56 protein-coding genes (2 of these 56 cut by a window edge) are annotated in these 56,924 nt (G+C 59.2%); 33 read left to right on the top strand and 23 right to left on the bottom strand.

The window, feature by feature from the left end:
* From ABJH13_RS14385 to ABJH13_RS14445, 13 genes are all read left to right on the top strand, one after another.
* Window positions 1–145, top strand: partial view of a hypothetical protein gene (locus tag ABJH13_RS14385; protein ID WP_348406913.1) — the end only. Its footprint begins 230 nt before the window's first position; the window shows 145 of its 375 coding nt (coding positions 231–375); its start codon lies beyond the left edge, outside the window; its stop codon occupies window positions 143–145.
* A gap of 6 nt (window positions 146–151) precedes the next feature.
* Window positions 152–1,189: an NADH-quinone oxidoreductase subunit NuoH gene (nuoH, locus tag ABJH13_RS14390; RefSeq protein WP_348406914.1), complete on the top strand. Its 1,038-nt coding sequence runs from the start codon at window positions 152–154 to the stop codon at window positions 1,187–1,189.
* Window position 1,190: 1 nt separating this feature from the next.
* Window positions 1,191–1,685, top strand: a complete 495-nt coding sequence (gene nuoI, locus ABJH13_RS14395) for an NADH-quinone oxidoreductase subunit NuoI (RefSeq protein WP_348406915.1) — start codon at window positions 1,191–1,193, stop codon at window positions 1,683–1,685.
* Entirely contained in the window at window positions 1,682–2,080 is a 399-nt protein-coding gene (locus tag ABJH13_RS14400) for a carboxymuconolactone decarboxylase family protein (protein WP_348313974.1), read from the top strand. The genes nuoI and ABJH13_RS14400 overlap by 4 nt, the downstream gene beginning before the upstream one ends.
* Complete coding sequence (locus ABJH13_RS14405; RefSeq protein ID WP_348313973.1) at window positions 2,077–2,478, top strand: carboxymuconolactone decarboxylase family protein; 402 nt, start codon at window positions 2,077–2,079, stop codon at window positions 2,476–2,478. Before ABJH13_RS14400 ends, ABJH13_RS14405 begins: the two co-directional genes overlap by 4 nt.
* Window positions 2,475–3,077 (top strand): NADH-quinone oxidoreductase subunit J, encoded by a 603-nt coding sequence (locus tag ABJH13_RS14410; RefSeq protein ID WP_348313972.1) that lies wholly within the window; start codon window positions 2,475–2,477, stop codon window positions 3,075–3,077. Before ABJH13_RS14405 ends, ABJH13_RS14410 begins: the two co-directional genes overlap by 4 nt.
* A 95-nt stretch (window positions 3,078–3,172) precedes the next feature.
* A complete protein-coding gene (gene nuoK / locus ABJH13_RS14415; RefSeq protein ID WP_187428658.1) occupies window positions 3,173–3,478 on the top strand; it encodes an NADH-quinone oxidoreductase subunit NuoK in 306 nt (101 codons plus the stop codon).
* A gap of 4 nt (window positions 3,479–3,482) precedes the next feature.
* Window positions 3,483–5,639 carry an NADH-quinone oxidoreductase subunit L gene (gene nuoL / locus ABJH13_RS14420; RefSeq protein WP_348406916.1) on the top strand — a complete coding sequence of 719 codons (2,157 nt, stop codon included), beginning with the start codon at window positions 3,483–3,485 and terminating at the stop codon, window positions 5,637–5,639.
* On the top strand, window positions 5,639–7,180 hold the full coding sequence (locus ABJH13_RS14425; RefSeq protein WP_348406917.1) for an NADH-quinone oxidoreductase subunit M: 1,542 nt from the start codon (window positions 5,639–5,641) through the stop codon (window positions 7,178–7,180). Before nuoL ends, ABJH13_RS14425 begins: the two co-directional genes overlap by 1 nt.
* 11 nt (window positions 7,181–7,191) lie before the next feature.
* Window positions 7,192–8,634 (top strand): NADH-quinone oxidoreductase subunit NuoN, encoded by a 1,443-nt coding sequence (nuoN, locus tag ABJH13_RS14430; RefSeq protein ID WP_348406918.1) that lies wholly within the window; start codon window positions 7,192–7,194, stop codon window positions 8,632–8,634.
* A gap of 46 nt (window positions 8,635–8,680) precedes the next feature.
* A complete protein-coding gene (locus ABJH13_RS14435; RefSeq protein WP_348406919.1) occupies window positions 8,681–9,430 on the top strand; it encodes a biotin--[acetyl-CoA-carboxylase] ligase in 750 nt (249 codons plus the stop codon).
* Window positions 9,431–9,443: 13 nt separating this feature from the next.
* Window positions 9,444–10,217: a type III pantothenate kinase gene (locus ABJH13_RS14440; protein ID WP_348406920.1), complete on the top strand. Its 774-nt coding sequence runs from the start codon at window positions 9,444–9,446 to the stop codon at window positions 10,215–10,217.
* Between the two features lie 5 nt (window positions 10,218–10,222).
* A complete protein-coding gene (locus ABJH13_RS14445) occupies window positions 10,223–11,890 on the top strand; it encodes a ribonuclease J (RefSeq protein ID WP_348406921.1) in 1,668 nt (555 codons plus the stop codon).
* 164 nt (window positions 11,891–12,054) lie between these two features.
* Here ABJH13_RS14445 and ABJH13_RS14450 read toward each other — a convergent pair whose 3' ends face one another.
* Together ABJH13_RS14450 and ABJH13_RS14455 are read right to left on the bottom strand one after the other, a co-directional pair.
* Complete coding sequence (locus tag ABJH13_RS14450; protein ID WP_348406922.1) at window positions 12,055–13,530, bottom strand: DEAD/DEAH box helicase; 1,476 nt, start codon at window positions 13,528–13,530, stop codon at window positions 12,055–12,057.
* Window positions 13,531–13,792: 262 nt separating this feature from the next.
* On the bottom strand, window positions 13,793–15,400 hold the full coding sequence (locus tag ABJH13_RS14455) for a peptide chain release factor 3 (protein ID WP_348406923.1): 1,608 nt from the start codon (window positions 15,398–15,400) through the stop codon (window positions 13,793–13,795).
* A 150-nt stretch (window positions 15,401–15,550) separates the two neighbouring features.
* Between ABJH13_RS14455 and ABJH13_RS14460 the strand changes: the two genes are divergently transcribed.
* The 5 genes from ABJH13_RS14460 to ABJH13_RS14480 all read left to right on the top strand — a co-directional run bounded on the left by ABJH13_RS14460 (window position 15,551) and on the right by ABJH13_RS14480 (window position 19,346).
* Window positions 15,551–16,330: an SDR family oxidoreductase gene (locus tag ABJH13_RS14460; protein ID WP_348406924.1), complete on the top strand. Its 780-nt coding sequence runs from the start codon at window positions 15,551–15,553 to the stop codon at window positions 16,328–16,330.
* A gap of 3 nt (window positions 16,331–16,333) precedes the next feature.
* Entirely contained in the window at window positions 16,334–17,452 is a 1,119-nt protein-coding gene (locus ABJH13_RS14465) for a hypothetical protein (protein ID WP_348406925.1), read from the top strand.
* Between the two features lie 87 nt (window positions 17,453–17,539).
* Window positions 17,540–18,622: an ABC transporter ATP-binding protein gene (locus ABJH13_RS14470; RefSeq protein ID WP_348406926.1), complete on the top strand. Its 1,083-nt coding sequence runs from the start codon at window positions 17,540–17,542 to the stop codon at window positions 18,620–18,622.
* Window positions 18,623–18,640: 18 nt separating this feature from the next.
* Complete coding sequence (locus ABJH13_RS14475; protein ID WP_348406927.1) at window positions 18,641–18,991, top strand: Lin0512 family protein; 351 nt, start codon at window positions 18,641–18,643, stop codon at window positions 18,989–18,991.
* Complete coding sequence (locus ABJH13_RS14480; protein WP_348406928.1) at window positions 18,984–19,346, top strand: Lin0512 family protein; 363 nt, start codon at window positions 18,984–18,986, stop codon at window positions 19,344–19,346. The genes ABJH13_RS14475 and ABJH13_RS14480 overlap by 8 nt, the downstream gene beginning before the upstream one ends.
* On the opposite strand, the gene ABJH13_RS14485 is transcribed toward ABJH13_RS14480, so the two are convergent.
* A complete protein-coding gene (locus ABJH13_RS14485) occupies window positions 19,343–20,008 on the bottom strand; it encodes a YafY family protein (RefSeq protein ID WP_348406929.1) in 666 nt (221 codons plus the stop codon). The genes ABJH13_RS14480 and ABJH13_RS14485 overlap by 4 nt on opposite strands.
* A gap of 27 nt (window positions 20,009–20,035) precedes the next feature.
* Window positions 20,036–20,410 (bottom strand): hypothetical protein, encoded by a 375-nt coding sequence (locus ABJH13_RS14490; RefSeq protein WP_348406930.1) that lies wholly within the window; start codon window positions 20,408–20,410, stop codon window positions 20,036–20,038.
* A 220-nt stretch (window positions 20,411–20,630) separates the two neighbouring features.
* On the opposite strand from ABJH13_RS14490, the gene tatA reads away from it, so the two are divergent.
* From tatA to ABJH13_RS14510, 4 genes are read left to right on the top strand one after another with little or no spacing between them, the layout of a single operon-like run.
* Window positions 20,631–20,840 carry a twin-arginine translocase TatA/TatE family subunit gene (tatA, locus tag ABJH13_RS14495; protein ID WP_348406931.1) on the top strand — a complete coding sequence of 70 codons (210 nt, stop codon included), beginning with the start codon at window positions 20,631–20,633 and terminating at the stop codon, window positions 20,838–20,840.
* A gap of 3 nt (window positions 20,841–20,843) precedes the next feature.
* Entirely contained in the window at window positions 20,844–21,296 is a 453-nt protein-coding gene (tatB, locus tag ABJH13_RS14500; protein WP_348406932.1) for a Sec-independent protein translocase protein TatB, read from the top strand.
* Window positions 21,293–22,174, top strand: a complete 882-nt coding sequence (gene tatC / locus ABJH13_RS14505) for a twin-arginine translocase subunit TatC (protein ID WP_348406933.1) — start codon at window positions 21,293–21,295, stop codon at window positions 22,172–22,174. The genes tatB and tatC overlap by 4 nt, the downstream gene beginning before the upstream one ends.
* Entirely contained in the window at window positions 22,171–23,013 is an 843-nt protein-coding gene (locus ABJH13_RS14510; protein WP_348406934.1) for an ATP-binding protein, read from the top strand. Before tatC ends, ABJH13_RS14510 begins: the two co-directional genes overlap by 4 nt.
* A gap of 5 nt (window positions 23,014–23,018) precedes the next feature.
* Here ABJH13_RS14510 and ABJH13_RS14515 read toward each other — a convergent pair whose 3' ends face one another.
* From ABJH13_RS14515 to ABJH13_RS14595, 17 genes are all read right to left on the bottom strand, one after another.
* Window positions 23,019–24,179, bottom strand: a complete 1,161-nt coding sequence (locus tag ABJH13_RS14515) for a LysM peptidoglycan-binding domain-containing M23 family metallopeptidase (protein ID WP_348406935.1) — start codon at window positions 24,177–24,179, stop codon at window positions 23,019–23,021.
* Between the two features lie 71 nt (window positions 24,180–24,250).
* Window positions 24,251–24,895, bottom strand: a complete 645-nt coding sequence (locus ABJH13_RS14520; RefSeq protein WP_348406936.1) for a protein-L-isoaspartate(D-aspartate) O-methyltransferase — start codon at window positions 24,893–24,895, stop codon at window positions 24,251–24,253.
* On the bottom strand, window positions 24,892–25,677 hold the full coding sequence (surE, locus tag ABJH13_RS14525; RefSeq protein WP_348406937.1) for a 5'/3'-nucleotidase SurE: 786 nt from the start codon (window positions 25,675–25,677) through the stop codon (window positions 24,892–24,894). The genes ABJH13_RS14520 and surE overlap by 4 nt, the downstream gene beginning before the upstream one ends.
* 75 nt (window positions 25,678–25,752) lie before the next feature.
* Complete coding sequence (locus ABJH13_RS14530) at window positions 25,753–26,403, bottom strand: SDR family oxidoreductase (protein ID WP_348406938.1); 651 nt, start codon at window positions 26,401–26,403, stop codon at window positions 25,753–25,755.
* Window positions 26,404–26,434: 31 nt separating this feature from the next.
* Window positions 26,435–26,887 carry a hypothetical protein gene (locus tag ABJH13_RS14535; protein ID WP_348406939.1) on the bottom strand — a complete coding sequence of 151 codons (453 nt, stop codon included), beginning with the start codon at window positions 26,885–26,887 and terminating at the stop codon, window positions 26,435–26,437.
* A 108-nt stretch (window positions 26,888–26,995) separates the two neighbouring features.
* The gene (purF, locus tag ABJH13_RS14540; protein WP_348406940.1) at window positions 26,996–28,489 is read right to left on the bottom strand and encodes an amidophosphoribosyltransferase; all 1,494 of its coding nucleotides are present in this window, start codon (window positions 28,487–28,489) and stop codon (window positions 26,996–26,998) included.
* Window positions 28,490–28,643: 154 nt separating this feature from the next.
* Window positions 28,644–29,198 carry a CvpA family protein gene (locus ABJH13_RS14545; RefSeq protein WP_348406941.1) on the bottom strand — a complete coding sequence of 185 codons (555 nt, stop codon included), beginning with the start codon at window positions 29,196–29,198 and terminating at the stop codon, window positions 28,644–28,646.
* 30 nt (window positions 29,199–29,228) lie between these two features.
* On the bottom strand, window positions 29,229–30,590 hold the full coding sequence (radA, locus tag ABJH13_RS14550; RefSeq protein WP_348406942.1) for a DNA repair protein RadA: 1,362 nt from the start codon (window positions 30,588–30,590) through the stop codon (window positions 29,229–29,231).
* Between the two features lie 47 nt (window positions 30,591–30,637).
* Window positions 30,638–31,414, bottom strand: a complete 777-nt coding sequence (locus tag ABJH13_RS14555) for a DNA repair protein (protein ID WP_348406943.1) — start codon at window positions 31,412–31,414, stop codon at window positions 30,638–30,640.
* A gap of 186 nt (window positions 31,415–31,600) precedes the next feature.
* Complete coding sequence (locus ABJH13_RS14560) at window positions 31,601–32,347, bottom strand: ATP-binding cassette domain-containing protein (protein ID WP_348406944.1); 747 nt, start codon at window positions 32,345–32,347, stop codon at window positions 31,601–31,603.
* Complete coding sequence (locus tag ABJH13_RS14565; RefSeq protein WP_348406945.1) at window positions 32,344–33,117, bottom strand: ABC transporter permease; 774 nt, start codon at window positions 33,115–33,117, stop codon at window positions 32,344–32,346. The genes ABJH13_RS14560 and ABJH13_RS14565 overlap by 4 nt, the downstream gene beginning before the upstream one ends.
* On the bottom strand, window positions 33,117–34,148 hold the full coding sequence (gene alr / locus ABJH13_RS14570; protein ID WP_348406946.1) for an alanine racemase: 1,032 nt from the start codon (window positions 34,146–34,148) through the stop codon (window positions 33,117–33,119). Before alr ends, ABJH13_RS14565 begins: the two co-directional genes overlap by 1 nt.
* Window positions 34,149–35,007: 859 nt before the next feature.
* The gene (locus ABJH13_RS14575) at window positions 35,008–36,501 is read right to left on the bottom strand and encodes a replicative DNA helicase (protein ID WP_348406947.1); all 1,494 of its coding nucleotides are present in this window, start codon (window positions 36,499–36,501) and stop codon (window positions 35,008–35,010) included.
* A gap of 146 nt (window positions 36,502–36,647) precedes the next feature.
* A complete protein-coding gene (locus ABJH13_RS14580) occupies window positions 36,648–37,328 on the bottom strand; it encodes an orotate phosphoribosyltransferase (RefSeq protein WP_348406948.1) in 681 nt (226 codons plus the stop codon).
* A 64-nt stretch (window positions 37,329–37,392) separates the two neighbouring features.
* On the bottom strand, window positions 37,393–38,427 hold the full coding sequence (gene pyrC / locus ABJH13_RS14585) for a dihydroorotase (protein WP_348406949.1): 1,035 nt from the start codon (window positions 38,425–38,427) through the stop codon (window positions 37,393–37,395).
* A 38-nt stretch (window positions 38,428–38,465) separates the two neighbouring features.
* On the bottom strand, window positions 38,466–39,395 hold the full coding sequence (locus ABJH13_RS14590) for a phosphoadenosine phosphosulfate reductase (RefSeq protein ID WP_348406950.1): 930 nt from the start codon (window positions 39,393–39,395) through the stop codon (window positions 38,466–38,468).
* Window positions 39,396–39,481: 86 nt separating this feature from the next.
* A complete protein-coding gene (locus ABJH13_RS14595) occupies window positions 39,482–40,540 on the bottom strand; it encodes a glycosyltransferase family 2 protein (protein WP_348406951.1) in 1,059 nt (352 codons plus the stop codon).
* A 178-nt stretch (window positions 40,541–40,718) separates the two neighbouring features.
* On the opposite strand from ABJH13_RS14595, the gene ABJH13_RS14600 reads away from it, so the two are divergent.
* Entirely contained in the window at window positions 40,719–41,627 is a 909-nt protein-coding gene (locus ABJH13_RS14600; RefSeq protein WP_348406952.1) for a MoxR family ATPase, read from the top strand.
* A 213-nt stretch (window positions 41,628–41,840) separates the two neighbouring features.
* On the top strand, window positions 41,841–43,097 hold the full coding sequence (locus ABJH13_RS14605; protein WP_348406953.1) for a VWA domain-containing protein: 1,257 nt from the start codon (window positions 41,841–41,843) through the stop codon (window positions 43,095–43,097).
* Here the strand turns inward: ABJH13_RS14605 and purL are convergent.
* On the bottom strand, window positions 43,094–45,253 hold the full coding sequence (gene purL, locus ABJH13_RS14610; protein ID WP_348406954.1) for a phosphoribosylformylglycinamidine synthase subunit PurL: 2,160 nt from the start codon (window positions 45,251–45,253) through the stop codon (window positions 43,094–43,096). The two genes, ABJH13_RS14605 and purL, sit on opposite strands and share 4 nt — an antisense overlap.
* A 278-nt stretch (window positions 45,254–45,531) precedes the next feature.
* Window positions 45,532–46,437 (bottom strand): LysR family transcriptional regulator, encoded by a 906-nt coding sequence (locus ABJH13_RS14615; RefSeq protein WP_348406955.1) that lies wholly within the window; start codon window positions 46,435–46,437, stop codon window positions 45,532–45,534.
* A 173-nt stretch (window positions 46,438–46,610) separates the two neighbouring features.
* Between ABJH13_RS14615 and ABJH13_RS14620 the strand changes: the two genes are divergently transcribed.
* The 9 genes from ABJH13_RS14620 to ABJH13_RS14660 form a co-directional block, all read left to right on the top strand.
* Window positions 46,611–50,027 (top strand): indolepyruvate ferredoxin oxidoreductase family protein, encoded by a 3,417-nt coding sequence (locus tag ABJH13_RS14620; RefSeq protein WP_348406956.1) that lies wholly within the window; start codon window positions 46,611–46,613, stop codon window positions 50,025–50,027.
* Window positions 50,028–50,111: 84 nt separating this feature from the next.
* Window positions 50,112–50,987, top strand: coding sequence for a lysophospholipid acyltransferase family protein (locus tag ABJH13_RS14625; RefSeq protein ID WP_348406957.1), 876 nt, complete (start codon window positions 50,112–50,114; stop codon window positions 50,985–50,987).
* Between the two features lie 27 nt (window positions 50,988–51,014).
* On the top strand, window positions 51,015–51,824 hold the full coding sequence (locus tag ABJH13_RS14630) for an aspartate/glutamate racemase family protein (protein WP_348406958.1): 810 nt from the start codon (window positions 51,015–51,017) through the stop codon (window positions 51,822–51,824).
* Window positions 51,825–51,867: 43 nt separating this feature from the next.
* Window positions 51,868–52,896 (top strand): N-acetyl-gamma-glutamyl-phosphate reductase, encoded by a 1,029-nt coding sequence (gene argC / locus ABJH13_RS14635; protein ID WP_348406959.1) that lies wholly within the window; start codon window positions 51,868–51,870, stop codon window positions 52,894–52,896.
* Between the two features lie 6 nt (window positions 52,897–52,902).
* Window positions 52,903–53,346 carry a cytochrome c maturation protein CcmE gene (gene ccmE, locus ABJH13_RS14640; protein WP_348406960.1) on the top strand — a complete coding sequence of 148 codons (444 nt, stop codon included), beginning with the start codon at window positions 52,903–52,905 and terminating at the stop codon, window positions 53,344–53,346.
* A 77-nt stretch (window positions 53,347–53,423) separates the two neighbouring features.
* Window positions 53,424–54,035, top strand: a complete 612-nt coding sequence (locus ABJH13_RS14645) for a holin-associated N-acetylmuramidase (protein WP_348406961.1) — start codon at window positions 53,424–53,426, stop codon at window positions 54,033–54,035.
* Window positions 54,026–54,616, top strand: a complete 591-nt coding sequence (locus tag ABJH13_RS14650; RefSeq protein ID WP_348406962.1) for a holin family protein — start codon at window positions 54,026–54,028, stop codon at window positions 54,614–54,616. Before ABJH13_RS14645 ends, ABJH13_RS14650 begins: the two co-directional genes overlap by 10 nt.
* Window positions 54,617–54,675: 59 nt before the next feature.
* Window positions 54,676–56,640, top strand: coding sequence for a heme lyase CcmF/NrfE family subunit (locus ABJH13_RS14655; RefSeq protein WP_348407006.1), 1,965 nt, complete (start codon window positions 54,676–54,678; stop codon window positions 56,638–56,640).
* Window positions 56,637–56,924, top strand: the 5' portion of a protein-coding gene (locus tag ABJH13_RS14660; protein ID WP_348406963.1) for a cytochrome c-type biogenesis protein. It continues 165 nt past the right edge of the window; 288 of the gene's 453 nt are visible here — the first part of the coding sequence; the start codon lies at window positions 56,637–56,639; its stop codon lies off the right edge, out of view. The genes ABJH13_RS14655 and ABJH13_RS14660 overlap by 4 nt, the downstream gene beginning before the upstream one ends.

Here is a 56,924-nt window from a genome sequence, read left to right on the forward strand (position 1 = left end):
ACGGTCAAATTTCGATACGGAGGGTGGCGTGTGGTCAGTAGATGTTGTTTACATCACATCGTCAGAGCGACCAAAGGGTATTCGAGTCATCGACGCCCCCGCGGTTGCAGCTCACTGCAGGCAAAAACGCATTCCCACGGTGTGAGGACCTATGGCTGATTTCTTTACCACCCCCGGCGGCATTGCCGTGATTATCCTGGCGCAGGTGCTGGCCGTGGTCGGCTTTGTCATGGTGTCATTGCTGTTTCTGGTCTATGGCGACCGCAAAATTTGGGCGGCCGTGCAGATGCGGCGCGGCCCCAACGTGGTTGGCGCCTTCGGCTTGTTGCAGACGGTTGCTGACGCGCTGAAATACGTTGTCAAAGAGGTCGTGGTACCGGCAGGCGCCGACAAGACCGTCTTTATGTTGGCTCCGCTAACCTCCTTTGTGCTGGCGTTGCTGGCTTGGGCGGTGATCCCGTTCAATGACACATGGGTGTTGTCTAATATTAACGTGGCGATCTTGTTCGTCTTCGCGATCTCATCGCTTGAGGTGTACGGGGTGATCATGGGCGGCTGGGCGTCGAACTCCAAATACCCGTTCCTTGGATCGTTGCGATCTGCGGCGCAGATGATCTCATACGAGGTGTCTTTGGGGTTGATCATTATCGGTGTGATCATCTCAACCGGGTCGATGAATTTCGGCGGCATTGTCGCGGCACAAGACGGCGCATATGGGTTTTTCAACTGGTACTGGCTGCCGCATTTCCCGATGGTTTTCTTGTTTTTCATCAGCTGCTTGGCTGAGACCAACCGCCCACCGTTTGACCTGCCCGAGGCGGAATCAGAACTGGTCGCGGGTTATCAGGTTGAATATTCGTCAACGCCATTCCTGTTGTTCATGGCCGGTGAATATATCGCCATCTTCCTGATGTGTGCGCTGATCTCACTGCTGTTTTTCGGCGGCTGGTTGTCACCCATCCCGTTCTTGCCGGATAGCCCGCTGTGGATGGTTGCCAAAATGGCGTTCTTCTTCTTCCTCTTCGCGATGGTCAAGGCCATCACGCCGCGCTACCGCTATGACCAGCTGATGCGTCTGGGGTGGAAGGTGTTCCTTCCATTCAGCCTCGTCTGGGTGGTTTTCGTGGCCTTCGCTGCCAAATTCGACTGGTTCTGGGGCGCATACGCCCGATGGAGCGTAGGAGGCTGATATGACACAGATCGACTATACACGCGCCGCTAAGTATTTCTTGTTGCAGGACTTTTGGGTCGGCATGAAACTGGGGCTTAAATACTTCTTCGCGCCCAAGGCGACGTTGAACTACCCCCATGAAAAGGGGCCTTTGTCTCCGCGGTTTCGGGGCGAACATGCGTTGCGCCGGTACCCCAATGGCGAAGAACGGTGTATCGCATGCAAGCTATGCGAGGCGATCTGCCCGGCGCAGGCCATCACCATCGACGCCGAACCGCGCGATGACGGCAGCCGCCGCACCACGCGCTATGACATCGACATGACGAAATGCATTTATTGCGGGTTCTGCCAAGAGGCCTGCCCGGTGGATGCGATTGTCGAAGGCCCAAATTTCGAATTTTCCACCGAGACGCGCGAAGAATTGTATTACGACAAAGACAAACTGCTGGCCAACGGTGAACGTTGGGAAGCCGAGATTGCACGCAACCTCGAATTGGATGCGCCCTACAGATGAGCCTGGATGATCCGCATATGGACGCCTATTCCAAGGGCAAAGCGCTGTCTGAGCAGGTGAACCCTGGTATGGAAGACGCGCTGCGCGACCGCTATGACGCGTTGGTGCCTGGCATGGCGCGCACCGTTGTGGATGTGGCCTATGGTCAGTTTTATGCCCGCGGTGTCGTGGACGAAAAGACGCGTCTGTTGGCGACTATCGCGGCATTGGCTGCGCTGGGTGGGCAGACCAAACCGCAGTTGCAGGTGAACATCAAAAGCGCCCGTGCAGTGGGGGCCAGCCGCGAAGAAATCTGCGAGATCATCTTCCAGATGACGCTTTATGGTGGGTTTCCCGCGATGATCAACGCGTTGAATGCCGCGCTGGACGTGTTCGAAGGGGAGGACGCCGCATGAGCGACCCCAAAAACCCCTTTGCCGCGATGATGGCGCAAGCGCAGGAAATGGCCAAAACCTTTCCGGCGATGGAAGCGTTTAGCCCCAAGGGCTTTGAGAAGATGATGGGTACCATGCCCAAAGACATGATGGAAATGATGTTTGGCAACGGGCTGAACGAAGACAGCCTGGATGCGCGGACGCGGATGTTGCTGACGCTGGCGGGGCTGACGATGCAAGGCGCACAAAACGACGTGGCGTTTCGCCAAGCGGTGCGTCACGCGCTTGAGGCCGGCGCGACCGAGCAGCACATCGTCGAAACGCTGGGCCAGATGTCGATGTTTGCGGGGCTGCCTGCCATGAGCCGTGCGTTGGAATTGGCGCAGCAGGTTCTGGACGATGGAAAGGACGAGGAATGACGGTTTTTGCCTTTTATCTGTTTGCGATCAGTGTGATCGCGGGAGGGCTGTTCACGGTTGTCAGCCGCAACCCGGTGCATTCGGTGCTGTGGCTGATCTTGGCTTTTTTGTCATCGGCGGGGCTGTTTGTGCTGCTGGGCGCGGAATTCGTCGCGATGTTGTTGATCATCGTTTACGTGGGCGCTGTCGCTGTGTTGTTCCTGTTTGTGGTGATGATGCTGGATGTCGATTTCGCTGAATTAAAGGCTGAAATGGCGAAATACCTGCCGCTGGCGTTGCTGATTGGGGTGGTGATCCTGATGCAGTTCGTCATGGCCTTTGGGGCGTGGGAAAGCAACGCGGCCGCCGAAGGGTTGCGCGCGCAGGTCACGCCGGTGGATCGGCACAATACCGAAGCCTTGGGGATGATCCTTTATGATCAGTATTTCCTGCTGTTTCAGCTAAGTGCGCTGATCCTGCTGGTGGCGATGATCGGTGCGATTGTTTTGACCCTGCGGCATCGGTCAGATGTGAAACGCCAAGATGTCGTGGCACAAATGATGCGCGACCCCGCGTTGGCGATGGAATTGAAAGACGTAAAATCGGGGCAGGGGTTGTAACGACGCACCCAAACCTGACGATTGGCTGATGGGCATGGCGGGCGTCTCGGATGAGACCAAAACCCAGGCTCTGTAAGATAAGAAACGGAAGACACATGATCGGACTTGAACATTACCTGACAGTGGCGGCAACGCTCTTTGTCATCGGCATCTTCGGGCTGTTTCTGAACCGCAAGAACATCATCATTTTGCTGATGAGCATCGAATTGATGCTGCTTGCCGTGAACATCAATCTGGTGGCTTTTTCCAGTTTCCTCGGGGACTTGGTAGGGCAGGTCTTTACGCTGTTTGTGTTGACGGTGGCCGCAGCAGAGGCGGCGATCGGTCTGGCCATTTTGGTCTGTTTCTTCCGCAACCGCGGCACGATCGCCGTGGAAGACGTCAACGTGATGAAGGGCTGATCACATGGAAACTATCCTCCTTTTTGCCCCTCTGGTTGGCGCGCTCCTGTGTGGGTTCGGTTGGCGTATATTTGGCGAAACTGTCGCGATGTGGATCGCCACGTCGTTTCTGTTCTTGTCCGCCGCGCTGTCTTGGGTGCTGTTTCTGACATTGGACCCAGCCGCGCATGAGGCGGGTCACTATACCGTTCCGGTTTTGCGCTTTATCGAAAGCGGCACGCTCAGCACCGACTGGGCGATCCGGGTGGACCGTTTGACCGCGATCATGTTGATTGTGATCACCACGGTGTCCAGCCTCGTGCACCTTTATTCGTTTGGCTACATGGCCCACGATCCGCAATGGAAAGATGGCGAAAGCTACAAGCCGCGCTTCTTTGCCTATCTGTCGTTCTTTACGTTCGCGATGTTGATGTTGGTGACAGCAGACAACTTGGTACAGATGTTCTTTGGCTGGGAAGGCGTTGGCGTCGCGTCGTACCTTTTGATCGGGTTTTATTATCGCAAACCTACGGCCAACGCCGCCGCGATGAAGGCGTTTGTGGTCAACCGGGTTGGCGATTTCGGATTTGCCCTTGGTATTTTTGCACTGTTTTTCCTGACCGACGACAGCATCAATTTTGACGACATTTTCGCAGCGGCACCGCGACTCGCAGAAACGCAACTTGGGTTCCTGTGGGCAGAATGGAACGCGGCGAATATGATCGCGTTTTTGCTGTTCATCGGGGCCATGGGGAAATCGGCGCAGCTGTTGTTGCACACGTGGTTGCCAGACGCGATGGAAGGGCCCACACCGGTGTCGGCCCTGATCCACGCGGCAACGATGGTTACGGCGGGTGTGTTTCTTGTGTGCCGCATGTCGCCGATCATGGAATTCGCACCCGAAGCGATGATGTTCGTCACATTCCTTGGCGCCACAACTGCGTTTTTCGCTGCAACCGTCGGGTTGGTGCAGACAGATATCAAACGGGTGATCGCCTATTCGACCTGCTCGCAACTGGGGTATATGTTCGTTGCGGCTGGCGTTGGCATGTACTCCGCCGCGATGTTCCATCTGTTCACGCACGCGTTCTTTAAGGCGATGCTGTTTTTGGGCGCCGGGTCGGTCATTCACGCCATGCATCATGAACAAGACATGATGAACTACGGCGGCCTGCGCAAAAAGATCCCCTATACGTTCTGGGCAATGATGATCGGCACGCTGGCCATCACCGGTGTGGGCATCCCTGTGTGGATTTTGACATTGGGTGAAATCCCTATTGGTTTCGCGGGGTTCCAATCAAAAGACGCGATCGTCGAAAGCGCCTATGCCGCGGGTTCCATGTACGGGTTCTGGGCTTTGGTGATCGCGGCATTGTTCACCAGTTTCTACAGTTGGCGGCTGATGTTCCTGACGTTCTACGGCACACCGCGCGGCGACAAACACACCCATGACCACGCGCACGAAAGCCCGTTGGTTATGCTGATCCCGCTGGGCGTTCTTGCCTTGGGCGCGGTGTTGGCCGGCATGGTTTGGTACGGATCGTTCTTTGGTCACACCGACAAAGTCGCCAAATTTTACGGCATTCCCTACGCAGAGGCCTCGGCCCACGGGGATGAACATGCCGAGGATCACGCTGATGAACATGCGGATGATCACGGCGATAGCCATGGCGACGGTCATGGGGATGCGAAAGAAGGCGAACACCACTATGCGTTCGCGGGGCAACCTGGCGAAGGCGGGCTCTATATCGCGCCGGACAATACGTTGCTCGATGATGCGCATAAGGTACCATATTGGGTGAAAACCTCGCCCTTTGCGGCGATGCTGTTGGGCTTTTTGACGGCCTATTGGTTCTATATCAAAAACCCGTCACTGCCTGTGCGGCTGGCCGAAAGCCAACGTCCTTTGTATCTGTTTCTCAAGAACAAATGGTACTTTGATGAACTCTACAACGTGGTCTTTGTCGGCCCAGCCAAATGGATTGGCCGCTTTTTGTGGAAACGCGGAGACGGCAACGTGATCGACGGCAGCCTGAACGGCGTGGCCATGGGGATCATCCCGTTTTTCACACGGCTCGCAGGGCGCGTGCAGTCGGGTTATATCTTTACGTACGCCTTCGCTATGGTCATCGGCATCGCGCTGTTGATCACGTGGATGACGCTGAGCGGAGGAGCACACTAATGGATAACCTGCTTTCCATTGTTACATTCATCCCAGCTGTTGCCGCGCTCATTATGGCGGTGTTCCTGCGCGGTGATGATGACGCGGCCAATCGCAACGCGAGATGGCTGGCGATGGCTGCCACGACGATGACCTTTCTGGTGTCGCTGTTCATTCTGGCGGAATTTGACCCCAACGACACTGGGTTCCAGTTTGTTGAACAGGCGCCGTGGTTGTTGGGTCTGCAATACAAGATGGGCGTGGACGGTATTTCGGTGCTGTTTGTCATGCTGACGACGTTCATGATGCCGCTGGTGATCGCCGCATCCTGGAACGTTAACACCCGGCTCAAAGAATATATGATCGCGTTTTTGCTGCTAGAAACGTTGATGTTGGGCGTGTTCATGGCACTGGATCTGGTGCTGTTTTACCTCTTCTTTGAGGCCGGGCTGATCCCGATGTTCCTGATCATCGGTATTTGGGGCGGGGCGAACCGCATCTACGCCAGCTTCAAGTTTTTCCTTTATACGTTCCTTGGCTCGGTCCTGATGTTAGTCGCCATGGTGGCTATGTTTGCCGAAGCGGGCACCACCGACATTGAACAACTGCTGATCCACCAGTTCGATTTCACGACCTTTAGCCTCGCGGGTGTGCAGGTCGTCGGCGGCATGCAGACACTGCTGTTTCTGGCGTTTTTCGCGAGTTTTGCTGTCAAAATGCCGATGTGGCCGGTGCACACGTGGCTGCCCGATGCACACGTTCAGGCCCCCACTGCAGGGTCTGTGGTACTGGCGGCGATTTTGCTGAAAATGGGCGGTTACGGCTTCTTGCGGTTCTCGTTGCCGATGTTTCCTGTTGGGTCGGATGTCATTGCGCCCACGGTTTTGTGGATGTCGGCCATTGCGATCGTCTACACATCGTTGGTGGCGCTGGTGCAGCAAGATATGAAAAAACTGATCGCGTATTCGTCGGTGGCGCACATGGGGTTTGTGACCATGGGGATCTTCACAGCCAACCAGCAGGGCGTGGATGGTGCGATTTTTCAGATGATCAGCCACGGCTTTATCTCAGGCGCGTTGTTCCTATGTGTCGGCGTGATTTATGACCGGATGCACACCCGCGAGATCGATGCATATGGGGGGCTGGTGAACCGCATGCCCGCCTACGCCATGATCTTTATGTTGTTTACAATGGCCAACGTTGGTTTGCCGGGCACGTCCGGGTTTGTCGGTGAATTCCTGACACTGATGGCGGTGTTCCAAGTGAACACTTGGGTCGCGGCTGTGGCCACCACAGGGGTGATCTTTTCGGCGGCATATGCGTTGTGGCTGTACCGCCGGGTTGTTATGGGCGACCTGATCAAGGAAAGCCTGCGATCAATCACCGATATGACCCCGCGTGAACGTTGGATCTTTGCGCCGCTGGTTGCAATGACCCTGTTGTTGGGGATCTATCCGGCGTTGGTTTTAGATGTCACCGGGCCTGCGGTTGCCGCATTGGTTGCAAATTACGATACGGCGCTGACCGCGGCTGAGGCCGCCTCTCAGCTGGCGTCGAACTGAAGGAATACGCGATGACCTCCGCTGATCTGACCCTCGCCCTGCCGCAAATCTTACTCGCTGTTTACGCGATGGTGATGATGTTGGTGGCGGTTTACACGTCCAAGGACGGGCTGGCCTCTACGCTTGTGTGGCTCACCGCCGGGGTGATGGTGGCGCTTGCGGCCTACATCGGCGTGACCGGCGAGGGCGCCAAAAGCGCCTTTAACGGCATGCTGATGATAGACGGCTACGCGCGGTTTGCCCAAATCACGATCCTGCTGTCTGCGGCGGCCGTCTTGGTGATGTCCGAAGGCTATATGAAATCGCGCGATCTTCTGCGGTTTGAATACCCTCTTCTGGTGGCGCTCAGTGCAGTGGGCATGATGGTTATGGTGTCCGCAGCCGACCTGATGGCCCTCTACATGGGCTTGGAGCTGCAATCGCTGGCGCTTTATGTGGTAGCCGCCCTGCGCCGCGATTCGGTGAAATCAACCGAAGCGGGCCTGAAATACTTTGTGCTGGGCGCGCTGTCGTCCGGTCTGCTGCTTTATGGGGCGTCGTTGGTGTATGGCTACTCCGGGACCACGCTGTTCTCGGGTATCATCGAAACCGCCCATCACGGCGAGGTCTCTGTCGGGCTGCTGTTTGGGTTGGTGTTCTTGATGTCTGGTATGGCGTTCAAAGTATCGGCAGTGCCCTTCCATATGTGGACACCTGACGTTTACGAAGGCGCGCCCACACCAGTCACCGCGTTTTTTGCCACCGCCCCCAAAGTCGCCGCGATGGGGCTGTTTGCCCGCGTGCTGCACGATGCCTTCGGCAACGCCGTCAGCGACTGGAGCCAAATCGTCGCGCTGTTGTCGGTGCTGTCTATGTTCTTGGGCGCGGTTGCTGCGATTGGCCAGACCAACATCAAACGGCTGATGGCGTTTTCGTCGATTGCCCATATGGGGTACGCGTTGATGGGGCTGGCCGCAGGGACGGTTCTGGGCGTACAGGCGATGTTGATCTACATGGCGATCTACGTCACCATGAACATCGGGACATTTGCCTTTATTTTGCTGATGCAAAAGGATGGTCAGCCGGTTACCGATATCGGATCGCTGAATGTGTATGCCAAACGTGAACCCGGTAAGGCGCTGGCGATGCTGGTCTTGCTGTTTTCACTGGCGGGTGTGCCCCCGATGCTTGGGTTCTTTGGCAAGTTCTACGTCTTGCGCGCGGCCTACGAGGCTGGCCTAGCGTGGTTGGCTGTTGCGGGTGTGATCGCTTCTGTGATCGGCGCGTATTACTACCTGCGGATCGTGTTCTACATGTACTTTGGCGAAGAAACCGAAGACGGTATCGACGCGGGCGGCCCCCCGATGTTGGTTGCCTTTCTGATGGCATCCGCGGTGATCATGGTGGTGGGCATCGCGAATATGTTCGGTGTAGAAACCGCGGCCGCCGCGGCCGCTGCAACGCTCCTGAATTAACGGACATGGGCCCCATCATTTGGTCATGCCTGAATAGTCCACGCCGGTGACCGGCTGGCCCGATGGGTATGGCCGGGTTGTCTTGGCCGAAACAGGCTCTACGCTTGACGAGGGGCTGGCGCGTGTGGCGCAAGACCCTGCGCCTTTTTGGGTGCTGGCCCATCGGCAAACAGCCGCGCGCGGGCGACGCGGGCGGATGTGGTCGATGCCCACGGGCAATTTCGCAGCGACCTTGATGCTACAACCACATGAACCCCCGGCGGTGACGGCGCTGCGATCCTTCGTGATGTCGCTGGCGCTTTATAATGCCTGCATAGAAATGACGGGGCGGGCGGATGCCTTTGCGCTCAAATGGCCCAATGACGTGCTGTTGCGGGGCGGCAAGCTGGCGGGTATTTTGCTGGAAACCACCGGTCAAGCGGGCGTCATGGGGCATCTTGCGATCGGCGTTGGTGTGAACTTGGTGGCGGCTCCGGGGGCTGATGAGATCGAACCGGGCGCCGTGACGCCCACCAGTCTACGCGCGGCACTGGGGCTGACCATCACGCCAGAGCTGTTTTTGGATGCCTTGGCGCGGGCTTACGCACCGCTGGAGCAACAGTTTGTCACCTACGGGTTTGCGCCAATCCGCACCGCGTGGATGGCGCAGGCGGCACGTCTGGGCGAACAGGTTCTGGCGCGCACCGGCCGCGAAGAGATCTCGGGCATCTTCGAAGATGTCGATGCTGATGGCAATCTGCTGTTGCGCACGCCGCGAGGGGTCCGCGCGATCGCTGCGGCAGATGTATTTTTCTAGGGGAGGGGTCGACATGCTTTTGGCAGTGGACTGCGGGAACACAAACACGGTTTTTGCGATTTGGGATGGCACGCAGTTTGTTGCCTCGTGGCGCACGTCAACGGAATGGCAGCGCACCGCAGATCAATACTACGTCTGGCTCAGCACTTTGATGAAACTCCAAGGGATCGACGCGCGGATCACCGATATGATCGTGTCATCGACGGTGCCGCGTGTGGTGTTCAACCTGCGTGTGCTGGCAGACCGGTACTTTAACACGCGCCCCCTTGTGGTCGGCAAACCCGACTGCCTGCTGCCCGTAGATGTGCGCGTGGACAGAGGCACCCAAGTGGGCCCCGACCGGCTGGTTAACACCGTGGCCGGGCACGACCTTTATGGCGGTGACCTGATTATGGTGGATTTTGGCACCGCCACGACGTTCGACGTGGTCGACACCGATGGCGCATATATTGGCGGTGTGATCGCGCCCGGCGTGAATCTTAGCCTTGAAGCGCTGCACCAGGCTGCCGCCGCCTTGCCGCATGTGGACATCTCTAAACCGCAAGGGGTGATCGGCACCAACACCGTGGCCTGCATGCAATCGGGTGTGTTCTGGGGTTACATCGGGCTCGTCCGTGAGATATGTGCCCGCATTAAAGCAGAGCGTGATCGAGAGATGCGCGTGATATCAACGGGGGGGCTGGCCCCGCTATTCCAGCAATCCGGGGCGCTTTTTGACGCCTTTGAGGATGAGTTGACAACGCACGGTCTGACCGTGATTCACAAGTATAATAAGGACAACGCTTAATACATATGAGCAATGATCGTTTGATATATCTCGCGCTTGGGGGCGCGGGCGAAATTGGTATGAACTGTTACGTCTACGGCTACGGCCGGCCCGGAAAAGAGCGGCTGATTGTGGTCGATCTGGGCGTGGCGTTCCCGGATATGGACACCAGCCCGGGGGTTGATTTGATCCTGCCGGATATTTCGTGGCTCATCGAGCGCCGCGATCAGATCGAGGCGGTGTTTATCACCCACGCCCATGAAGACCACGTGGGCGCCGTTGCCCATACCTATGAACAGCTCAAGGCGCCGATCTATGCGCGTGCCTTCACCGCCAACATCGCCCGTCGCAAGATGGACGAGCACGGGCACCCCAAAGACGCGGTGCAGGTGGTTTCGGCGTGGCCCGAACAGGTGCAGGGGGGGCCGTTTTCGGTGGGCTTCTTGCCGATGTCGCATTCCATCCCCGAAAGCTCTTCGATGGTGATCGACAGCCCAGACGGGCGGGTGGTCCATTCGGGCGACTTCAAGCTGGATGAAACCCCGCTGGTGGGCGAACCCTTTGACCCAGAGCTGTGGGCGGATGTCTGCAAAGATGGCGTCAAGGCGTTGGTCTGCGACAGCACCAACGTGTTTTCGCGCAACCCCGGCCGGTCCGAGGCCACCATTGGCCCCGACATCACCAAGCTGATCCAAAGTGCCAGCGGCATGGTCGTGGCGACCACATTTGCCTCGAACGTGGCGCGGGTAAAAACGCTGGCCGAAGCGGGCGAGCGGGCAGGGCGGTCCATTGTGTTGATGGGCCGTGCGATGAAACGCATGGTCGAAGCCGCCATCGAGACTGGCGTGCTGACGGATTTCCCGCCAGTGGTGCAGCCCGAGGATGCGCGATCTGTTCCGCGCGAAAACCTGATGTTGCTGGTGACGGGATCGCAGGGCGAACGCCGTGCGGCGTCGGCGCAATTGGCGCGGGGCAAATACCAAGGCATCGAGATGAAAGAGGGCGATCTGTTCCTGTTTTCGTCAAAAACCATCCCCGGGAATGAAAAAGGCGTGATCCGGATCATCAATGCGTTCTCTGAACAGGGCGTGGATGTGGTGGATGACAACGACGGGCTTTATCACGTGTCCGGCCACGCCAACCGCCCCGACCTGGAACGCCTGGCCAGCATCGTGAACCCACAGGTGTTGATCCCCATGCACGGCGAACATCGGCATTTGCGCGAACACGTCAAAATCGCCAATGGCAACGGCATGACCGGCGTTTTGGCCGTGAACGGCATGATGGTGGACCTGTCAGGCAACCAGCCCAAGATCGCCGAATACATCGAAACCGGGCGCACCTATCTGGATGGCACGGTGCAGATCGGCGCGATGGATGGCGTGGTGCGGGACCGTATCCGAATGGCGCTGAACGGGCATGTGGTTGTGACTGTGATCATGGACGACGAAGACGAGCCTTTGGGCGACCCTTGGTGCGAAGTGATGGGCCTGCCGGAAACGGGCAGCAGCAAGACGTCATTGGTTGATGTGCTCGAGGCCGATCTGGGCCAATGGCTCGGACGGGCGGGGGCCAAGACCCTGCGCGATGACGCAAAACTGAACGATGGGCTCAAACGTGTGGTGCGCCAAAGCGCCCTAAACGAGATCGGGCGCAAACCCGAAGTGACAATCGTGGTAAGCCGTCTGAGCTAAGCCCTACGCGCACTGCCGGGCCACGTGCTGTGGTCTGGCGGTGTGAAAGTACGACACAAGCGGTGCCAGTTGTGCCGCGTTTACCCCCATGCCACAAACGTTTCGGGGCCACGTCTTGGTGACGTGACCCCGAATATTACGCTGTGTGCAGACCCGGTTGGGTCTCAATCCGCGATACGTTCTTTAAAGCTTAGACCAATGAATTCGGGCGTGTGATCGCCCAAGCCAACAACCTTGTTGCCACCACGGTCTGATCTATCATCCCGTCCACCATTGCCGGATCCACGGCGCCCACGACCACGGCGCGGTTGCTCTTCGGGCTTGGGTTCTGGGGCTGCGGTGGGCTCTGGCGCTTTGGGCTGTTCTTGCACAACTGCCGGTGCGACCTCTGTGGTTTCTTTCTTGCGAGTGCGCGACCGTGTGCGCTTGGGTTTGTCCGCGACGGGGGCGACTGCCTCTGCGATTGGTGCATCATCGGCAGGTTTCGCAGATTTCAGCGGGTTGTCCATGCGGGGGATTTCCCGTTGCACCAAATGCTCGATATCGGCGAGGTTCTTTTCGTCACGCGGCACACAGATCATGATGGCTTTGCCGTCACGCCCGGCGCGGCCCGTGCGGCCAATGCGGTGCACGTAATCTTCTGCATGGCCGGGGACATCAAAGTTAAACACATGGCTCACCGATGGCACATCCAGCCCGCGCGCGGCCACATCCGAGGCCACGAGGAACCGCAAGCTGCCCTCGCGAAACCCATCCAACGTGCGTGTGCGGTGCGACTGGTCCAGATCACCGTGGATCGGGGCCGCGTCATAGCCATATTTCTTCAACGACTTGGCGACGATGTCCACATCGACCTTGCGGTTGCAGAACACAATCGCGTTGCTGCAGGCGTCACCTTCTGAATCGATGATGGCGCGCAGCACTTTACGTTTTTCCGACGCTTCGCGGTCTTTGCGGGACCCTTTGAAAAGAAGCACCCCTTGGGTGATGTTTTCGCTGGTGGTGGCCTGACGGGCGACCTCTATCCGCTCGGGCGCAGACAGGAAGGTGTTGGTGATCCGCTCAATTTCAGGCGCCATCGTGGCCGAGAAAAACAGCGTCTGGCGGGTAAACGGTGTCAGGCCAAAGATGCGTTCGATATCGGGGATGAACCCCATATCCAGCATCCGGTCGGCCTCGTCGACGACCATGACCTTTACGTCGTTCAGAATCAGTTTGCCGCGCTCGAAATGGTCCAACAGGCGGCCGGGCGTCGCGATCAACACATCGACACCTTTGTCGATCAGTATGTCTTGTTCTTTAAAGCTGACCCCACCAATCAACAGTGCCTTGGTCAATTTGACGTATTTGGCATATGTATCGAAGTTTTCAGCCACTTGGGCCGCCAACTCGCGGGTCGGGCACAACACCAAGCTGCGCGGCATACGCGCGCGCGCACGGCCACGGGCCAGTTGGGTGATAAGAGGGAGCGTGAAACTGGCGGTTTTGCCGGTTCCGGTCTGGGCGATGCCCAAAACGTCTTTGCCTTCGAGCGCTGGGGGAATGGCCCCGGCCTGAATGGGCGTGGGGCTTTCGTAGCCTGCCTCGTCGATGGCTTTGAGCACTTTTGGGTTCAGATTGAGATCAGAAAATTTGGTCATACATGTCCGGTATTAGCGGACACGATCTTGGCCCGCAGCAGCGTTGATGCCGGCCCGCATGGCCCAAAAGACGGTCTTTACCGTGGCATAAGCGCGTGCATAACAACATGTGTGCCCAGCGTCAAACAAGACCGCTATGTCGTGGTGAATTCGGGAAAATATCTCGTTTTGTGGGTTTGAGGGCACGCATGAAATGCCATTTTTCAGGGTATATTTGGAAAACACAACCTAAGGGGGTGCCCCACACCCCCCGGCGGTCGGCCTAGGCCATCATCTCTTTGGTGGCTGTCAGCGTGATGTCGGGGTAATCGCGGGCGACACGGTCAATGTCCCACTGCAGTCGGGTCAGGTACACGATGTCGCCGTCATGATCATGGGCAATGTGTTGTTTGTTGCTTTCGGTAAAGACATCGACGGGCTGTTTGGCGCCGTTTACCCACCGGGCAGAGGTAAATTGCGACGCCTCGAACCGGACGGGCAGGCCGTATTCCAGCTCGATCCGGCTGGCCAAGACTTCAAATTGCAACTGGCCAACAACGCCCACCACAAACCCAGACCCAATGGCGGGTTTGAACACTTTGGCCGCCCCTTCTTCGGCGAATTGCATCAACGCCTTTTCTAGGTGTTTGGCCTTCATCGGGTCGCCTGCGCGCACCCCTTGCAACAGTTCGGGCGCAAATGACGGGATGCCGCTCACGCGGATCGCTTCGCCTTCGGTCAGCGTGTCGCCGATGCGCAGCTGCCCGTGGTTCGGGATGCCGATGATATCTCCGGCCCAGGCCTCTTCGGCCAATTCACGGTCGCTGGCCAAAAACATGACCGGATTGGTGATCGCCATCGGCTTTTTGGACCGCACATGGGTCAGCTTCATACCACGCTCAAAATGCCCTGACGCCAGCCGCACAAACGCCACGCGGTCGCGGTGCTTTGGGTCCATGTTGGCCTGCACCTTAAACACAAACCCGGCGACTTTCTTTTCTTCGGGCAGGATCTTGCGCGGTTCGGCCGATTGGATCTGCGGTTCGGGCCCGTAGTTGGCGATGCCCTCCATCAGTTCTTTCACGCCAAACGAATTGATCGCAGAGCCGAACCAAATCGGCGTCAATGACCCTTCATGCATGGCGTCGCGGTCTAGCGGGGGCAGCAGTGCGCGCGCCATCTCTAGGTCTTCGCGCAGCTTTTCCAGCAACGCTTCGGGCACGTGTTCGGCCAGCTTGGGGTCGTCCAAACCGTTGATCTCGATGCTTTCGGCGACGCGGTTGCGGTCGGCACGATCCATTAGTTCCAACCGGTCGCGCAGCATATCATAGCACCCCATGAAATCGCGGCCCACGCCTATGGGCCAGCTGGCGGGGGTGACGTCAATGGCTAGATTTTCTTGGATTTCGTCAATAATCTCAAAGACGTCGCGGCTTTCACGGTCCATCTTGTTACAAAAGGTCAAGATCGGCAGATCCCGCATCCGGCACACTTCAAACAGCTTTTGTGTCTGGCTTTCGACGCCTTTGGCGCCATCAATCACCATCACGGCGGCATCCACCGCCGTCAACGTGCGGTAGGTGTCTTCGGAAAAGTCCGAGTGGCCGGGCGTGTCTACCAGATTGAACCGGTATTCACGGAAATCAAACGACATCGCCGAGGCCGACACCGAAATGCCGCGGTCTTTTTCCATCGCCATAAAGTCAGACCGGGTGCGGCGCGCCTCGCCCTTTGCACGGACCTGTCCGGCCATCTGGATGGCCCCACCAAACAGCAGAAATTTCTCTGTCAGTGTCGTCTTGCCGGCATCCGGGTGGCTGATGATCGCAAAGGTGCGACGCCGCGCAATTTCGGGGGGCAATTCGGGGCGGTTTTGTGTACTGTCCAACATGATCGAGCGTATAGCGCTGCCCGCAGGGCGCGGCAAGCGTTGCGGTTGATGGGGTCGCCTGCAACGGGTGCGATGCGAGGTTGGGTCTTTTGCTGGTGTCTGGCGGCGTTGCGGTGATACGTCTGTGGTGAATCATTTTGGGAGCATGACATGGATCTGGGCATCAAAGGGAAACGCGCGGTTGTGTGTGCGTCGTCCAAGGGGTTGGGGCGCGGGTGCGCCGAGGCATTGGCCGCAGCGGGTTGTGACCTGATCCTGAATGCACGCGGCGCCGAGGCGCTTGAGGCCACGGCGCAGGCTCTGCGCGCGACCTACGGTGTTGATGTGCAAACCGTGGCGGCAGACGTGACCACCGAAACCGGCCGCGCGGCGTTGTTGGCGGCGGCAGGGACGGTGGATATCTTGGTCAACAATGCAGGCGGGCCGCCTCCGGGGATGTGGCACGACTGGGACCGCGACGATTTCATCGCGGCGCTCGATGCCAATATGCTAACGCCCATCGCGATGATCAAAGCCCTGGTGCCCGGCATGATGGATCGCGGCTGGGGCCGGGTCGTTAATATCACGTCGCAATCGGTAAAGGCCCCGATCCCGCAACTGGGTCTGAGCAACGCCGCACGCACCGGGCTGACAGGCTATGTTGCAGGGACCGCACGGCAGGTCGCGGGCGCAGGCGTGACGATCAACAATATCTTGCCCGGTATTCACGACACTGACCGCGCACAGGCGCTGGACGGGCCAATCGTGCAACGCGAAGGCATCACCATGGATGAGGCGCGCGCGCGCCGGGCGGCAACCATCCCCGCAGGGCGCTACGGGACGGCGCAGGAATTTGGCGCGACCTGCGCGTTTTTGTGCTCTGTGCATGCGGGGTTTATTGTGGGGCAAAACGTGCTGTGTGACGGCGGCGCCACCAACGCCACGATCTGATCCATGGCAGAACGCTATTCAATGAAAGACGACCTGTTCAACGCCCGCACTGTCGGGCAGTTGGCAGGTGAGTTTGCGCAGGCTGTGCCAGGGTTCGACCCCACACGGTTTACCGCCGAGGCCCTGGCCGGGTTCCCGGACCGCGAATTGATGGCGCGAATGGACTGGTTGGCCGATTGTATCGAACCCCATCTGGCCGCCGATTTCCCAACCATGGCTGACCAGCTAGAGGCGGCGATGCCTGCGCGCTTGGACCCAACCCGCGCGGATGATGATTTTGGGCATTTCATCCACGCGGTGCCGGGTATTCTGGCGGTGCGGCATGGGCTAGAGCACCACCGCGCGCGGGCGATGACGCTGATGTATCACGCGACACAGCGGTTTTCGATGGAATTTTACATCCGTCCTTTCCTCAACCGGTGGCCCGAAGAAACGCTTGGCGATTTGGCGCGTTGGGCAGGGGACGAAAACTACCATGTGCGTCGATTGGTCAGCGAAGGCACGCGGCCTAAATTGCCTTGGGCCAAAGGCGTTGCACTGACGCCCGACCAGACCGTGTCGTTGCTGGACCGGCTGCATGACGACGCGACGCGCTATGTCACGCGGTCGGTGGCCAACCACCTGAATGATCTGTCCAAAACCCACGATAATCTGGTCCTGAACCGTCTGGCCGCATGGCAAAAGGGCGGGGCGCAAACCCCCAAAGAACTGACGTGGATGATGCGCCATGCCCTGCGCACGTTGATCAAACAGGGCCACGGTGGCGCCATGCGCGCCCTTGGGTTTGACGCGGCGGTGCCTGTTGATGTGGACCTAGAGATCGAAACGCCACAGGTCGCCATGGGAGAGGCGTTGGTGTTTGCGTGTACTGTGCACGCGGCGGTGGATTTGCCTGTTTTGGTCGATTATCGCATCAGTTTCGAGCGTCCGGGGGGTAAAACAGGGCAAAAGGTGTTCAAACTGAAACAGGGGCAGGCCACACCGACAACCCCCTTTGCCGTGCGCAAAACCCATAAACTAAAGGGCGATGCCACGACGTTCCGTCTGTATCCGGGGCGACATCAGATCACGGTGCAGGTCAATGGGGTCGACCGCGCGCAGGCTGATTTTGATCTGACCTAACGGGCCGGTTGGCTTTACGCATGCTTGCGGCGGCGCAAAAGGGCTGATACCTGAATATCTGAATAAATTTATCGGATTTAAGCCGCTGTGAGCATACCTCCCCCGCGACTGGAAATCAAAAACCTGCGGCGCGCGTTTAACGGGCGTACCGTGGTTGATGATGTCAGCTTTGCCATCCAGCCTGGTCAGGTGACGTGCCTGTTGGGGCCGTCGGGCTGCGGAAAATCCACCACGTTGCGCATGATCGCCGGGGTGGAAATGCAAGACAGCGGCGAAATCCATGTGGATGGCCAGTTGGTCTGCGATACAGTGTTTCGCTTGCCGCCGGAACGCCGCGAAATTGGCCTTATGTTTCAGGATTTTGCGCTGTTTCCGCACCTTAGCGTGGCGGATAATGTGGCGTTTGGCCTGAAAAATACCACCAAGGCCGAGGCGCGCCGCCGTGTCGAAGAATTGCTGACCCGTGTGGATCTTTTGCAGTTCATTGATGGGTTCCCGCACCAATTGTCGGGCGGCGAACAGCAGCGCGTTGCCTTGGCCCGCGCCTTGGCCCCACGCCCCAAAATCATGCTGATGGACGAGCCGTTTTCCGGGCTGGACAACCGGCTGCGCGACGGTATCCGCGACGAGACGCTGACGATCCTCAAGGAAGAAAACACCGCCGTCTTGCTGGTCACCCACGAACCCGAAGAGGCGATGCGGATGGCCGACGAAATCGCGCTGATGCGCGACGGGCGTATTGTGCAACACGGCGCGCCCTATAACGTCTACACTCGGCCCGTTGACCGCGCCGCCTTGGCGTTTTTCTCGGATACGAATGTGATAAAGGCGCATGTGGCAGGCAAATTGGCCGACACGCCCTTTGGCCCCTTTTTAGCTCCTGAAATTCGCGATGACACGGCGGTTGATATCGTCTTTCGCCCCCAACACGTGCGCATCGACTTTGACCGCAACGGCACCGGGCCACGCCCCACCGCGACAAATGGCACAGCGGCCCGCGGCGTGGTGCAGCGCGCGCGGTTTATCGGCAACGAAAGCTTGGTCGAATTCGCCATGGAGTTTGACGGATCAGTGTTGCGGGCCACCGTGCCAAACGTGTTTTTGCCCAAGCCGGGTGTGGCGATGTGGCTGACCGTCCCGCGCGACAAATGTTTTGTTTTTGAAGCCTGACAGGCCAGAAGGAGCGCTATGACGCGGTTGTTGGTAGAATTCGGGATGGGCACGTCGCTCAGACGTGGTGACTATACGCAGGCCGCCGTGCGCGGGGTCAAAGACGCGCTTTGGCACAATTCCATCAACCTGGCGGAACTCTTCGGGTTTGAAAAAACCGACATGCAGATCCAGGTGGATATTGGGGTGCAGCACCCAGATGCCGTTGATGTGGCCGAGGTGTTAGAGGTGTTTCCCTATGGTGCGGCCACGGTCACGGTGCATCACGGGGGGCTGGATATTGCGCGCCCCGAGGGCGAAGGCCACCCGACAATCATGGCCAACGTGGCCTTGACCGTGGGGTTCGACATGGAGCGTGCAGATGACTGAACAACGGTTGATTATCGAGATGGGCATGGGCAATGATTTGCACGGCCAAGACTACACCAAAGCCGCCCGGCGCGCGATCGAAGACGCGTTTCGCCATTCATCACTGCCGCTGTTTGGCGCGGTGGGTTTGGGCCACGAGGCGATGCGCGTGCAGGTGACGGTCGGGGTGCAAAGCCCGGATGCGGTGGACGTTGACGCGTTGGTCGCAACTTTGCCGCGCGGCCGCGCCGAGGTGCGCGTGGTCAAAGGCGGGTTGAATGTGGGCACCGATACCGATGACCCCATCGTGATCGCGCAGGCCAGCGTCGAGGCGTTTTTGCCGCCCCAAACCGGGTGGCGCCTAAAGGGCGGCTAGGGCGTGTAATCTGCCAGCGTTTTGCCGGGCTCGTCTACGAATAATTCGGGCAATGCTTCAGCAGTTTCGATCAGATCCACACGAAACACCCGGAACGCCGCGCGCAATTCGCACCAAGATGTCAGTGTCCAGATGCGGCCCCAGTATTCCATATGCAGGGGGCGGATGGTGCGCGTGGTCACCTTTGCGTCCTTGGAGGTGTAGGTCAGGCGTAGCTTTTGTTTGGCCCGGATGGCGGCGCGCAACGTGGGCATATGTGCAAAACCGCGTGCCGCATCCGCAAACGGATAGACCGCAAATTTCCATTGATCCGCATCTGCGATGGTCTGGCTGGGCAAGACCGCATCAACCTTATCCGCAAGGCTCAGCGCGGCCGCCTTGAGATCTGGGTCGGCGGCTTCGGCAACAATGGCCATGCCAAGGTTCAGCGCCTCTAGTTCGGCCACGGTCAGGTTAAGGGGCGGCAGGCTGATCGCTTGCGTGACCATATACCCCACGCCGCGTTCGCCCTGCACCGGCACGCCCGACGCCACAAGCGTGTCCATATCGCGGTAGATCGTGCGCACCGACACCTCTAGCCGGTCGGAAATGTCCTGCGCGCGGTGCAATTTACCGTCGCGCAGGATCTGGATAATGTCAAAAAGGCGGTCAGTGCGGCGCATATGCCAACCCTGCCACCGCGCGCCCGGCTAGTCCATCTGGAACACAACTGGCGCATAGCGCAGTTGCGCCGACCCTTCGGCAATCATGCCGAAAAATGTCGCAAATTCGGGGCGCTGCATCGCTTGTGCTTCGGTGGCTTTGGCCGCTGCCAGCGACGACCACAAAATGTAGTCAGTCCAGATGCCCCTGTCATCGCGCGATAAGCTGCGCGACAAAACGGCCCCGGTTGTCGCCAAAAACGGCTCTGTTTGACGGGCAGCTTTTAGGGCCTCGGCGGTGGTGATGCCGTCCTTGACCCGGTAGGTCACAATTTCCGCGATGGGGCCGGGGGCGTCGCCGGCCATCGCAGCGTCGGCGGTGGCAAATGTTATCAGTGCCATAAAAAGGGGATGTGCGCGCATGATATGTCCTTCCGTTGTCGTGCGTTCGACGTGGACATGACAGAGTACAACTGACATAAACCTGTCAGTTGAATGCAAGGTCGAGCAAATTTTCTGGATCCTGTGCCGTTTGACATAGTGAAACACGCGGTTGTTGCTTTTCGTGGGCTTCGGTTTTTCGTAACGCTAATCGCAACACAAAAGCCCTGCGTTCGGGGCAAAGCTAATTTGGAGATACATCATGTTGAACAATATCGGCCTTCCCGGCCTTTTGCTGATCGCGGTTGTGGTGCTGGTGCTGTTTGGGCGCGGCAAGATTTCCAGCCTGATGGGCGAAGTCGGCAAAGGCATCACGTCGTTCAAAAAGGGCATCAACGAGGGCCAAGACGAGATCGCGAATGCGGAAGAGGTCAAGGACGTCACGCCCGAGACGGAAAAAGACAAGGTCTGATCCATGTTCGATCTTGGCTGGACAGAGATGCTGGTGATCGGCGTTGTTGCGTTGATCGTCGTGGGCCCCAAGGACCTGCCCGTGTTGTTTCGTACGTTGGGGCAATTCGTGGGCAAGGCCAAGGGCATGGCGCGTGAATTCAGTCGGGCGATGAACGATGCCGCCGATGAAAGCGGTATGAAAGACGTGGCAAAGGGGCTGAAAGCAGCCACCAACCCCATCAATTCCGCGATGGACGGGGTGAAAAACGCCGCCGCTGATTTGGGTAAGTTCGACCCGGATAGCGAGACGGGCAAGCTGTCTGCAGATCGTGCAGAGCAGACCAAAAAGATACAGGCCGCGACGGCCCGTGCCGCCGCCGACCGCAAGATGAAAGACGCGCAAGAGGCCCAGGCCGCTGCCGCAAAACTGGAAGCCGTGCGCGACGCGGAACCCCCAGAAAAGAGTGACACATGAGCGCATCTGACGACATGGATGACAGCGCCGCACCGCTGATCGAACACCTGGCCGAGCTGCGCACGCGGTTGATCCGGTCGGTGATCGCTTTTTTGGTGGGCATGATCATTTGTTTCACCGTGGCCACACCGGTTTTTAACTTTCTGACCAACCCGTTATGCACCGTTCTGGCCGACCGTGGGCAGGATTGCGACCTGATCTTTATCAGCCCGCAAGAGGGGTTCTTTGTGGCCATCAAAGTGTCGCTGTTGGGGGGCTTGATGCTGTCCTTTCCGGTGATTGCGCATCAAATGTGGCGCTTTGTGGCGCCGGGATTGTACAAAAACGAGAAGGGCGCGTTTTTACCGTTTTTGGTGGCGTCGCCGTTGATGTTCTTGCTGGGGGCGTCGTTCGCGTTTTATGTGGTCACGCCGCTGGCCTATGACTTCTTCCTTGGATTTCAACAGTTTGGCGACACAGGCGAGGCCGTTGTCGGTGATCCCGCCGTGGCTCCGGGGCTTAGTGTGGTCTTTCAGGGGTCTGCACAGGAATATCTGAACCTCACCATCAAATTCATCGTGGCATTTGGCATGTGCTTCCAACTGCCTGTTTTGCTGACGTTAATGGGCAAGGCGGGGCTGGTCAGCGCCGAGGGGCTGGGCAACGTGCGCAAATATGCGGTTGTTGCGATTTTGATCTTGGCCGCGCTGGTCACACCGCCGGATGTTATCACGCAGGTGATCCTGTTTGTGGTGGTTTACGGGCTCTATGAGTTGTCGATTTTCCTCGTGCGGCGGGTCGAGGCCAAACGCGAGGCACAGCTGCGCAAAGACGGGCTGTGGTTTGATGATGACGACGCCGACGACGCCGATGAGGCGGATAAGGATCAAAACACGTGATCGATGACCCGATGGATCGGATTGCGCAGGCGCTGGAACGACTGGCGCCTGCACCACGACCGGCCCCTGATTTTTCGCAGGCCCCGGCATTTGTTTGGCACGTAGACCCCGACCGGTTGGAACCGGTCCCGCAGATCGCGCGGGTGGATCTATCGCTTCTGGTGGGGGTGGAACGGTCGCGGGATACTCTGCTGGCCAATACCGAACAATTTGCCCGTGGTTTGCCCGCAAACAACGCCCTTTTATGGGGCGCCCGCGGGATGGGAAAATCCAGCCTTGTGAAATCGATACACGGCAAAGTTCATGCAGCACATGAAGCATTGCGCATCATCGAATTGCAACGCGAAGATCTGCCGACCGTCGGGCGTTTATTGAACCTGCTGCGGGGGGCGCCATACCGGTTTATTCTGTTCTGTGATGACCTGTCTTTTGGCCATGATGACGCACATTACAAAAGCCTCAAGGCCGTGTTGGATGGCGGTATCGAAGGGCGGCCCGAAAACGTGGTGCTGTATGCCACGTCAAACCGGCGCCACCTGATGCCCCGCGATATGATCGAAAACGAACGTGGCAGCGCGATCAACCCGTCCGAGGCTGTTGAAGAAAAGGTGTCTCTGTCTGATCGCTTTGGCCTGTGGTTGGGCTTTCATCCCTGCGACCAAGACCAATATCTGGCGATGATTCGCGGGTATTGCGATGCCCACGGAGTGCAGATCAATGACGATGACCTGCGCGTCCAAGCCATTGAATGGCAGGCGACACGCGGGTCCCGCTCTGGGCGGGTCGCGTGGCAGTTCTTTACCGACCTTGCGGGGCGCAAGGGCATCGCGCTGGCGTAGGGCGGTTACTGCAAGTAGGGGATGGGATCGACGCTGTCGAACCCCTTGCGGACCTCAAAATGCACGTAGGCGTCGCTGCCCCCGCGTAGGGCTGCGATGGATTGGCCGCGTGCCACTTGTGCACCCTTTTTGACCGATACATCCGTGACATTGGCGTAGACCGTTAACAATTCGGGGTCATGGCGGATCACGATAATCGGGATGCCATCGGCGCTTTTGGTGATGGCCGCAACGGTGCCCGCATCGGCCGCTTTGACAGACGTCCCGGCGTCGGCTTTGATGTTAACGCCCTCGTTTTTACCCTTTGAATAGCCGCGGATAATGGAGCCCGTGACGGGAAAGACCATACGTGCATCTGCCGCTTTTTCTGTCTGTTTGCCCACGTCAACAGGGGGCGGTGCGGGGATGGGCGCGCTGGGTGTGCTGTCTGGCAGGGGGGTCACGGCGCTGGGGGGCGTTGGCGTGGGCGACCCGGCGCCGGGTGCTGGCACTGCGGCTGTTTGCACTGGCGCTGCTTGTTGTGCGACGGGGATCAGCAGAAACTGACCTTCACGGATCGCGAAATCAGAGCCAAGCCCGTTCCATTCGGCCAAGGATTTGACAGGCACCTGATACAGACGTGCCACGGTATAGGCGGTCTCGCCGCGCTCGACCTTATGCCGGGTGGGTTCGGCGTTGGCCTGCGGTGGGGCGGCAGGGGGCAGCGCGGATGTTTGCACGCCCTGCGATTGCGGCGCCCGGTTGATGGCGTTTCCGGCCAATGTTCCGATATCGACATTGCCGGGTGCAGCGGCGGCGGGCGCCGTTTCGGCCACACGCCCAGGCAGCGCGATCACCTCGCCCTGACGCAGGGGGGCGCCTTGTTCGATACCATTGTAGCGGGCCAGTTCTGCGGGACCAAGGCCCAACCGATTGGCGACGGCGTCAATGGTATCGCCGCGTTTGGCGACGGCCACTTGATAATTGGGGTAGGAAATCACGCCGCGCGCGTCGGGGCTGGGCCGGGCGGCGGTGGGGGCGCCGGTTGCAGCGCCTGCGGTGCTGAACTGTCCCAACCCGCCGCGCAGGTCAAAATCAAGAGGGCCCGCGCAGCCCGCCAGCACCAAAAGTGATGTTGCGGTCATCAGTGAAAGGCGCACACGGTTGCGCGAAATCATCGGGGTCATCTGCTTGTCCTCAATCAGGCCGGGGCCACGCATTGGTTAATCCAACGCTTTATCCGGCGCAATATAGCAGCTTATGCGTCCTTGCCCAGGCCTTCGAGTAGCGGCACAAAGCGGACTTGGCGCAATTCTTCGTATTCAATGCCATCTGGCGTTTTTCGCGCCACGATCAAATGCTGGATACTGTCGGATTGGCCGACGGGCACAACCATGGTGCCACCCATCTTGAGCTGTTCCATCAAGGTGCCGGGGGGGTCTTCGGCGGCGGCTGTCACGAGGATCCGGTCAAAGGGGGCTTGGTCGGCCAAGCCAAAGCTGCCGTCAGCGGTGATTGCGGTGATATTGTTGAGGTTCAGGGTGTCGAACAGCTCGCGGGCTTCGCGGACCAGACGGCGGTGCCGATCAATGGTGTAGACCCGGCGCGCCAGTTTGCTGAGGATCGCGGCCTGATAGCCAGAGCCGGTGCCCACCTCGAGCACCTTGTCACGGGGGCTGATCCGCAGCGCTTGGGTCATCAAACCCACCACAGACGGCTGGCTGATCGTTTGCCCGCAAGCAATGGGCAGGGGCATGTCCTCATAGGCGCGATCCGAGAAAATACCCCGGATAAACGGCCCACGATCAATCGCCTCCATCGCCGATAGCACGCGCGTATCGGTTACCCCCTTAGAGCGGAGCGCATAAAGAAACTGCATCTTGCGTTCCGCGTCGTCGGTCATGTGGCGATGCCGCCCAGCTGATCCATCATGTCATGTGCGGTCAGATCCGCGCGCATGGGCGTGACAGACACGTAGCCCTCTAGGTTGTCTGCCGCATCAGACCCTGCCGCGGTCGGGACTTGTTGGTTGCCGCCCCGTATCCATAAAAACCGCCGGCCTGACGGCGACACATGCGGTTCGGTCGAAAACACCGTGTCGGGTCGTCTGCCTTGTGTCGACAGGCGAATGCCTTTGACATCTGCACCAAGAACGGGTGGAAAATTCACGTTGTAAAACAACCGGTAACCGCCCGTTTCTGGGGGGGTGGCGGCCAAAATGCGACGCACAACATCTGCGCCATGCTGGGCTGCGGCCTCAAACGGGTCGTCGGCTTTGGCGTTCGCAGGGCCAAAATACTGTGACAGTGCGATCGCTGGCACACCTTGCAAAGCGGCCTCCATCGCGCCGCCGATTGTCCCGGAATAGAGCGTGTTTTCTGCCGAATTATTGCCCCGGTTCACGCCTGATAGCACCAGATCGGGGGGGGTATCTTTCATCACGTCATGCAATCCGGCCAACACGCAATCGGCGGGCGACCCTTCGGCGGCAAATCGGCGGGGGCCAAATTCGCCGATCATCATTGGGTGGGTGTAGCTGATGCAATGGCCGACGCCGGATTGTTCAAACGCAGGGGCGACTGTCCAGACTTCGCCGTCGGGGCCTGCCAGGTCGGTCGCTATCGCGTCCAGCACCTGTAGGCCGGGGGCGTTGATGCCGTCGTCATTGGTAATGAGAATGCGCATGAAAATGTCCCTTTGCGCCTTGATAGGCGAGGGTTGCACGGGCGGCAAGGCGCCAGCCTCTGGCGGGGGGCGTTTTTAACCTGTGAGCAGGCCCAACCCGGCCAAAATGTCTGCGGCTTGGGCATGTGGGTCGTTCAAGGCGTTGCGGTCTTCGCCGGGGTGGAACCGCGCGCGGGTGGCCGTGGGCATCGGCGCGGGCGTGACGATATGCACTTTGGGGCCGGTGTTGGTGGTTTCGGCCTGCCAGCTTGTGGCAAGCGCGATTTGCGCGGCTTTGCTGGCACCGTAGCTACCGAAGAATTTCGCGCCTGCGGTCACGTCATCAAAGAACACAGCCTGCCCTGATTGCCCCAACAGCGGCGCGACATAGGTGATCAGGGTGGCGGTTGCCGTGATGTTCCCTGTCACGGATTTGGCGAAATCCTTGGCATCGATGTGGTCAGTTGGGGTCAACGGCGCGGCGTGGATCGCGGTGTGCATCCATAAATCAAGGCTGCCCCAACGGTCGAAAATACCGCGGCACAGGGTCGCCATGGCATCGGTGTTGGTGACATCCATGGGCGCCAATGTTGTGCTGCCGCCTTTGGCTGTGATCCGGTCGTCAAGCTCTTCTAGGGCGCCGGTGGTTTTGGCCACGGCGATGATGTGGTGAGTGGGCGCAAGCGCTTCGGCGAGGGCGGCACCAAGGCCGCGGGACGCGCCGGTGATCAGAGCTGTTTTTGTCATGATATCGTAGTGATATGGTTTGCTTGGGCCGTCAAGCGCCCGCGTTGGGTCCCTGCGGGCCGAGCTGTGGAAAAACCGACAGGATCGTATGCGCCAGCCGCTTGGCTTCGGCTGGATCCAGATCGAGCCCAAACCCCAAGCTATGAACGCCGTAGTCCAATTGTAGGGTGCCAGACTTGCGGCTGTACCAGTTGGGCAGTTGATTGATACGCTGCGCGGTGGCGTCTTCGACCACGCGCAGATGTGCGGCATCTGCAAAATTGCATTCCACCCGCCGCGCCCAAATAGGGATGTTCCTTGAGATCAGGATTTTCGATGATGAGATTTCGATCCGTTCGTACCCGGTTACCATCCACAGAAAACCCGCAATCGCGAACGCCCCGCCGACCGTCCAAGCGCACAGCCAAAACAAGAGAAACAGCCCACCAGCGCCAGCGCCGCCTAACAACAGGCTGCTGTCACCCAACCAAACGCCCAGCAACATAGCCAAAACCCGATCAACACCCGGCGTTTTGCTGGGATGGTCACTTGTAATGTTTCGCCGTCTTGCACAACGCGTGCGCGTCCGGCGTTTGGATCCAGCATGGAGGTGTTATTCTGCGGCTTTTAGCTTGAAACCCTGTTCCATCATGTCTTTGGGCTCAATCGGGTAATCGCCGGTAAAGACCGCATCATGGTAGGTGGGGTTGGCCGGGTCGCGGCCGTTTGGTTCCCCCACAGCGCGGTAAAGCCCGTCAATGGACACAAATTTGAGCGACGACACACCCAGATAATCGCGCATCTCTTCTTCGGTCATATGTGCGGCCAACAGCTCGTCGCGGTTGGGCATATCGACGCCGTAGAAATCGGGCCAGATGGTGGGGGGGGATGCGACGCGGAAGTGCACCTCGCTGGCGCCGGCCTCTAGGACCATATCCTTGATCTTGCGCGACGTGGTGCCACGCACGACAGAATCGTCCACCAAAATGACCCGCTTGCCCTTCATCAGGGCCCGGTTCACGTTGAGTTTCAGGCGCACGCCCATGTTGCGGATCTGTTCGGTGGGCTCAATGAACGTCCGACCGACGTATTGGTTACGTACGATCCCCATCTCGAAGGGGATGCCGCTTTCTTGGCTATAACCGATGGCCGCAGGGGTGCCGGAATCGGGCACAGGGCACACCATATCTGCCTCGACCGGCGCTTCGCGGGCCAGTTCTTTGCCGATATTGCGGCGCACTTCGTATACGGATTTGCCTGCAATCACCGAATCTGGACGGCTGAAGTAGACGTACTCAAAGATGCATGGGCGCGGTTTTTGGGGTTCAAACGGACGGTAGGATTTGATGCCCTCGTTGTTGATAACGACCATCTCGCCGGGCTCGATTTCGCGCAGGAAATCCGCACCAATGATGTCGAGCGCACATGTCTCGGAGGCCAGCACATGGCCGTCACCGATCCGACCCAGTACCAGTGGCCGGATGCCCAGCGGGTCACGCACACCGATCAATTTGGACCGGGTCATCGCCACTACAGAAAACGCACCTTCGACTTGGCGCAGGGCTTCTTTCATGCGGTCGGGGATGGTGCGGCCCATGGACCGTGCCATCAGGTGGATCATGCATTCGCTATCCGAGGAGGATTGAAAGATCGAACCGCGTTCGATCAATTCGCGCCGCAGGGCCATGGCATTGGTGAGGTTGCCGTTGTGGGCCAGCGCCGCGCCGCCCATGGCGAATTCGCCAAAGAAGGGCTGTACGTCGCGGATGGCTGTGTTTCCTTTGGACCCGGTGGTCGAATAGCGCACATGGCCAATGGCAAGCGGGCCGGGCAGGGTTTTCATCACCGATTGTGAGGTGAAATTATCCCGGACATAGCCGAACCGCCGCGCGGAATTAAACCCGTGGTCGGGGTCGTGGCTGACGATGCCCCCTGCTTCTTGGCCGCGATGCTGCAGCGCGTGCAGGCCGAGGGCTACGAAGTTCGCGGCATCGGCGACGCCGATGGCACCAAAGACCCCGCATTCTTCTTTGAGTTTGTCGTCATCTTCCCCCAAATCGTAATAGGGGGTGTCAGACAGATGTGCAGTAGGCGTGATCTTGGACAAGGGGGCAGCTCCGAATCCACTATGGCAATTGAGGCCGTGTGTAGGGTGTCCGGGCCACGCTGTCACGAAACTATCATGATCCGGTGAAGATTTGTCGTATCAAATTTTTGTATGCAACACGTCTGACGGGAAACCGGGCGCCATGGCCTCAAAATCAGGCGCCGCAGCTACCCACCAGGGTTTCGTATTGCTGTGTGATCCATCCCAGCGCCTGTTCGGGTTCGGAATTTTGGATACGGTCCGAGACTTGCCCAAAGACCACCGCCGAGCGGCTTTCATCCACCATGGTGTAGGTTTCGCCTGTCACGACGGTTTCGTAGACAAAGAACGCGATCGCCACCAGCAACACGCCGCGCGCCACGCCGAACACAAACCCAAACCCTTGGTCGATGCCGCCCAAAGCAGAGCGTTGCACAATTGACGCAAAGAGCGGTGTGAACAACGACACCACAATCAACGCGACCGCAAAGACCAGTGCAAAGGCGCCGATCACCGATAATTCGCAGCTGTCGGCGATGAATTCACCCACCACCGGGATTTCGCGCACCAGCGGTTCGACCTGCGGCGCAAAGATAAAGCCCAAGACCGCCGCCGCGACCCAACCGGCAATGGCCATGACTTCGCGCACCAGCCCGCGCCCGTAGGCCAGCAGCGCCGAGACGATGATGACCAGCGCCACAACGCCGTCAATGATGGTAAAACCTTCCATAGTCTTTCAACGCCTTTTCGTTACTGGCCCTTAGCCTGCGCCAAATATCTCGCCCACAAAACCGGTCAAATCGCCCATTGTGGTCAAAGACAGTCCGCTTGCTTCAACAGATTTCCCCCCCCGTGGGGTGATCGCCGCCGTGAAACCAAGTTTTTGCGCCTCTTTCAACCTGTTTTCGGTCTGGGTGGCCGGTCGCAGGGCCCCTGACAGGCTGATTTCGCCAAAAACCACGGTTTCGGCGGGCAGGGCTGCGTCTTCGCGCGCGCTCAGAAGGGCGGCGGCCACGGCCAAATCGGCGGCGGGTTCCGATACCTTCAACCCGCCCGCGACGTTCAGATACACATCAAGCCCCGCAAAGGGGATGCCGCAGCGCGCCTCAAGGACCGCCAAGATCATCGCCAACCGCCCGCCATCCCAGCCCACGACCGTGCGCCGCGCCTGTGAATGGGGCGAGGGCGACACCAACGCCTGAAATTCGACCAAAACGGGGCGGGTGCCTTCGACCCCGGCAAACACCACCGACCCCGGCGAAGGTGTGCCGCGTTCGCTGAGAAACAGCGCAGAGGGGTTGAGGACCTCGGACAGGCCCTGGCCGGTCATTTCAAACACGCCGATCTCATCCGCCGGGCCAAAGCGGTTTTTCACCGCGCGCAAAATGCGGAATTGGTGGCCCCGTTCGCCTTCGAAATAAAGCACGGTATCGACCATATGTTCGACCACGCGGGGGCCTGCGATCTGGCCTTCTTTGGTGACATGGCCCACCAAAACCACGCTGATGCCTTTGCGTTTGGCAAAGGTCGTCAGTTCGTGCGCGGCGGCGCGGACCTGACTAACAGAACCGGGGGCGCTGTCGACGTTATCGGCCCACATGGTCTGGATGGAATCGATGATCGCGAGCTGTGGTTTTTCGGCCTCGAGGGTTGTCAGGATGTCGCGCAGGTTGGTTTCTGCGGCCAGTTTCACCGGCGCATCCGCCAGCCCCAGCCGTTGCGCGCGCATGCGCACCTGCGCTGATGCTTCTTCGCCCGACACATAGATCGTTTTCAGACCGGACCGCGCAAATTGTGCCGCCGCCTGCAACAGCAACGTCGATTTGCCGATGCCCGGGTCGCCGCCCACCAAAATCGCAGAGGCAGGCACAAGGCCGCCCCCCAAAACGCGGTCAAGTTCGGTGATGCCGGATTGGGTGCGGGGCGGCGGGGCCTCTTGCGTGGACAGATCCGTCAGGACAACCTGCGACCCACGCTTGCCCCCCAATGATTTCGCAGGGCCTTTGGAAATGCCCGCGTCTTCAGAAATGGTGTTCCATTCGCCGCAGGTTTCGCAACGCCCCGCCCATTTGGTTGTGGTGTTGCCGCAAGCGGAGCAAGAAAAAGACGGAGATTTAGCCATACCGCTTCATGCCTCAGGGGGCCTGAGACGTCAAAGGGATTTGCGCGTTATTCCGCCGCGATCCCCGGCAGGTGCAACACACCCTGACGCGGGTTGTGCCGGGTCAGATCATCGGCGCGCGTCTGGTCAAGTTCGGGCAGAACGTCGTGCAGGTCGTCGATCATGCGGTTCAGTTGCGATTGGGCGATGGTTTCATCCATGTCCAAACGGCTGGCCCATTGACGGATGTCGCTGTGCAACGCTTTTGCGTGATCCAGACGGTCTTGGAACCCGTCGACTTCGTGCTGACGTTGGCGCAAGAAATCATAGGCGCGGTCCATGCGGTCGTCGGAATAGGTCTGTGCGAGGTCTTGGCTGACGCGGCTCATTTGGGCGGCGATCTCCATAACGTCGGGTTCCAGACCGCCCAGATCTGGGTGCGTGCGCAGATGCAACATGCGTTCTTTTACGGCATCAAATTCAGAGGACATTTGAAATGCGCCGGTGCGGTCTTTGGCGTGCACCACCGCATAGGCGTGGGCCACGTCTTCCATGCGGATCGAAAACCGGTGATGCGCGGCTTCGAGTTGCATCACGCGGTGGTTGGTCGGTAGGAAAAAGCACATGCTCACCAGCACCCCGGTGATCAGGACCTGACCGTATAGGCCGCCCTGTTCCAGCAGCGTGCCGTTGATTGATACGGGCAATTCCAGCCACGGCACAACGCCGAATGCGGCCAGAGCGGTATATGAGGCCATCGCAATCGCCATGAGGCTAACAAGCGCGAGCGTCGCGCTTTGGAATGCGGTGCGGGTCTTCAAAAGAGCGTATGACATACGATCCATGGGGTAACTCCCAAACAAAAAATACGAACACTGGCGGATAGGCGTCCGCCGTTAATTAAAAATAACATAAAAATACGCGATCCCCGAGCGTAAACGAAATATTAGTAAATGCGGGGGCGTGCCGGGGCGCATTGTTGCGCCGACGTGGACAATGGGCAGATATTGCGCGGATCGTCGGCGAATCGCCTAGCGAACGGCCTCAATCGGGCCATCCGCCTTGCCTTGGATGAACTGATCCAGATACGGATTGCCGCTGCTGTCCATCTGATCAACAGGGCCGGTCCATTGAATCACACCGTCGTGCAGCATGGCGATAGTGTCGGCGATCGCCCGCACGGATGTCATATCATGGGTGATGGTCATTGCGGTCGCGCCCATTTCGACGACGATCTCGCGGATCAATTCGTTGATCACCCCAGACATGATCGGGTCCAGCCCGGTGGTGGGTTCGTCAAAAAAGATGATCTCGGGTTCGGCGGCGATGGCGCGGGCCAACCCCACACGTTTGGCCATGCCCCCCGACAGTTCGGCGGGCAAGCGGTCTGCGACCTCGGGTTTCAGACCCACACGGCGCAGTTTTTCGATGGCGATCTCGCGGGCCTCGTCGCGGGGGCGTTTGAGCGACCCGCGCAACAACCGAAAGGCGACGTTTTGCCAGACGGGCAGGCTGTCAAACAGCGCGGCGCCCTGAAACAGCATGCCAAAGCGCGCCAAAAACGCATCGCGGTCGCCCGAACTGGCATCTTGGCCATCGACGGTGATGGTTCCGCTGTCTGGTTTGATCAGACCCAAAACGCATTTCAACGCGATGGATTTGCCCGTGCCCGACCCGCCGATGATCACCATCGATGTGCCCTTGGGGATCGACAGATCCAAGCCCCGCAGCACGTGGTTTGGCCCGAATGATTTATGAACGTCGCGCATTTGGATCATAGCGTAAAGAACACTCCCGTCAGCACGAAGTTCGCGGCCAAGATCAAGATCGCAGCGCCTTCGACCGCCGTTTTTGTGGCACGCCCCACGCCCATGGCGCCGCGCCCGGAATTCATACCGTGGTAGCAGCCCATTGTGGCCGCCACGAACCCAAAAACCGCGCCTTTGGCCAGTGACGAGATCACATCCAGCGGCTCAAGAAAGTTGACCGTGTTGCGGATATAGCTGGCGGGGTTGAACCCCAGCGTGCCCGTAGACACCGCATAGCCGCCAAAAACCCCAATGATGTCGCCCACAGCCACCAGCAATGGCACCACCAGAACGGCGGCCAAAACACGTGGGACGGTCAGATATTTCATCGGGTGGGTGGACAGCGTCACCAAGGCGTCGATTTGTTCGGTCACCTTCATGGTGGCGATTTCGGCGGCGATGGATGATGTCACGCGTGCGGCGATCATGAGGCCCACAAGCACCGGCCCCAGTTCGCGCACCATGCCTACGGCGACGATCTGCGGCACCACGGATTCTGCATTAAACCGCGATCCGCCGGCGTAGATTTGCAGCGCCAGCGCGCCCCCCGTAAACAGCGCCGTCAGCCCCACCACCGGCAGCGACAGCCACCCGATGTTCAACAGCGCTGATAGGAATTCGCGGGCGTAAAAGGGGGGGCGCACCATGTGGCTGATGGTTTGCGCGGCAAATGTCGCGATCCGCCCAACCAAGGCCAACATGCCCAAGGCCGTCCGTCCTAGCAAAGCAAGGGGTTTCATCACAGATACACCCGTTTGTAGCGCGCGCCCAAAGACGTCAGAATTTCATAGCCGATGGTGTCTGCAAACGCAGCGACGGTGTCGACCGTCTGGTGCGGGCCCAGCAGTTCCAGCGTGTCGGGTTCGTGAGCCAGTCCGGTGACATCCACCCCGATCATATCCATCGAAATGCGCCCGACAACCGGCACCGCAGAGCTGCCAGCGTGCAGCGTGGCCTGTGGCCCCATGGCGCGGATGATCCCATCGGCGTAGCCTGCAGATATCGTCGCGATCCGCGAAGGGCTGCGGGCCGTCCACGTGTTGCCGTAGCCGACGGTTTCGCCCACCGCCACATCGCGGATCTGGATCACGGGGATGTGCAACTGGACCACGGGCACTGCGTCGGCAAACGGCATGCCGCCATAAAGCCCAACGCCGGGGCGCACCATATCAAAGTGGTAGTCCGGGCCCAGCAGGATCCCCCCCGTGGCCGCAAGGGACCGCGGCGCGTCGATGTCGTGGGTCATCTCTTGAAAGCTACGCAATTGTTGTGCGTTCATCGGGTGATCGGTCGCATCTGCGCAGGCCAGATGCGACATCACCAAGGTGGGCGATTGGTCCAGCGCCACATCCCGTACGGCGGCCCATTCGGCGGGTTCCATCCCCAGACGGTTCATGCCGGTATCAAGCTGGATGCCAAACCCATGGCCGGGCAGCGCCTCAAAGTGGCGCAGCATTTGATCGACTGAATTGATCATCGGCGTCAGGTTTGCGTCGCGGATCAGCGGTGTGTCGCCGTCCATGTGGCCTGAAAAAACGTTGATGGTCGGGCCTTTGCCCAAGGCCGCGCGCAGGGCCACGCCTTCTTCGGCGACGGCCACAAAGAACGTGCGCGCGCCAGCCTGCGCCAACCGTTGGGCAACAGGGGCCAACCCCAGCCCGTAGGCATCCGCTTTGACGACCGCCGCAGGGTGCGATGCAGATGCCGCACTTAACCCGCGCCAGTTCTCGACCAACGCGGACAGATCAATGGAGAGGGTCGCCGTTGCCATAGCTGGGTTTTTGACAGGGATCAGCGGCGCGTCAAGAGGAAACTCCCGTGACGGCGCGGCCTCGCGGGGATGTCGGATCGTGTGATGTGAAAATAGCGACGTGTCTTAGGGGGATTTCGGGTTTGCCGCATCTGTGGTCCCGCAAGGCGTTTCTGACAGGGCGTTGGCTGGGGCGCGTATGCTGGGCTAAACCGCGCGCTGTTGGTGATGTGTTTGGGCCGCGTGTGACGGTTGACTGGGTGACGCGGCGTGCCGCCCTTTGTGGGGGGGAAGGCACAGGTTAGGGCGCGGCCGCATGTTCCGCAGTGAGTATGGCCAATTGCGCCTGCGCCTTTTCCAAAGCAGCGGTGTGTTCTGCGTGAAAATCAGGTCACTCGGCTTGCATCTGGGCAAGGTCACACGTGACGCTGAAATGAGTGCTGTTCAATCCGTCTAACCTGTCGTGAAGTTCTTTGGCTTGCGTACCCGTGGCGGTCTTCAGTTGTTCTTGCGTGTCCTGAATGTATCTTGGGGTACGGGTCAAGCAGTCTGCCGCATCTTCTATTGTACTTTGATGTGCCTTTAGAGTGCGCTGTGCGCTTTCGATAGTTCGCTCTGCTTGGGCAGCGTTTTTCGCCCGTGCGTCCGGGGTGTTTTGATTTATGAGCGTGATTTTGCTTTCGTCAATCTAATCTTGGACTGTCTTACCCTTATCGGCGGGGCCGATGACCATGTCGGGATCTTAGATAGAGGTCTGGTTGGTGCTGGCCGCAATATCTACGATCATTAGACTATCCGAAATATGCATCACAGCGACGACATATCAGAAGCCCTTTCACACCCGGTGTATCGGCGCGATGGGTTTGGGGGGCAGGCGGCGTCAGTAGTCCTGATCGCCACCTTGCTGCCAGGGTTGTACCAAGTTGCCAAAGCGGGTGAACCGCCCTTCAAAGCTCAGATCAACGGTGCCGATTGGCCCGTGCCGTTGCTTGCCGATCACCACCTCGGCGCGCCCATGCAGACGTTCCATTTCCTCTTGCCACTTGGCCATGGCATCCAGATCGTGATCACCAGGTTTTTCGCGCTCTTTGTAATATTCCTCGCGGAACACAAACATCACCACATCGGCGTCTTGTTCGATCGACCCTGATTCGCGCAAATCGCTTAGCTGCGGGCGTTTGTCTTCGCGGTTTTCCACCTGACGCGACAGCTGCGACAACGCCACCACCGGAATATCAAGCTCCTTGGCGATGGCCTTAAGGCCCATGGTGATTTCCGAGATCTCATTGACCCGGTTTTCCGATTTGCCGGTGCCGCGCACCAGCTGCAGGTAATCGACCATCAGCACATCAAGGCCATAGGTCCGTTTCAGCCGCCGCGCGCGCGCGGCCAACTGCGCGATGGGCAGGGCGGGCGTGTCATCAATATAAAGGGGGCAGGCCTCTAGGGACTTGGCAGCGTCCACAAACCGGCGGAATTCGGTTTCGGTCATGTCGCCCCGGCGGATCTGTTCGCTGGGCACTTCGGCGGCCTCTGACAGGATCCGCGCGGCAAGCTGCTCGGCGCTCATTTCGAGAGAATAAAACCCTACCACGCCGCCGTCTACGGCGCCTTCGGTGCCATCATGCAACTTGCCCCGCTTGTAGGCTTTGGCGATGTTAAACGCGATGTTGGTGGCCAGAGATGTTTTACCCATCGATGGGCGCCCCGCCAAAATCAAAAGGTCAGACCGGTGCAGCCCGCCCAGTTTTTTGTCCATGTCGATCAGGCCCGTGGACAGGCCAGCCAACCCACCGTCCCGCTGATAGGCCGCGTTGGCCACATTGACCGCGTCCGTGACCGCCTTGAGGAAACTTTGAAACCCGCTTTCGGCTTGGCCCTGTTCGGCCAGTTTGTACAACGCCTGTTCGGCCTCGACGATCTGCTCGCGGGGCTCCAGCGCCACATCGACTGTTGCGGCCTTGTCAGAGATTTCCCGACCCAGTTGGATCAGATCGCGCCGCACCGCCAGATCATAGACCATCTGCGCGTAGTCACGCACCGCAAAAGCCGAAATCGCGGCGCCAGCCAACCGCGCCAGATATGCCGGCCCGCCCAATTCCTTGAGCCCCTCATCGTCTTCCATGAAGGATTTCAACGTGACAGGCGAGGCGAGGTTGTTTTTGGCGATCCGCGCGGCTGCGATTTCGAAAATACGCGCATGCACGGGATCGTAGAAGTGTTTAGGCCCGATGATAGACGCCACCCGGTCGTAGATGTCGTTGTTGGTCAGGATCGCGCCCAGCAGCTGTTGTTCGGCCTCAATGGAATGGGGCATGCTTTCGGGGGACTGCACGTCCACGCCGGTCGGATTAAATGTAGAAAGTTCGTTCATGCCTGCCCCGCTGTCGTCCCCACATCGACCATACCTGCGCGCCTATGGGCACCGCAATCGGTATAACCTGTGGATATTATTGTATGTATGTATGCTTACCGGATCTGGTGGCAAAATGCACGCCGTTTACACGATAAGGTAGCAGTTTAATCAGATTTCTGGGCGTCCTGCCATGCGCGTGGGTCGTTGAGAAAGGTCTCGACCTCGGCCAGAGTGGCCGCGTCAAAGGCCTCTTGGGCGCGGGCTTCGGCCAGAACATCCCACCAGGTGCATAGGCTGTGCAAGACAACACCATGATCCCCAAGGGTCTTTTGTGTTTCGGGGAAAATGTCGTAGTAAAAGATCACCGCCGTGTGCCCACAGGTGGCGCCGGTTTCGCGAATCGCATCCACAAAACTCAGCTTGGAACCGCCGTCGGTTGTCAGGTCTTCGACCAACAGCACCCGCTGGCCTTCGGTCATATCGCCCTCGATGCGCGCACCCTTGCCGTAGCCTTTGGGCTTTTTGCGCACGTAGGTCATGGGCAGGCCCATACGTTCGGCCACCAGTGCCGCAAACGGGATGCCCGCAGTTTCGCCACCGGCGATGTTGTCAAAGGCCTCAAAGCCGGCGTTGCGCATGACGGTCACGGTCAGAAAATCCATCAAAGTGCTGCGAATGCGCGGGTGGCTGATCAGTTTGCGGCAATCGATATAGGTGGGGCTGGGCAGGCCCGAGGCCAACGTAAAAGGGGTGGCCGCGTTAAAGTGCACCGCTTTGATTTCCAACAGCATGCGGGCGGTCAGGCGGGCGATCTCGGTCGGGGAGGGAGAGCTGCTGGGGATCATTGCGGGGTCCTTTATTCGGAGGTGCGGGGCACTTTGGGGTAGTTTAGGGGGCGTCAGAGGGCGGTTAGGTCACGGCCCAATTGAGATCAAAACCGGGGTCAAACACCGTGACGGGGCCATCTGGCGTATCGATATGCGCGGGGTAGGTCGCGCCGGTTTTGGTTAGGGTGATCGTGGCGTCATTGGGCGGCAGTTTGTAAAACGTGGGGCCATTCAGGGCGCTAAAGCGTTCCAGCTGATCCAGCGCGCCGTCGTCTTCAAAGACCTGCGCCAAGATCGACATGGTGTTGGTCGCGGTGAAGCAGCCCGCACAGCCGCAAGGTTGCAGTTTGTTGTCATCGGTGTGGGGGGCAGAATCGGTGCCCAGGAAAAACCGCGCCTCGCCCGAGGTTGCCGCCGCGCGCAAGGCCAGACGGTGTTCTTCGCGTTTGGCCACGGGCAGGCAGTAGTAATGCGGCTTGATGCCACCTGCCAGAATGTGGTTGCGGTTGATCACCAGATGGTGCGTCGTGATGGTCGCGCCCAGGGTGTCGTCCTGCGCACGCGCGTAGTCGACCGCGTCGCGGGTGGTGATGTGTTCCATGATCACGCGCAAACCCGGCGTCGCACGGCGAATGGGGTCAAGGACGTGGTCAATAAACACCGCCTCGCGGTCAAAAATGTCAATCTCGGGGTCGGTGACCTCGCCGTGCACACACAAAGGCAGGCCAATTTCGGCCATGCGGTCCAGCACCGGGCGCACGGTGTCAAAGTTTGACACGCCGCTGGCGGAATTGGTGGTGGCCCCGGCAGGGTAGAGCTTGACCGCATGCACAAGACCCGACGCATGGGCGGCGGCCACATCATCTGGGTCTGTGTCTTCGGTCAGATACAGCGTCATCAGCGGCGTAAACCGCGTACCGTCGGGCAGGGCCGCCACGATCCGGTCGTGGTAGGCGCGCGCATGGGCGGCGGTCACAACGGGCGGCACCAGATTGGGCATGATGATCGCGCGTGCGAAATGCCGGGCGGTTTCGGGCAGGACGGCGTGCAACATCGCGCCATCGCGCAGGTGCAGGTGCCAGTCGTCGGGCTGTCGGAGTGTGATGCTTTGGGTCATGGTGGTCCGCTAGCACAGCTTTGCGCGCAGTGCCAGTATCAGGCGGGCACTGGCGGCGCGAGAAGGTCGAGGCGCCGTGCAAATCGCGGTGCATTATGGCGTCGCACCACCGATTGGCACAGCAATCGTTGCAGAATGGGCCGTTGGTCGTCGTCTAATTGCACCAGCAACCGGCGCAGATACGGCATGTGGTCACGCCGCGCGCGCATCAGTTGCGCAAAGGAGCCGTCGTTTAGGGTGCCCCGACCGGCATGTGCGATCAGTTTGGGCAACAGGTGCATCGCGTTCAGATCGGCCTGCAGGTCTGCGCCCATCCGCCGCATCCGTAGTTTTGTGACATTGGGTTTGGTGAACAGCGCCGCATGCATGGCGTCGGCGGTATGCACCGGGTCAAACAGCACAAACGCCTCGGCGGCGGCATCCAGCATATCGGGCGCATAGCCGTAGCGGTCTGAGAAACTGGTGCGTCGCATGGCTGTAAAACGGGTGTCCCATCCGGTGATTTGCGGGTCCAGTGTAGCTTGCGGTTGGATTGCCAGCACCCGCGCGCCGGGGGCCGCCACCGAAAACGCAGCCGCCGCATAGCCGCACGGCCCCGCGCCATAAAACAAGACGGTTTCGAACCGGTCAAAGAACCCATCGTCAACCAGCGTGTCGAAATATGTATAGATCGCGGGGTCGCGAAACCACGTGTCACCATCGCTGATCAGGCCCAGATGTGACCACTCCACCCGTTGCATCATATCCCAGCCCAAAGGGTGGCCGCGGCGCGACAGGGTTTGCATGCTGCGGTGGGTCTCGAATGACACCAACAGGGTTGGTCCGCTGTTGATAAAGGTTGCCACATGGTCAGGCCCCAGCGGGGTCAATGTTCCATGACCCTGAATGAGTGTACGCGCGGCGGCGACCCAATCTGCGGGGTGCCGGTGTTGAAGGGACTGTTCAAAGTCCGGCGCAGAATTCAACATGGGTGTGGTCCTTGTGGTCTGGATGTGGCGCGTCGGGGGTATGCAAAACGGTTCACGCGGAAATGTGCAAGTGGGCGATGGTTATTTCATCCCTCAACGCGGTTTTTTTCATCGCGCAACGCGTGGGCTGTCAAAATCTTGGCCCGCGCGCGCGAGATCGGCCGTGACGGCGGTGTCATCAGCAATCTGGTGAACAGCGCGCGGCTGGGTTCGTCCTGCATTAAGGTTTCAAAGCGGGTTTTGCGCCACTGCACGGCGGTGTGGTGTATTTGGGCCAATGTGGGGTCGGCCATGAACGTATCCTTCAGGGCCTGACTGCGCGGTGCGATCGCCTGCACGGTGGTATCTGTATCTGCGTCGTAGTTCCGCTCGACCCAGTAATCCAACGCCAAGGGCATATCGCTATGCACCGCGCGCCCGCGATCTGCCTTGACCACATAGCTTTCCATTGCGCCCAGCGGATAATGATTGAGCTGCACCAACCCGCAATTTGGTTGGCCATAGTCGGAAAATATGCGCCTCGTTTTGAAGTCGTCGCCCAAGGTGCGGCCCTCGCCATCGACCCAATTGGCTTGGTTCACCCTGTCGCGATTGGGCGCGCGGGGCCGGTGCACGCCCAATTTCGCGTAAACGCCGTCATTGCGGTACAGGGTTTTGAACATCGTCGCCCGCCACGGCCAAAACACCGTTTCAGGGGCGCAGCGGGTAAAGGTTTGTGTAGGCGGGGCATCGGCATAGGCCACCACGCCGCCATTCCCAAACAACCGCCACGTCAGGGTGATCGCAGTGGCCTGTGGCAGGGCGGCTAGTAAATCAGGCAGGGTGTTGTCGCCGATTTTCACGTTCACGAATTCGTCGATATCCAGCGCCAGCACCCAGTCGGCGTTGCGCACCAACGGATGGGCATCGGCCTTTTTTAGCGCGGTGAACTGGATGCCACGTTGCCCGTAAGGGCCGTCATTGCGGATATGGGCCAGGTCGCCCAATTGGGCGAGATGATCCAACATATCATCCGTTCCGTCCTGGCAATCGTTTGAACAGACAACAAAATCGGTGACACCCACGGCGCGGTGGTGGGCCAGCCAATCCAACAAAAACGCCGCCTCGTTGCGCACGCATAGCACGGCCGTGATTTTGGGGGGCACGGCGTGGTTATCCACGGCAAAACATGCCGAATACGGGGCGCGGTATGAGCACGGGGGGCTGTTCCTTTGGGGCGGGTGTATCAGAGCATGTCAGCTAGGGTTTGAGGCGTCAATCTGGTGCATCATGCTTGACCCTTGGCAGATTGAGTGCAGGGTATGCATCCTAACAGGAGGACATATGGCAGGTTTTGATACAATCGACGCGGTGCAGGAAATGCTGGCCGCGCAGGGGTATGTCTGCGACCGGTCGCTGGGGACGGTGGTGTTTTTGGCGCTGCGTTTGGGGCGCCCGTTGTTTCTGGAGGGCGAGGCGGGGGTCGGCAAAACCGAGATCGCCAAGGCGTTGGCGGCGGGACTCAACCGGCGGCTGATCCGGCTGCAATGCTACGAAGGGCTCGATGCGGCGACGGCCGTCTACGAATGGAATTTCCCCGCGCAGATGGTGGCCATTCGCACCGCCGAGGCCGCCGGTGATCGGTCGCGCGCGGATTTGCAGGCAGAGCTCTTTAGCGATGACTATCTGATCGAACGACCGTTGCTGGATGCCATGCGCCCTGATCCGTTGGGCGCGCCGGTGCTGTTGATCGACGAATTGGACCGCACCGACGAGCCCTTTGAGGCGTTCTTGCTTGAGGCGCTCAGCGACTTTCAGGTGACTATCCCTGAATTGGGCACCATCATCGCGCCCGAGCCGCCGATCGTGATTGTGACGTCCAACCGCACCCGCGAAGTGCATGACGCATTGAAACGACGGTGTCTGTACCACTGGGTGGATTACCCCGATTTTGACCGCGAAATGGAAATTTTGACGGCGCGCGCACCCGAGGCCGCCGCCGCGCTGAGCCGCGAGGTGGTGTCGTTTGTCCAACATTTGCGTACCGAAGATCTGTTTAAGAAACCGGGCGTGGCCGAGACGATTGACTGGGCCAAATGTCTGCTGGCGCTGGATGTGATCAACCTGAGCCCGGAGGTTATTTCTGACACGCTGGGCGCGATCCTGAAGTACCAAGACGACATCCAAAAGCTGCACGGATCAGAGGCCAAGCGCATCCTTGATCAGGTAAAAAGCAGCTTGGAGGTGGCGTGAATTTTCAGGGCAAAGAGGCCATTTCGCGATTCACGTCAGGGGTGTCAGGGTTGTCTGTCGTCCGGTGGGTTGGTGATCTGCGATGCTATAGATGGTCCGTGGCTTGGGTGGCCTCCGGTCTCACGCGTATTGAGAGGGCAGATCAGACGTCAGTGCAAGACCTTCCTCGATTGCGCTTGATGTTACCCACCGCTGCATCTCGGATGACCGAAATTGCCTGAATACGCCCCCCTCATCTTGCCCGAAAACCCCAAGCTGGCGGGCAATATCACGCATTTCGCGCGGGCGCTGCGGCGCGCGGGCTTGCCCATTGGGCCGGGGCGGGTGATTGATGCGATCGGCGCGGTCGAGGCAGTGGGGTTCACCGACAAAGGCGACTTTTATTGGACCTTGCACGCGTGTTTTGTGAACCGACCCGAGCACCGTTTGGTCTTTGCGCAGATCTTTCGTTTGTATTGGCGTGATCCGAGGTATTTGGAACATATGATGGCCCATATGATGCCGGCCATCCGGGGGGTGCAGGAGGACCGTCAGGCGCAGTCGGCGGAAAAACGTGCGGCGGAAGCGTTGCTGGATGGAGCCGAGGCGCCGGAGCTTGAGGAAAAACCCGGCAGTGACGACACCACCGAGGTCGAGATCGACGCCAGCCTGACCGTTTCGTCGCAAGAGCGCCTGCGCAGCTTGGATTTCGAACAGATGAGCACCGCCGAGATGGCCGCCGCCAAACGGATGTTGGCCAAGCTGACCCTGCCGGTACAGCCGATCCGGTCGCGCCGGGCCAAGCCAAGCCTGAACGGGGCGGGTATTGATACCGCGCGGACCCTACGTGCGAGCATGCGGCAGGGTGGCGAACTGTATAAAATCGCGCGCAAAGAGCCGCGCCCCAGGTGGCCCAATCTGGTGGTGTTGTGCGATATTTCGGGATCGATGAGCCAATATTCCCGCGTTGTGTTGCATTTCTTGCATGCGGTGGCGAATGCGAAAGGCGCAGGGTGGGCCAAGGTGCATGCCTTTACCTTTGGTACGCGGCTGACGAACATCACCCGGCACCTGAAACACCGCGATGTGGATGCGGCGTTGGCGGCGGCAGGGGCCGAGGCGCAAGATTGGGAAGGTGGCACGCGGATCGGGGAAAGTCTGGCGACGTTCAACCGCGATTGGTCGCGGCGTGTCATGGGGCAGGGCGCGGTGGTTTTGGTGATCACCGACGGGTTGGACCGCGACGACCCCGATGCGTTGGCCCGCCAGATGGAACGGTTGCATCTGTCCGCACGGCGGTTGATTTGGCTGAATCCGCTGCTACGTTGGGACGGCTTTGCCCCCAAGGCCCAAGGGATCCGCGCGATGTTGCCCCACGTGGATAGCTTTCGCGCGGGGCATTCTATTGCGTCGTTAGAGGATCTTGCCGCATCGCTGTCCCGCCCGGAGGATACGGGCGAGAAGACGCGATTGATGCAGTTGCTGTCTTAGGCGACGGCTTTGGCAAAGCTGCTGCGGTAGAGGGCCGTAAGTTCGGCCATTGGGGCGGTCGCGGCGCCAAATTGCACGTCTGTGCCGCCGAATGTCCCGACCTGTGCCAGCGGCAGACCGGTGGCATTGGCGGCGGCGGTCAGGGTTTTGGCTTGTGCGGGCGTGCAGGCGATCAGGTAACGCGCCTGATCTTCACCAAAGAGCGCACCGGTATCGGCCGCATCTAGTGTCACACCAACGTTTGCGCCTTCGGCCAGTTCAAATGCGGCCAACGCCAAACCGCCATCTGACAGGTCAGAACAGGCCGCGATGTGGGTGCGCTGGGCGCGGATGAACGCGCCGTGGGCGGCCTCGGCTGTTAGGTCCACGGAGGGGGCATCGCCTTCGGCCCGGTTGAAGGCTTCGGCCAACAGCGCCGATTGCCCCAGATGACCTATGGTTGTGCCCAGCACCAGCGCCACGTGACCGGCCTGAACATCGCAGCCGATGATGTCATCGACGTGGTCGATCAAACCTACCGCGCCGATGGTGGGCGTGGGCAAGATCGCCTCGCCGTCGGTCTCGTTGTAAAGCGACACGTTGCCCGAGACGATCGGCATATCCAGCGCCTTTACGGCGGTGCCGATGCCGTTGATCGCGCCCACAAATTGTCCCATAATGCGAGGTTTTTCGGGGTTGCCGAAATTCATATTGTCGGTGGTGGCCAATGGCGTTGCACCCACGGCGGTCAGGTTGCGGTAGGCTTCGGCCACCGCTTGTTGGCCACCCATGACGGGGTTTGCGGCCACATAACGCGGTGTCACATCCGAGGTGAACGCCAGCGCTTTTTGCGTGCCATGCACCCGTACGATGCCCGCGCCGATGCCCGGAATACGCACCGTGTCGGCCATGACCATCGTGTCATATTGTTCGTAGACCCATGCCTTGGCGGCGTAATTGGGGCTGGAAATCAACGCCTTGAGGCCGACAATCGGGTCGATCTGCAGGTCTTCGTCAAAGGCCGCCGGGGTGGGGGTTTCCTCCCACGGGCGGTCGTATTCGGGCGCGGTGCCTGCCAGCGTTTTCAGCGGCAGGTCTGCTTTGACCTCGCCGTTGAGCATGATCAAAAACCGGTCTTCGGCGATGGTTTCACCGACAATGGCAAAATCGAGATCCCATTTGTCGAACACAGCCTTGGCTTGTGCCTCCAGTTCGGGGCGCAGCACCATCAACATGCGTTCTTGGGATTCCGACAGCATCATTTCATAGGCTGTCATTGCTTTTTCGCGCACGGGCACGTTTTCGAGATCAAGGCGCACACCAAGGTTGCCCTTGTCGCCCATTTCCACCGCCGAACAGGTCAGCCCAGCGGCCCCCATATCTTGAATGGAAATCACAGCACCCGTTTGCATCAGTTCTAGCGTGGCCTCCATCAGGCGCTTTTCAGTGAACGGGTCACCGACCTGCACCGTGGGGCGCTTTTCTTCGATGGTATCGTCAAATTCAGCCGATGCCATGGTCGCGCCGCCCACACCGTCACGGCCGGTTTTGGCGCCCAGATAGACCACCGGCATACCGATGCCCGACGCGGCGGAATAAAAGATCTTGTCGGTGTCTGCGAGGCCCGCCGCAAAGGCGTTGACCAGACAGTTGCCGTTATAGGCAGGGTCAAACCGAACCTCGCCGCCGACCGTGGGCACGCCGAAACAATTGCCGTAACCGCCAACGCCTTCGACCACGCCGTGCACAAGCTGGCGAGTCTTGGGGTGCGCAGGTTCGCCAAAGCTCAGCGAATTCATCGCCGCAATGGGGCGCGCGCCCATGGTGAACACATCGCGCAGGATGCCGCCGACGCCGGTGGCCGCGCCCTGATAGGGTTCGATGTAGGAGGGGTGGTTGTGGCTTTCCATCTTGAACACCACGGCCTGACCATCGCCGATATCGACGATGCCCGCGTTTTCGCCGGGGCCGCAGATGACCTGCGGGCCTTCGGTGGGCAGGGTGCGCAACCATTTCTTGGAGGATTTATACGAACAGTGTTCGTTCCACATGGCCGAGAAAATGCCCAGCTCTGTAAAGCTCGGCTCGCGGCCGACAATGTCAAGAATGCGCGCATACTCATCGGGGCTAAGCCCGTGGTTCGCGATCAGATCCGGTGTGATGGCAGGTTCAGTCATCGCCCAAAGGCCCCCAAGCTAGGTAATGCGCTGTCTTTAGAGGAAGGGCGCGCCGGGGAAAAGACCAAAGCCGGGCCTGTCGGGCATCACATTGGCAGGGCGCAAAAAAAAGGCCGAGCGTAAAGCTCGGCCAAGTCCAACAGGGAGGTATGAAGGCAGATGCAGAGCATCCGCTCCTTCGACAGCCAAAATAAGAGGCGTTGTGCTCAGGATCAAGGCGGATCGTAATTTCTATATAGCATGCCCGATATGCGTCGGATGCATAGCTCCCTTGCAGGTCATATTTTCTGCTGTTGCTTGACCTGTTTGCGGAAGGAGTTGATCTCTTCTTGCACGAAATTTTTAAAGGCAGAGACGCGTTGCGAATGGCGCAGTTCTTCGGGGTAGGCCAAAAAGACGGGCACGTCGGCTGATTCCATATCCGGCAGTACCTGCACAAGATCAGGGAAATTTTCGGTCACGTAGTCTGGCAGTGCGCCAATGCCCAGGTCGTTCAATACGCCCTGCAGCACCCCAAAGTAGTTGTTGACCTTCAGCATCGAGCGGATCTCGTAGGTCATGAGGTGTTGCACCATATTGCGCCCGGCGCCCACCTGGTTGCTGTTGGTGTTTTGGCAAATCAGCCGATGTTTCGAGATCTCTTCGATCTCATGCGGGGTGCCGTTTTCTGCAAGGTAATCAGGTGTCGCAAACAGGCACATGCGGATCATCATCAGCTTTTTGCGGATCAAATCGGCTTGGCTTGGTTCTTTCATGCGAATGGCCACATCGGCCTCGCGCATGGGCAGGTCCAGCACGCGTTCTTCGAGCATGAGATCAATTTTGAGGTCAGGGTATTGTTCGTACAGTTTGGGCAGCCTTGGGGCCAACCACAGCGTGCCAAAGCCGGTTGTGGTGGTGACGCGCAATTCACCAAACACTTCTTCTTCGCTGTCGCGGATACGGGCGGACGCCGTGTCGAGCCGTTTGGACATGGCGGATGTGGCGTCAAACAACAGCTCGCCTTGTTCGGTCAGAATAAGCCCGCGCGCATGGCGGTGAAACAGAATGGTGTTCAGCATTTCTTCGAGGCCGCGCACCTGTCGGCTGACCGCCGATTGCGACAGGTTCAGTTTATCGCCTGCGTGGGTCAGGGACCCCGCATCTGCGACGGCGTGAAAGATCCTCAACTTATCCCAATCCATAGGTACACCTCTTGGGGTTGTTTGGGATCTCGTAGACACATCTATAGTTAAAATACAGTGATACTGAGCCGGATAAGGCGGAAAAGGCGAAAATACCCCTATGCAGGTCAGTTATTATGACCTAATATTGACGGGAATATGTGCAAGGCTGGTATAACCTGGGGAGGAGACCAATGAGCACCCATAAGATTTCGCTCAACGACCGCTTTGATTTGAACAAGAGCCCGGTTCTGTTGAATGGCACGCAGGCGCTGGTGCGGCTGATGATGATGCAAAAAGCACGGGACCGCGCGGCGGGGCTGAATACGGCAGGTCTGGTCACGGGGTATCGGGGGTCGCCGTTGGGGGCGGTCGATATACAGATGCAACGCGCGGCCAAGCCGTTGGCCGAACATGATGTGACCTTTCAATCGGGGTTGAACGAAGATCTTGCGGCGACGGCCTTGTGGGGCAGCCAGCAGGCCGAATTGCGCGGTGAGGGCAAATACGACGGGGTGTTTGGCCTGTGGTACGGCAAGGGGCCGGGTGTGGACCGGTCTGGCGATGTGATGCGCCATGCCAATATGGCGGGCAGTGCGGCGCATGGCGGCGTTTTGATGGCGATGGGCGATGACCACACAGGCGAAAGTTCGACCGTGCTGCATCAATCGGAATGGGCGATGATTGATGCTTATATGCCCGTGGTCAGCCCTGCCGGGGTGCAGGAAATTATCGACTATGGGTTGTACGGGTTCGCATTGTCGCGGTTTTCGGGGCTGTGGGTTGGGTTGAAGACCATGAAGGACACCGTCGAGGCCACATCCGTGGTGGAGGCCGGTGCCGGTGGTGCGTCTTTTGTAACGCCGCCCTTTGAGATGCCAGACGGGGGGCTGAACATCCGTTTGGTGGATACGCCCCATGCGCAAGAAACCCGGATGATTGACCATAAACGGTTTGCCGCCGAGGCGTTCAGCCATGCCAACAACATGGACAAACGTGTCTGGGGGCAACCCGGTGCCAAGATCGGTCTGGTGGCTGCGGGTAAAAATTGGCTCGATCTGGAACATGCGCTGAGCTTGTTGAACATCGATGCGGATGAAGCCGCGCGTCTCGGGATTACGACATATAAGGTGGGGCAGGTCTTTCCGCTGGATATGCGCGGGTTTCATGATTGGGCGGAAGGGCTCGACCTGATTGTGGTTGTCGAGGAAAAACGCAAATTGATCGAAGTGCAGATCAAGGAGGCGATATTCGACGACCGCAGGGGCCGGCGGGTTTATGGCTGGCACAAGGGCGGCGGCGCGGGGTCGATGCACGGCCAAGAGCTGTTTCCGACGCGCGGTGCACTTGACCCGATCATGATCGCGGAAAAACTGGGCGATATTCTGATCGAAGAGGGGCGCGAAACAGACCGTTTGCGCGGCGGGTTGGCGATGCTGGTCGAGGCGCGGCGCAACGACAACGCCGAAGATATCGCGGCGCGGTTGCCTTATTTTTGCTCGGGGTGCCCGCATAATTCATCGACCAAAGTGCCCGAAGGGTCGCGTGCCTATGCAGGCATCGGATGCCACTATATGGTGCAATGGATGGACCGCGAGACGACCGGCTTTACCCATATGGGGGGCGAGGGGGCCAATTGGATCGGCGAGGCGCCGTTTTCGACCCGGCCGCATGTGTTCCAAAACCTTGGTGATGGGACGTACAACCATTCGGGCGTTCAGGCGATCCGAGCAGCGCTGAGTGCGGGCACCAACATCACCTATAAGATCCTTTATAATGACGCCGTGGCGATGACAGGGGGGCAACACAACGAGGGCGGTCTTGATGCGCCCCGTATCGTTAAAGAACTGCAAGCGATGGGCGTGGCGCATCTGGCGGTGGTCTATGATGAAAAGGAAGACGTTGATTTTGCTGCCTTTACCGGGGTGGATACCCACGAACGGGCCCATTTGCAAACCGTGCAGAAGCAGTTTGCAAAGTTGTCAGGTGTGTCGGTCATCGTTTATATTCAAACCTGTGCGGCAGAAAAACGCAGACGTCGCAAACGCGGGCTGTTTCCTGACCCGGACAAGCGGGTCTTTATCAATTCGGATGTGTGTGAGGGGTGTGGCGACTGCGGCGTGCAATCTAACTGTGTGTCCATCATCCCCAAAGAGACCGAATTGGGCCGCAAGCGGGCGATTGATCAATCCTCGTGCAACAAAGACTTTAGCTGTGTCACTGGGTTTTGTCCGTCGTTTGTAACCCTGGAAGGGGCGCAGGTGCGCAAAGAACCGACAACGGACCTTGATCTGCCCGACCTACCGCAGCCGCGCTTGCCCACCATCACCGGCACGTGGAATGTGGTGATCACGGGTGTCGGCGGTACTGGCGTTGTGACCATCGGTGCGGTGATGGCGCAGGCCGCCCACATCGATGGCAAAGGGGCCGGCATGATGGAAATGGCCGGGTTGGCGCAAAAGGGGGGCGCGGTGCATATCCATTGTCGGATCGCCGAAAGCCCCCGCGACATCAGCGCGATCCGCGTGGCCACCGGAGAGGCCGACGCCTTGATAGGCGGTGATCTTGTGGTTTCGGCGGGGGCGAAAACGCTGGGCCTGACGCGGGCGGGGCACACCGGGGCCGTCGTCAATAGCCACGAGATCATCACGGGTGATTTCACGCGGGACACTGCGTTTCAACTGCCCAGCGAACGTCTGTCTCTTGCGTTAGAGGCCCGCATGCAGGGTCGTGTGGATGTGTTTGATGCGTCTGATTTGGCCAAAACGACGTTGGGCGATACGATCTTTTCCAACATGATGATCTTTGGGGCGGCGTGGCAACGTGGGTTGGTGCCTTTGTCGCATGCGGCAATCACGGCTGCGATCGATCTAAACGGGGCAGCGGTGGCCCGGAACCTCAAGGCCTTTGAAATCGGGCGCTGGGCGGTTTTGCACCCCGATGAGGCCGCAGAATTGGTAGAGCCCACTGTGGTGCCTTTGCCCGCATCGGCACCTGACAAGGCGGCTGGTCGGGCGGACCATTTGGCGCTCTATCAAGGGCGGCGGCTTGCACGTCGGTATCGCAAGTTCCTTGAGCGGATCGAAGAGGATGACATACGTCAGGCGGCAGTTGACGGGTATCATAAGGTACTGGCCTATAAGGACGAATACGAGGTCGCGCGCCTGTTGTTGACCAGCCGCGAAAAAGCCGCATCTGAATTTGACGGGGATTTCAAAATGACCTTTCATCTGGCCCCGCCGCTGATATCCAAAACCGGCCCTGACGGGCGCCCGGTCAAACGTACCTTTGGGCCATGGCTGGTGAAACCGCTGCGGGTCTTGGCGCGGTTGAAATGGTTGCGAGGGACCCCGTTTGACCCGTTTGGCTACACCGCAGAGCGCAAGATGGAGCGCGCCTTGATCACGCAATACGAAGACGACATGGCGCATGCATTGGCGCGGCTTGATGCCACCACCCGGCCGGCAATTGTGGCACTGGCGCGGTTGCCGCTTGATATTCGCGGGTTCGGGCCGGTGAAACACGCCAATGCGCTCAAGGCCGCCAAACGGCGCACAGAGCTGTTGGCGGTGATCGATGGGCAGGGCGATGCGGTGCGCGCGGCGGAATAGAGGGTCATACTTTTGTGATCCGCGCTAGGCATCATGCGGCCCCAACGATAATGTCGCACTGGTAACCACAAGGACCCCGCCCCAATGCAGCGCCGAAGTGTCACGCGCGATATCAGCTATGCCTATTCCGCCGAGACCAAAAGCGGACGCGCGTTGATCCGCATGATGGAAAACACCACCGGGCGGCTGCGGCTGATCCGGCGCGCACGTGGCTACGAACATGACGTGGCCGCGGGGCGCGATTTTTTCGACGTGATGGTCGACCGATACGGGTTGTCGTTGGATGTGGTGCGCGGCACGCTTGATAGGGTCCCGCGTGAGGGGCCGCTGATCTTGATCGCAAACCACCCCTACGGCATTCTGGACGGGCTGATGATGGGGCATATCTTGGCCCAGACGCGGGGTGATTTTCGAATTCTGGCCAATGCGGTGTTTCGCAAGGCGCATGACCTCAATCGCGTCGTTCTGCCGATCAGTTTTGGCACCACCAAAGAGGCTCTTGCGCTGAACATCGCCACCCGCAAAACCGCGTTGGGGTATCTGAACGACGGCGGCGCAATTGGCGTCTTTCCTGGCGGCACAGTCAGCACTGGCGCCCGGCCGTTTTCGCACCCGATGGATCCGGGGTGGCGCAGTTTTACCGCGCGAATGGTGGCAAAATCGGGTGCCACGGTGGTGCCGATCTTCTTTGATGGCCACACCAGTCGTTTGTTCCAGATCGCCAGTCATATGCACACCAATTTGCGCATGGGTCTGTTGATCAAGGAATTTAAGGCGCGTGTTGATACGCCAGTGCGGATCGCGGTTGGCATGCCCATTGGGCCCGACGAACTGGCCCCTCTTGCAAAAGATGGCAAAGCGATGATGGATTTTCTTCGAAAAGCCACGTATCAGCTGTCTACAGACCCGGTGAAACGATTTGAACTTGGGTATGAATTTGAACAACGGCACCGGTCCTGACCGGGTGGGCAAAGAGGCACCAAACACATGGCGGTTGGTATTTTTGACAGTGGATTGGGTGGGTTGACCGTGTTGCAGGCCGCTCAGGCGCGTCTGCCGGATGTCCCGTTTGTGTATCTCGCGGACAGCGCGCATGCGCCCTACGGGGTGCGCACGGCGGATGATATCTACGATCTGACCTGTGCTGCGGTCACACGGTTGTTCGATGCTGGCTGCAATTTGGTGATTTTGGCGTGCAACACGGCATCGGCGGCAGCCCTGCGGCGGATGCAAGAGAGCTGGATCCCCGATGACAAACGGGTCCTTGGTGTGTTTGTCCCCCTGATCGAGGCGATGACCGAACGGCGGTGGGGCGACAATTCGCCGCCGCGCGAGGTTGACGTCAAACATGTGGCGCTGTTTGCGACCCCGGCGACCGTCGCCAGCCGTGCCTTTCAGCGCGAGCTGGCGTTCCGGGCGATTGGCGTCGATGTCGAGGCGCAGGCCTGCGGCGGTGTGGTGGATGCCATCGAGGACGGCGATATGATGCTGGCCGAAGCGTTGGTGCGCAGCCACGTCGACGCGCTGCAACGTAAAATGCCCAAACCTGACGCGGCTATTTTGGGGTGCACGCATTACCCGTTGATGGAAACGGCCTTCCAGCAGGCATTGGGTGACGATGTGCGCGTGTTCAGTCAGGCCGCGTTGGTGGCCGAAAGCCTTGCCGATTATCTGACCCGGCACGGGGATATGATCGGAACGGGGGAGGCGCGGTTTTTGACCACCGGCGACCCGCAACGCGTGAGTGACCGCGCCACACAATTCTTGCGACGACAGATCACATTCCAATCTGCCTAACGCATCCCACTTCATCGACACACTTCTTCGATACGGACATCCTATGACCTATTCTATCGCTATTCTCGGGGCCTCTGGCTACACCGGGGCAGAACTGATCCGGCTGATTGCGGATCATCCAGATATGACCATCACGGCGCTTGGGGCCAACTCCAAGGCGGGACTTAGCATCGCACAGGTGTTTCCGCACTTACGTCACCTGACATTGCCGACGCTGGTGACCATCGACCAGATCGATTTTGCAAAGATTGACCTGTGTTTTTGCGCCTTGCCGCATAAAACCAGCCAAGAGGTGATTGCGAAGCTGCCGCAAGATCTGAAGATTGTGGATTTGAGCGCGGACTTCCGGCTGCGGGATCCGGCGGCTTATGAACAGTGGTATGGCAACCCGCATGCCGCAATTGATCACCAAGCAGAAGCAGTCTACGGGCTGACAGAATTCTACCGTGATGAGATTACCGCGGCGCGGTTGGTTGCGGGCACGGGCTGCAATGCGGCGACGGGGCAATTTATGGTGCGCCCGCTGATCACCGCCGGTGTGATTGATCTTGATGAGATCATCCTTGATCTGAAATGTGCGGTGTCAGGCGCGGGGCGCAGCCTTAAGGAAAACCTGCTGCATGCGGAATTGTCCGAGGGCTATCACGCCTATGCGGTCGGCGGCACGCACCGGCATCTGGGCGAGTTCGACCAAGAATTTAGCGCGGTGGCGGGGCGCCCCGTCAAGGTGCAATTCACGCCGCATCTGGTGCCAGCCAACCGGGGTATCTTGGCGACAGGCTACGTGAAAGGTGACGCGCAGGCGATCCACGCGGCGCTGGCGGCCTGTTATGCCTCAGAACCATTTATCGAGGTGCTGCCTTTTGGCGAAGCCCCCAGCACGCGGCATGTGCGCGGGTCGAACTTTTGCCACATCGGTGTGGTCGCCGACCGGTTGCCGGGGCGTGCGATCGTGGTCGGTGCGCTCGATAATTTGACCAAAGGGTCTAGCGGGCAGGCGTTGCAAAACGCCAATCTGATGCTAGGTATTCAGGAGACGACGGGGCTAATGATGGCGCCGCTATTTCCGTGAGGGACGATGAAAAGCCTAAAGAAACAGCGCCGTATTCAGGTCATCGCCGTCGCGGCGGTGGCGTTGGTTCTGTCGACTGCGCTGATCGGGTATGCGATGCGCGACGGTATCAACTTTTTCCGCGCACCCAGCCAGATTTTGGCGCAACCGCCCGGACCGTCTGAGGTATTTCGCATCGGCGGTCTGGTCGAAGAAGGCTCTATTGTGCGCGGCCAAGGCAAGACAATCCGCTTTAGCGTAACAGATGGTGGCGCGGTTGTGCCGGTGACCTACACCGGGGTTCTGCCCGATCTATTTGAAGAAAATCAAGGTATGGTGGGCACGGGCCGCTATATCAACGGGGTCTTTGAAGCCTCTGAAATTCTTGCGAAACATGACGAAACCTACATGCCCGCCGAAGTGGTGGATGCCCTGAAAGAACAAGGCGTTTATCAACCCGTCGACGGGTAACACCGTACGCTGCTCTTATCGGGAATTAACCATTCTTTGTCCATTTTCCACGGCAACCACTGGAAAAGGGGACGTCGATGCAAACGGTCAGAGAGATCGCAACTGAAATCGTTGGGCGTGAGGGTGGGTTCGTCAATGACCCCGACGACCCCGGTGGGGCGACGAACCACGGCGTGACCATTCACACGATGCGGGCGTTGGGCATTGATCTGGATCGGGACGGCGCGGTTACCATTTCGGATGTGCGGGCACTGACCAAAGAGCACGCCATCGAAATATTCGAAAAACATTACTTCGAAAAACCACTGATTGCGCTGTTGCCGCCGGTGCTGCAGGCGTCGGTTTTTGATATGTACGTGAACGCGGGCGCCAATGCGGTGAAAATCCTACAGCGTTTGTTGCGCGATATGGGCCGCAGCGTGTCGGTGGACGGCGTGTTGGGGCCGCAAACCATCGGCGCGGCGCAGGCGGCCTATCTGGAGGCGCCGACCTATATCGCGGATGCCTACGGTATCGCGCGGCGCAACTACTATTTCCGGATCGCGGACCGCCGTGCCGCCAGCCGCAAATATGCGCGTACGCGGGCCGGGCGCAAAGGCGGTTGGATCAAGCGCGCCGAAGAATTTATATCGCCGCGGTACCATCTGTCACATCAGCAATTTCATCAAAGGGTCGCGGCATGGGTTTGATTTCAGGATTGTTTAACGTCATTTTCGGAAATGACCGCAATGTTATCGTCGAGACCGCCGAGGTCTTTCGCCAAAACACCGAAGAAGAAGCCGCGCGGGCGCAAGAGGTCCGCTTGGGGGCGATGGCGCAGTTTGCCCAAGAATTCGAGGCCGCGCGCAAGGGGCGGTTTGATCAGATTATGGATGGGGTGAACCGGGTGCCGCGCCCCGCGTTGGCGTTGGGCACGTTGGGGTTGTTTCTTGCCGCGATGATTGACCCGATATGGTTTGCCGAACGCATGCAGGGGATCGCCCTGGTGCCCGAACCATTGTGGTGGTTGCTGGGGGTGATTGTGTCGTTCTATTTCGGCGCGCGGCATCAGGTTAAAAGCCAACAATTCCAAAAGTCTATCGCGCAAACTATGTCGTTTGCGCCCAAGGTCGTGGAAAACCTATCGGCGCTTGGCGGGTTGCGTGCGACAGCGCCGGGGTTAGCGGACGCAGGCCATGACGCGCGATTGGCGACGTTGTCGGTTGTGCCTGACGAAAACACCGCGTTGACAGAATGGCGGGCCCAGAACCCGCAGGCCGCGACAAAGTGAACCGGTGAGAGGCGCGATTGTCATTGGACGCGAGGGCGGTGCGGCATATACTTGACCACATGATTACAGAGTTCGGACACTTCGCCCTGATCCTCGCCTTTCTTGTGGCGATTGTACAGATGATCGTGCCACTGGTTGGTGCACACAAACGGTGGCCATCGTGGATGGCCATCGCAGAGCCCGCAGCGTCGGCGCAATTTTTGCTGACGGCTTTTGCCTTTGCCGCGTTGATGTACGCGTTCATCACGTCAGATTTCAGCCTGCGGTTGGTGACGTTAAACAGCCATTCCGCCAAGCCGATGCTCTATAAAATCAGCGGTACATGGGGCAATCACGAAGGCTCTATGTTGTTGTGGGTGCTGATTGTTACGCTGTTTGGCGCTACGGCGGCATGGTTTGGCGGCAATCTACCGCCGACCTTACGCGCCCGCGTTTTGGCAGTGCAATCGGCGATTGCAGTGGCGTTTTTCGCGTTTATCCTGTTTACGTCGAACCCGTTTTTGCGACTGGCCGTGCCGCCGTTTGATGGCCAAGATCTGAACCCGCTGCTGCAAGATCCCGGCCTCGCGTTTCACCCACCGTTTTTATACCTAGGCTATGTGGGGCTGAGCATGGCGTTTAGCTTTGCCGTGGCCGCCCTGATTGAGGGGCGCGTGGACGCCGCATGGGGCCGGTGGGTGCGCCCGTGGACCTTGGCGGCGTGGGTCTTTTTGACCATCGGCATCGCGTTGGGGTCTTGGTGGGCCTACTACGAACTGGGCTGGGGCGGTTTTTGGTTCTGGGATCCGGTCGAAAACGCATCGTTTATGCCGTGGTTGCTAGCAGCTGCTTTGTTGCATTCTGCGATTGTGGTCGAAAAACGCGAAGCGCTGAAAAGCTGGACCATTCTGTTGGCGATCTTAGCGTTTGGGTTTTCCCTGATCGGTACGTTTATCGTGCGCTCGGGGTTGCTGACATCGGTGCACGCCTTTGCCAATGACCCCGAACGCGGTGTGTTTATCCTGATGATCATGGGTTTTTTCATGGGCGGCGCGCTGATCTTGTTTGCGTGGCGCGCCACCGCGATGGAGGCCAAGGGTGTCTTTGGGCTGGTTAGTCGCGAAAGCGCGTTGCTGGTCAACAACCTGCTGTTAGCGGTGGCGTGTTTCGTGGTGTTTGTCGGCACGATGTGGCCGTTGGTGGCCGAAATGTTCTTTGATCGCAGGCTCAGCGTGGGCCCCCCGTTTTTCAACATGGCGTTTTCACCGTTCATGTTGGTGCTGGGGCTTATCTTGCCTATCGGGTCGGCAATGCCGTGGAAACGGGCGCGCATCATGCGGGCCATGCGGCCGTTGCGATACGTCTTTGTATTGGCGCTGGCGGTGGGCGGACTGGCCTATACCCTGCAATCGGGGCGGACGGTTTTGGGCCCGATAGGGATGTTTTTGGCGGCCTGGATTGTGATGGGTACGTTGGTTGATCTGGCGCAACGCACTGGGCGTGGGCCGGGGCGGTTTGGGCGCCTGATGCGGCTGCCACGTGCGGATTGGGGCAAAATGATCGCGCATTCGGGGCTGGGGATCACCATGATGGGGGTGTCTGGGCTTATGGCGTGGCAGCACGAAGATATTCGCGTGGCACAGTTTGGTGAGCCCTTTGATGTGGGTGAATATACGCTCACGTTGAACGATGTTGTGAACAGCGAGGGGCCGAATTACCTGTCCACCACCGGGTTCGTCACGTTGGCGCAAAACGGGCGCGTCATTGCCGAACTCGAACCCGAAAAGCGCGTGTATCCCGTGGCGCAAATGCCCACCACCGAAGCCGCGATCGACTACGACCTCGCGCGCGATGTGTATGTGGTGATCGGGGACCAACAGGCGCAAGGCGGTTGGGCGGTGCGCACCTATATCAAACCTCTCACCAACTGGATCTGGATCGGCGCGGGGTTGATGGCTTTGGGTGGGGTGTTCAGCCTGTCCGACCGGCGCTTTCGCGTGGCGGCAGGGGCGCGTAAATCTCCGAACGCGGTGCCTGCAGAATGATGCGGCTGGCGCTTGTTTTGATGTTGCTGGCGGGGCCGTTATGGGCGCTTGACCCGTCTGAAATGTTGGACGATCCGGCGCTAGAGGCCCGCGCCCGCGCGATTGATCACGAGTTGCGTTGCGTGGTGTGCCAATCGGAATCTGTGGCGTCGTCCAATGCCAATTGGGCCGAAGACGCGCGCCGCACCGTGCGCGAATTGATCACTGATGGAGCCACCGACGCGGCGGTGATGGATTTTTTCGTCGCACGCTACGGTGAATTTGTCCTGATGTCGCCGCGTGCA

This window comes from Roseobacter sp. (genome assembly GCF_039970775.1).
In the GTDB taxonomy this organism is placed as follows: domain Bacteria; phylum Pseudomonadota; class Alphaproteobacteria; order Rhodobacterales; family Rhodobacteraceae; genus Roseobacter.

Coding starts and splice junctions, on each gene's coding strand:
- ABJH13_RS14590 (WP_348406950.1), bottom strand. CDS start 39,395: ATGTTGAATTCTGCGCCGGACTTTGAACAGTCCCTTCAACACCGGCAC.
- ABJH13_RS14445 (WP_348406921.1), top strand. CDS start 10,223: ATGAGCAATGATCGTTTGATATATCTCGCGCTTGGGGGCGCGGGCGAA.
- ABJH13_RS14440 (WP_348406920.1), top strand. CDS start 9,444: ATGCTTTTGGCAGTGGACTGCGGGAACACAAACACGGTTTTTGCGATT.
- ABJH13_RS14625 (WP_348406957.1), top strand. CDS start 50,112: ATGCAGCGCCGAAGTGTCACGCGCGATATCAGCTATGCCTATTCCGCC.
- ABJH13_RS14520 (WP_348406936.1), bottom strand. CDS start 24,895: ATGACCGACGACGCGGAACGCAAGATGCAGTTTCTTTATGCGCTCCGC.
- ABJH13_RS14405 (WP_348313973.1), top strand. CDS start 2,077: ATGAGCGACCCCAAAAACCCCTTTGCCGCGATGATGGCGCAAGCGCAG.
- ABJH13_RS14575 (WP_348406947.1), bottom strand. CDS start 36,501: ATGAACGAACTTTCTACATTTAATCCGACCGGCGTGGACGTGCAGTCC.
- ABJH13_RS14425 (WP_348406917.1), top strand. CDS start 5,639: ATGGATAACCTGCTTTCCATTGTTACATTCATCCCAGCTGTTGCCGCG.
- ABJH13_RS14460 (WP_348406924.1), top strand. CDS start 15,551: ATGGATCTGGGCATCAAAGGGAAACGCGCGGTTGTGTGTGCGTCGTCC.
- radA (WP_348406942.1), bottom strand. CDS start 30,590: ATGGCTAAATCTCCGTCTTTTTCTTGCTCCGCTTGCGGCAACACCACA.
- tatC (WP_348406933.1), top strand. CDS start 21,293: ATGAGCGCATCTGACGACATGGATGACAGCGCCGCACCGCTGATCGAA.
- ABJH13_RS14565 (WP_348406945.1), bottom strand. CDS start 33,117: ATGAAACCCCTTGCTTTGCTAGGACGGACGGCCTTGGGCATGTTGGCC.
- ABJH13_RS14645 (WP_348406961.1), top strand. CDS start 53,424: ATGCAAACGGTCAGAGAGATCGCAACTGAAATCGTTGGGCGTGAGGGT.
- argC (WP_348406959.1), top strand. CDS start 51,868: ATGACCTATTCTATCGCTATTCTCGGGGCCTCTGGCTACACCGGGGCA.
- ABJH13_RS14465 (WP_348406925.1), top strand. CDS start 16,334: ATGGCAGAACGCTATTCAATGAAAGACGACCTGTTCAACGCCCGCACT.
- purL (WP_348406954.1), bottom strand. CDS start 45,253: ATGACTGAACCTGCCATCACACCGGATCTGATCGCGAACCACGGGCTT.
- ABJH13_RS14555 (WP_348406943.1), bottom strand. CDS start 31,414: ATGGATCGTATGTCATACGCTCTTTTGAAGACCCGCACCGCATTCCAA.
- ABJH13_RS14410 (WP_348313972.1), top strand. CDS start 2,475: ATGACGGTTTTTGCCTTTTATCTGTTTGCGATCAGTGTGATCGCGGGA.
- tatB (WP_348406932.1), top strand. CDS start 20,844: ATGTTCGATCTTGGCTGGACAGAGATGCTGGTGATCGGCGTTGTTGCG.
- surE (WP_348406937.1), bottom strand. CDS start 25,677: ATGCGCATTCTCATTACCAATGACGACGGCATCAACGCCCCCGGCCTA.
- ABJH13_RS14560 (WP_348406944.1), bottom strand. CDS start 32,347: ATGATCCAAATGCGCGACGTTCATAAATCATTCGGGCCAAACCACGTG.
- nuoN (WP_348406918.1), top strand. CDS start 7,192: ATGACCTCCGCTGATCTGACCCTCGCCCTGCCGCAAATCTTACTCGCT.
- ABJH13_RS14450 (WP_348406922.1), bottom strand. CDS start 13,530: ATGACCAAATTTTCTGATCTCAATCTGAACCCAAAAGTGCTCAAAGCC.
- ABJH13_RS14475 (WP_348406927.1), top strand. CDS start 18,641: ATGACGCGGTTGTTGGTAGAATTCGGGATGGGCACGTCGCTCAGACGT.
- ABJH13_RS14400 (WP_348313974.1), top strand. CDS start 1,682: ATGAGCCTGGATGATCCGCATATGGACGCCTATTCCAAGGGCAAAGCG.
- nuoK (WP_187428658.1), top strand. CDS start 3,173: ATGATCGGACTTGAACATTACCTGACAGTGGCGGCAACGCTCTTTGTC.
- ABJH13_RS14485 (WP_348406929.1), bottom strand. CDS start 20,008: ATGCGCCGCACTGACCGCCTTTTTGACATTATCCAGATCCTGCGCGAC.
- nuoL (WP_348406916.1), top strand. CDS start 3,483: ATGGAAACTATCCTCCTTTTTGCCCCTCTGGTTGGCGCGCTCCTGTGT.
- pyrC (WP_348406949.1), bottom strand. CDS start 38,427: ATGACCCAAAGCATCACACTCCGACAGCCCGACGACTGGCACCTGCAC.
- ABJH13_RS14655 (WP_348407006.1), top strand. CDS start 54,676: ATGATTACAGAGTTCGGACACTTCGCCCTGATCCTCGCCTTTCTTGTG.
- nuoI (WP_348406915.1), top strand. CDS start 1,191: ATGACACAGATCGACTATACACGCGCCGCTAAGTATTTCTTGTTGCAG.
- ABJH13_RS14545 (WP_348406941.1), bottom strand. CDS start 29,198: ATGGAAGGTTTTACCATCATTGACGGCGTTGTGGCGCTGGTCATCATC.
- ABJH13_RS14620 (WP_348406956.1), top strand. CDS start 46,611: ATGAGCACCCATAAGATTTCGCTCAACGACCGCTTTGATTTGAACAAG.
- ABJH13_RS14515 (WP_348406935.1), bottom strand. CDS start 24,179: ATGACCCCGATGATTTCGCGCAACCGTGTGCGCCTTTCACTGATGACC.
- ABJH13_RS14455 (WP_348406923.1), bottom strand. CDS start 15,400: ATGTTGGACAGTACACAAAACCGCCCCGAATTGCCCCCCGAAATTGCG.
- ABJH13_RS14480 (WP_348406928.1), top strand. CDS start 18,984: ATGACTGAACAACGGTTGATTATCGAGATGGGCATGGGCAATGATTTG.
- ABJH13_RS14530 (WP_348406938.1), bottom strand. CDS start 26,403: ATGACAAAAACAGCTCTGATCACCGGCGCGTCCCGCGGCCTTGGTGCC.
- ABJH13_RS14535 (WP_348406939.1), bottom strand. CDS start 26,887: ATGTTGCTGGGCGTTTGGTTGGGTGACAGCAGCCTGTTGTTAGGCGGC.
- tatA (WP_348406931.1), top strand. CDS start 20,631: ATGTTGAACAATATCGGCCTTCCCGGCCTTTTGCTGATCGCGGTTGTG.
- alr (WP_348406946.1), bottom strand. CDS start 34,148: ATGGCAACGGCGACCCTCTCCATTGATCTGTCCGCGTTGGTCGAGAAC.
- ABJH13_RS14615 (WP_348406955.1), bottom strand. CDS start 46,437: ATGGATTGGGATAAGTTGAGGATCTTTCACGCCGTCGCAGATGCGGGG.
- ABJH13_RS14600 (WP_348406952.1), top strand. CDS start 40,719: ATGGCAGGTTTTGATACAATCGACGCGGTGCAGGAAATGCTGGCCGCG.
- ABJH13_RS14580 (WP_348406948.1), bottom strand. CDS start 37,328: ATGATCCCCAGCAGCTCTCCCTCCCCGACCGAGATCGCCCGCCTGACC.
- ccmE (WP_348406960.1), top strand. CDS start 52,903: ATGAAAAGCCTAAAGAAACAGCGCCGTATTCAGGTCATCGCCGTCGCG.
- ABJH13_RS14490 (WP_348406930.1), bottom strand. CDS start 20,410: ATGCGCGCACATCCCCTTTTTATGGCACTGATAACATTTGCCACCGCC.
- nuoH (WP_348406914.1), top strand. CDS start 152: ATGGCTGATTTCTTTACCACCCCCGGCGGCATTGCCGTGATTATCCTG.
- ABJH13_RS14630 (WP_348406958.1), top strand. CDS start 51,015: ATGGCGGTTGGTATTTTTGACAGTGGATTGGGTGGGTTGACCGTGTTG.
- ABJH13_RS14650 (WP_348406962.1), top strand. CDS start 54,026: ATGGGTTTGATTTCAGGATTGTTTAACGTCATTTTCGGAAATGACCGC.